51 protein-coding genes and 2 tRNA genes (1 of these 53 cut by a window edge) are annotated in these 57,671 nt (G+C 43.7%); 29 read left to right on the top strand and 24 right to left on the bottom strand.

Annotated elements, in window-relative coordinates; translation table 11 throughout:
• On the top strand, positions 1-428 hold the end of the coding sequence (locus PV783_RS24715) for a PIN domain-containing protein (protein ID WP_420989958.1). The gene continues 442 nt to the left of window position 1, outside the view; only the last 428 of its 870 coding nucleotides appear in the window; the start codon falls outside the window, past its left edge; it ends in the stop codon at positions 426-428.
• A gap of 34 nt (positions 429-462) precedes the next feature.
• Here the strand turns inward: PV783_RS24715 and PV783_RS24710 are convergent, their stop codons facing one another.
• The 3 genes from PV783_RS24710 to PV783_RS24700 form a co-directional block, all read right to left on the bottom strand.
• Positions 463-1,506, bottom strand: coding sequence for a hypothetical protein (locus PV783_RS24710; RefSeq protein ID WP_420989957.1), 1,044 nt, complete (start codon positions 1,504-1,506; stop codon positions 463-465).
• Positions 1,507-1,530: 24 nt separating this feature from the next.
• Complete coding sequence (locus tag PV783_RS24705; protein ID WP_420989956.1) at positions 1,531-2,256, bottom strand: hypothetical protein; 726 nt, start codon at positions 2,254-2,256, stop codon at positions 1,531-1,533.
• Between the two features lie 90 nt (positions 2,257-2,346).
• Positions 2,347-3,024 (bottom strand): hypothetical protein, encoded by a 678-nt coding sequence (locus PV783_RS24700; protein WP_420989955.1) that lies wholly within the window; start codon positions 3,022-3,024, stop codon positions 2,347-2,349.
• Between the two features lie 627 nt (positions 3,025-3,651).
• Between PV783_RS24700 and PV783_RS24695 the strand changes: the two genes are divergently transcribed.
• Entirely contained in the window at positions 3,652-4,404 is a 753-nt protein-coding gene (locus tag PV783_RS24695; RefSeq protein ID WP_420989954.1) for a metallophosphoesterase, read from the top strand.
• 63 nt (positions 4,405-4,467) lie between these two features.
• Here the strand turns inward: PV783_RS24695 and PV783_RS24690 are convergent, their stop codons facing one another.
• From PV783_RS24690 to PV783_RS24665, 6 genes are all read right to left on the bottom strand, one after another.
• The gene (locus PV783_RS24690) at positions 4,468-4,770 is read right to left on the bottom strand and encodes a type II toxin-antitoxin system RelE/ParE family toxin (protein ID WP_420989953.1); all 303 of its coding nucleotides are present in this window, start codon (positions 4,768-4,770) and stop codon (positions 4,468-4,470) included.
• The gene (locus tag PV783_RS24685) at positions 4,767-5,006 is read right to left on the bottom strand and encodes an addiction module protein (RefSeq protein ID WP_420989952.1); all 240 of its coding nucleotides are present in this window, start codon (positions 5,004-5,006) and stop codon (positions 4,767-4,769) included. Before PV783_RS24685 ends, PV783_RS24690 begins: the two co-directional genes overlap by 4 nt.
• Before the next feature lie 159 nt (positions 5,007-5,165).
• Entirely contained in the window at positions 5,166-6,380 is a 1,215-nt protein-coding gene (locus PV783_RS24680) for a hypothetical protein (protein ID WP_420989951.1), read from the bottom strand.
• Positions 6,381-6,607: 227 nt separating this feature from the next.
• Positions 6,608-6,874 (bottom strand): hypothetical protein, encoded by a 267-nt coding sequence (locus PV783_RS24675; protein WP_420989950.1) that lies wholly within the window; start codon positions 6,872-6,874, stop codon positions 6,608-6,610.
• A 205-nt stretch (positions 6,875-7,079) separates the two neighbouring features.
• Complete coding sequence (locus PV783_RS24670) at positions 7,080-7,757, bottom strand: DUF6904 family protein (RefSeq protein WP_420989949.1); 678 nt, start codon at positions 7,755-7,757, stop codon at positions 7,080-7,082.
• Positions 7,758-7,945: 188 nt separating this feature from the next.
• The gene (locus PV783_RS24665) at positions 7,946-9,463 is read right to left on the bottom strand and encodes a hypothetical protein (RefSeq protein WP_420989948.1); all 1,518 of its coding nucleotides are present in this window, start codon (positions 9,461-9,463) and stop codon (positions 7,946-7,948) included.
• Positions 9,464-9,766: 303 nt separating this feature from the next.
• On the opposite strand from PV783_RS24665, the gene PV783_RS24660 reads away from it, so the two are divergent.
• The 7 genes from PV783_RS24660 to PV783_RS24630 all read left to right on the top strand — a co-directional run bounded on the left by PV783_RS24660 (position 9,767) and on the right by PV783_RS24630 (position 19,224).
• On the top strand, positions 9,767-10,705 hold the full coding sequence (locus tag PV783_RS24660) for a toprim domain-containing protein (RefSeq protein WP_420989947.1): 939 nt from the start codon (positions 9,767-9,769) through the stop codon (positions 10,703-10,705).
• A gap of 224 nt (positions 10,706-10,929) precedes the next feature.
• Positions 10,930-11,319: a plasmid mobilization relaxosome protein MobC gene (locus PV783_RS24655; RefSeq protein WP_420989946.1), complete on the top strand. Its 390-nt coding sequence runs from the start codon at positions 10,930-10,932 to the stop codon at positions 11,317-11,319.
• On the top strand, positions 11,304-12,611 hold the full coding sequence (locus PV783_RS24650; protein ID WP_420989945.1) for a relaxase/mobilization nuclease domain-containing protein: 1,308 nt from the start codon (positions 11,304-11,306) through the stop codon (positions 12,609-12,611). Before PV783_RS24655 ends, PV783_RS24650 begins: the two co-directional genes overlap by 16 nt.
• A 22-nt stretch (positions 12,612-12,633) precedes the next feature.
• Positions 12,634-14,619, top strand: a complete 1,986-nt coding sequence (gene mobC, locus PV783_RS24645) for a conjugal transfer protein MobC (protein WP_420989944.1) — start codon at positions 12,634-12,636, stop codon at positions 14,617-14,619.
• 344 nt (positions 14,620-14,963) lie between these two features.
• The gene (locus PV783_RS24640) at positions 14,964-16,865 is read left to right on the top strand and encodes a hypothetical protein (RefSeq protein WP_420989943.1); all 1,902 of its coding nucleotides are present in this window, start codon (positions 14,964-14,966) and stop codon (positions 16,863-16,865) included.
• Positions 16,866-16,869: 4 nt separating this feature from the next.
• Positions 16,870-17,712: a hypothetical protein gene (locus PV783_RS24635; protein WP_420989942.1), complete on the top strand. Its 843-nt coding sequence runs from the start codon at positions 16,870-16,872 to the stop codon at positions 17,710-17,712.
• Between the two features lie 231 nt (positions 17,713-17,943).
• Positions 17,944-19,224: a hypothetical protein gene (locus tag PV783_RS24630; RefSeq protein ID WP_420989941.1), complete on the top strand. Its 1,281-nt coding sequence runs from the start codon at positions 17,944-17,946 to the stop codon at positions 19,222-19,224.
• Positions 19,225-19,536: 312 nt separating this feature from the next.
• Here PV783_RS24630 and PV783_RS24625 read toward each other — a convergent pair whose 3' ends face one another.
• Both PV783_RS24625 and PV783_RS24620 read right to left on the bottom strand, forming a co-directional pair.
• On the bottom strand, positions 19,537-20,451 hold the full coding sequence (locus PV783_RS24625; protein ID WP_420989940.1) for a UbiA family prenyltransferase: 915 nt from the start codon (positions 20,449-20,451) through the stop codon (positions 19,537-19,539).
• 81 nt (positions 20,452-20,532) lie between these two features.
• Complete coding sequence (locus PV783_RS24620; protein WP_420989939.1) at positions 20,533-22,281, bottom strand: hybrid sensor histidine kinase/response regulator; 1,749 nt, start codon at positions 22,279-22,281, stop codon at positions 20,533-20,535.
• Positions 22,282-22,674: 393 nt separating this feature from the next.
• Here PV783_RS24620 and PV783_RS24615 point away from each other — a divergent pair, with 393 nt between their 5' ends.
• Together PV783_RS24615 and PV783_RS24610 are read left to right on the top strand one after the other, a co-directional pair.
• Positions 22,675-23,172, top strand: a complete 498-nt coding sequence (locus PV783_RS24615) for a hypothetical protein (RefSeq protein WP_420989938.1) — start codon at positions 22,675-22,677, stop codon at positions 23,170-23,172.
• 214 nt (positions 23,173-23,386) lie between these two features.
• A complete protein-coding gene (locus PV783_RS24610; protein ID WP_420989937.1) occupies positions 23,387-23,659 on the top strand; it encodes a hypothetical protein in 273 nt (90 codons plus the stop codon).
• Positions 23,660-24,050: 391 nt separating this feature from the next.
• Here PV783_RS24610 and PV783_RS24605 read toward each other — a convergent pair whose 3' ends face one another.
• A complete protein-coding gene (locus PV783_RS24605; protein ID WP_420989936.1) occupies positions 24,051-24,827 on the bottom strand; it encodes a hypothetical protein in 777 nt (258 codons plus the stop codon).
• A 737-nt stretch (positions 24,828-25,564) separates the two neighbouring features.
• On the opposite strand from PV783_RS24605, the gene PV783_RS24600 reads away from it, so the two are divergent.
• The 3 genes from PV783_RS24600 to PV783_RS24590 all read left to right on the top strand — a co-directional run bounded on the left by PV783_RS24600 (position 25,565) and on the right by PV783_RS24590 (position 26,912).
• Positions 25,565-25,837 (top strand): hypothetical protein, encoded by a 273-nt coding sequence (locus PV783_RS24600; protein ID WP_420989935.1) that lies wholly within the window; start codon positions 25,565-25,567, stop codon positions 25,835-25,837.
• A 95-nt stretch (positions 25,838-25,932) separates the two neighbouring features.
• Positions 25,933-26,466 (top strand): RNA polymerase sigma factor, encoded by a 534-nt coding sequence (locus PV783_RS24595; RefSeq protein ID WP_420989934.1) that lies wholly within the window; start codon positions 25,933-25,935, stop codon positions 26,464-26,466.
• Positions 26,463-26,912 (top strand): hypothetical protein, encoded by a 450-nt coding sequence (locus tag PV783_RS24590; RefSeq protein WP_420989933.1) that lies wholly within the window; start codon positions 26,463-26,465, stop codon positions 26,910-26,912. Before PV783_RS24595 ends, PV783_RS24590 begins: the two co-directional genes overlap by 4 nt.
• A gap of 71 nt (positions 26,913-26,983) precedes the next feature.
• Here PV783_RS24590 and PV783_RS24585 read toward each other — a convergent pair whose 3' ends face one another.
• Positions 26,984-27,685 carry a hypothetical protein gene (locus tag PV783_RS24585; RefSeq protein WP_420989932.1) on the bottom strand — a complete coding sequence of 234 codons (702 nt, stop codon included), beginning with the start codon at positions 27,683-27,685 and terminating at the stop codon, positions 26,984-26,986.
• A gap of 226 nt (positions 27,686-27,911) precedes the next feature.
• Between PV783_RS24585 and PV783_RS24580 the strand changes: the two genes are divergently transcribed.
• Together PV783_RS24580 and PV783_RS24575 are read left to right on the top strand one after the other, a co-directional pair.
• The gene (locus tag PV783_RS24580) at positions 27,912-28,088 is read left to right on the top strand and encodes a hypothetical protein (protein ID WP_420989931.1); all 177 of its coding nucleotides are present in this window, start codon (positions 27,912-27,914) and stop codon (positions 28,086-28,088) included.
• On the top strand, positions 28,072-29,613 hold the full coding sequence (locus PV783_RS24575) for a recombinase family protein (protein ID WP_420989930.1): 1,542 nt from the start codon (positions 28,072-28,074) through the stop codon (positions 29,611-29,613). The genes PV783_RS24580 and PV783_RS24575 overlap by 17 nt, the downstream gene beginning before the upstream one ends.
• On the opposite strand, the gene PV783_RS24570 is transcribed toward PV783_RS24575, so the two are convergent.
• The 3 genes from PV783_RS24570 to PV783_RS24560 form a co-directional block, all read right to left on the bottom strand.
• A tRNA-Leu gene (locus PV783_RS24570) sits at positions 29,595-29,680 on the bottom strand. The genes PV783_RS24575 and PV783_RS24570 overlap by 19 nt on opposite strands.
• A 17-nt stretch (positions 29,681-29,697) precedes the next feature.
• Positions 29,698-29,770: transfer RNA gene (locus PV783_RS24565), tRNA-Gly, on the bottom strand.
• Positions 29,771-29,887: 117 nt separating this feature from the next.
• Positions 29,888-30,721, bottom strand: a complete 834-nt coding sequence (locus tag PV783_RS24560) for an RHS repeat domain-containing protein (RefSeq protein ID WP_420989929.1) — start codon at positions 30,719-30,721, stop codon at positions 29,888-29,890.
• A gap of 142 nt (positions 30,722-30,863) precedes the next feature.
• Here PV783_RS24560 and PV783_RS24555 point away from each other — a divergent pair, with 142 nt between their 5' ends.
• The 3 genes from PV783_RS24555 to PV783_RS24545 all read left to right on the top strand — a co-directional run bounded on the left by PV783_RS24555 (position 30,864) and on the right by PV783_RS24545 (position 33,297).
• Positions 30,864-31,835 (top strand): DUF3667 domain-containing protein, encoded by a 972-nt coding sequence (locus tag PV783_RS24555; protein WP_420989928.1) that lies wholly within the window; start codon positions 30,864-30,866, stop codon positions 31,833-31,835.
• A gap of 9 nt (positions 31,836-31,844) precedes the next feature.
• Positions 31,845-32,624, top strand: coding sequence for an enoyl-CoA hydratase-related protein (locus PV783_RS24550; protein WP_079473282.1), 780 nt, complete (start codon positions 31,845-31,847; stop codon positions 32,622-32,624).
• Positions 32,625-32,772: 148 nt separating this feature from the next.
• Entirely contained in the window at positions 32,773-33,297 is a 525-nt protein-coding gene (locus PV783_RS24545) for a hypothetical protein (protein ID WP_111578996.1), read from the top strand.
• Between the two features lie 43 nt (positions 33,298-33,340).
• On the opposite strand, the gene PV783_RS24540 is transcribed toward PV783_RS24545, so the two are convergent.
• Positions 33,341-35,626, bottom strand: a complete 2,286-nt coding sequence (locus PV783_RS24540) for a Tex family protein (protein WP_420989927.1) — start codon at positions 35,624-35,626, stop codon at positions 33,341-33,343.
• A gap of 252 nt (positions 35,627-35,878) precedes the next feature.
• Between PV783_RS24540 and mazG the strand changes: the two genes are divergently transcribed.
• Together mazG and PV783_RS24530 are read left to right on the top strand one after the other, a co-directional pair.
• A complete protein-coding gene (gene mazG / locus PV783_RS24535) occupies positions 35,879-36,649 on the top strand; it encodes a nucleoside triphosphate pyrophosphohydrolase (protein ID WP_079473286.1) in 771 nt (256 codons plus the stop codon).
• Positions 36,650-36,671: 22 nt separating this feature from the next.
• Complete coding sequence (locus PV783_RS24530) at positions 36,672-40,493, top strand: ATP-binding protein (protein WP_420989926.1); 3,822 nt, start codon at positions 36,672-36,674, stop codon at positions 40,491-40,493.
• 68 nt (positions 40,494-40,561) lie between these two features.
• Here the strand turns inward: PV783_RS24530 and plsX are convergent, their stop codons facing one another.
• Genes plsX through PV783_RS24515 form a run of 3 tightly spaced genes read right to left on the bottom strand, consistent with a single transcriptional unit; the run spans position 40,562 to position 42,326 of the window.
• On the bottom strand, positions 40,562-41,524 hold the full coding sequence (gene plsX / locus PV783_RS24525; protein WP_079473288.1) for a phosphate acyltransferase PlsX: 963 nt from the start codon (positions 41,522-41,524) through the stop codon (positions 40,562-40,564).
• A 52-nt stretch (positions 41,525-41,576) separates the two neighbouring features.
• On the bottom strand, positions 41,577-41,771 hold the full coding sequence (gene rpmF / locus PV783_RS24520) for a 50S ribosomal protein L32 (RefSeq protein WP_079473289.1): 195 nt from the start codon (positions 41,769-41,771) through the stop codon (positions 41,577-41,579).
• A 12-nt stretch (positions 41,772-41,783) separates the two neighbouring features.
• Positions 41,784-42,326, bottom strand: a complete 543-nt coding sequence (locus tag PV783_RS24515) for a YceD family protein (RefSeq protein WP_079473290.1) — start codon at positions 42,324-42,326, stop codon at positions 41,784-41,786.
• 245 nt (positions 42,327-42,571) lie between these two features.
• Between PV783_RS24515 and PV783_RS24510 the strand changes: the two genes are divergently transcribed.
• Positions 42,572-44,992: a PAS domain S-box protein gene (locus PV783_RS24510; RefSeq protein WP_420989925.1), complete on the top strand. Its 2,421-nt coding sequence runs from the start codon at positions 42,572-42,574 to the stop codon at positions 44,990-44,992.
• Here PV783_RS24510 and PV783_RS24505 read toward each other — a convergent pair whose 3' ends face one another.
• Positions 44,993-45,871, bottom strand: coding sequence for a fructosamine kinase family protein (locus tag PV783_RS24505; RefSeq protein ID WP_159454486.1), 879 nt, complete (start codon positions 45,869-45,871; stop codon positions 44,993-44,995). It abuts the gene before it with no gap.
• 15 nt (positions 45,872-45,886) lie between these two features.
• On the opposite strand from PV783_RS24505, the gene PV783_RS24500 reads away from it, so the two are divergent.
• Positions 45,887-46,969 carry a DUF3810 domain-containing protein gene (locus PV783_RS24500; protein ID WP_420989924.1) on the top strand — a complete coding sequence of 361 codons (1,083 nt, stop codon included), beginning with the start codon at positions 45,887-45,889 and terminating at the stop codon, positions 46,967-46,969.
• A 6-nt stretch (positions 46,970-46,975) separates the two neighbouring features.
• On the opposite strand, the gene PV783_RS24495 is transcribed toward PV783_RS24500, so the two are convergent.
• Positions 46,976-47,923 carry an arginase gene (locus PV783_RS24495; protein ID WP_079473296.1) on the bottom strand — a complete coding sequence of 316 codons (948 nt, stop codon included), beginning with the start codon at positions 47,921-47,923 and terminating at the stop codon, positions 46,976-46,978.
• A 240-nt stretch (positions 47,924-48,163) separates the two neighbouring features.
• Between PV783_RS24495 and PV783_RS24490 the strand changes: the two genes are divergently transcribed.
• From PV783_RS24490 to PV783_RS24475, 4 genes are all read left to right on the top strand, one after another.
• Positions 48,164-49,303: an acyl-CoA dehydrogenase gene (locus PV783_RS24490; RefSeq protein WP_079473297.1), complete on the top strand. Its 1,140-nt coding sequence runs from the start codon at positions 48,164-48,166 to the stop codon at positions 49,301-49,303.
• Positions 49,304-49,514: 211 nt separating this feature from the next.
• Positions 49,515-50,204 carry a YggS family pyridoxal phosphate-dependent enzyme gene (locus tag PV783_RS24485; RefSeq protein ID WP_079473298.1) on the top strand — a complete coding sequence of 230 codons (690 nt, stop codon included), beginning with the start codon at positions 49,515-49,517 and terminating at the stop codon, positions 50,202-50,204.
• 4 nt (positions 50,205-50,208) lie between these two features.
• On the top strand, positions 50,209-51,462 hold the full coding sequence (locus PV783_RS24480; protein WP_111579004.1) for a TlpA disulfide reductase family protein: 1,254 nt from the start codon (positions 50,209-50,211) through the stop codon (positions 51,460-51,462).
• A 625-nt stretch (positions 51,463-52,087) separates the two neighbouring features.
• Positions 52,088-52,390, top strand: coding sequence for a YtxH domain-containing protein (locus PV783_RS24475; protein WP_111579005.1), 303 nt, complete (start codon positions 52,088-52,090; stop codon positions 52,388-52,390).
• 74 nt (positions 52,391-52,464) lie between these two features.
• On the opposite strand, the gene PV783_RS24470 is transcribed toward PV783_RS24475, so the two are convergent.
• Entirely contained in the window at positions 52,465-53,196 is a 732-nt protein-coding gene (locus tag PV783_RS24470) for an SRPBCC family protein (protein WP_079473301.1), read from the bottom strand.
• 271 nt (positions 53,197-53,467) lie between these two features.
• On the opposite strand from PV783_RS24470, the gene PV783_RS24465 reads away from it, so the two are divergent.
• Complete coding sequence (locus PV783_RS24465) at positions 53,468-54,322, top strand: 3-keto-disaccharide hydrolase (protein ID WP_420989923.1); 855 nt, start codon at positions 53,468-53,470, stop codon at positions 54,320-54,322.
• An 80-nt stretch (positions 54,323-54,402) separates the two neighbouring features.
• Positions 54,403-55,623: a DUF4272 domain-containing protein gene (locus PV783_RS24460; protein WP_420989922.1), complete on the top strand. Its 1,221-nt coding sequence runs from the start codon at positions 54,403-54,405 to the stop codon at positions 55,621-55,623.
• Positions 55,624-55,828: 205 nt separating this feature from the next.
• On the opposite strand, the gene PV783_RS24455 is transcribed toward PV783_RS24460, so the two are convergent.
• Positions 55,829-57,583 carry a DUF885 domain-containing protein gene (locus PV783_RS24455; protein ID WP_420989921.1) on the bottom strand — a complete coding sequence of 585 codons (1,755 nt, stop codon included), beginning with the start codon at positions 57,581-57,583 and terminating at the stop codon, positions 55,829-55,831.
• Positions 57,584-57,671: the final 88 nt, after the last annotated feature.

Here is a 57,671-nt window from a genome sequence, read left to right as displayed (position 1 = left end):
ATGCGCATACCTCTATCGAGCAATGGGATTTTTCTGATTTTACAAAGTTTAAAATCATCATTACGCCCAGCGTTCTTAAAGATCTTGATCGTCATAAGATAGAACATCGAAATGAGGAGGTGAGAAAGAAAGCGGTAAAACTGATTAATCAAATTAAAGAGTTTAGACGTAGGGGGTCTTTAATTGATGGAGTACAAGTTAAAAAGGATAAGATTGAGTTGGCCACAATTGCTAAGGAGCCTGATTTTACAAAATCATTTTCCTGGTTGGATAGTTCAAATGAGGATGATCGCTTAATCGCAGAAACCGTTGAGATCATAAGGGACAACGCCGGCAGTGTGATTGCACTCATCACAGCAGATATAAACTTACAGAACAAATGTGAAATGGCTGATCTGCACTTCATTGAGCCACCTATTCCATCATAGACTACAGGTAAATACATTCATCAGGAAGCCACACTTACTGTTTTGCCTCCTCAGCTTTTTCAGCAGCGATCAAGGGCCCATGCCAAGCCCATAGTTCTTCAAGTGTTGTGAAATTTTGAGGAACAGGATTGTTGTTCCTGAAAGCCTCATCGATGGTCATGGGCAGGTTGTGGCTATGGTAACTTTCACAGCTACGGCGTGGATTCTTTGCCAAAGAAGAATTGAAATAGTTGTTTGTAGTATCATAGTGGTGGCTGTGTATAAAACCATTCCATCGCTCCCTCAGCGTATCTTCAGGAGAAACATCTATGATCTCGAATTGTTCCATGTTTCTGCGGTCGGGTGTTCCCCAGGCATCGTTGAGCAGTTTTACTGCTTCCACATCAGAAACCGGCGCACCATAGCCAAAGACAGAAACCCTCACTGTCCGGTCGTGGTTTAGCCAGTATTTTAGGCGTTCCCATTCCTGGTTGATGAATACATCATCCGTATAATTTTTCTGCTCTACTGGGTACAAAAGCTTTGTTGGAATAAATTCACCTCCCTCCTCCCGGGCCCGATAGCCAACAGGACCTGCTCTCTGATCCTCCTCACTATAACCGATGGCTACATTTCCATGCAAAAAAGATAGGTGTGGCAAATCTTTAGTAAATTTTCCTATTCGTACAAAGGCTTGGTACAAAAAAGGATCCCAATTGAAAGTTGCGATCAGGTCTTTACCCCTTAGAGACAAAACTAAGTAGTCATAGATTGTGGGCTCCGGAGGCAATTGCATGTTCCTGAAATAATGTTGTATCCGGGCTTCAATTTCCTTAATCAAATCAGAATTGGGGTCAGTTTTATACAAATTTCCATAGAGCTTTTCGAAATTATCTGCCTGTAGGTCTTCCGGGGCTTGTTGAATGAGATCCTGCAAGCCGACAATAGCGGCAAAATTACCCATATGTGGCAGAGGCTTACCGTTAAGTTCAGGATTTCTAATTGTAGAGGCAATACTTGCCCCTGCGCCCAAGATAACTACATGCCGCAGACCATTAAAAACCTGGTTGATACCTTCTTCAATTGATAACCCATTCATAAGATTAAATATACTACAAATTATCTATTGGATCAGATGTGCCCCTTTCATCCAGTAATCAGATCCAAAATATCTATCTCCCCTTGTCACTTCGTAACCTGTCAGTAAATAATTAAAAAGGGCGTGATAGATCAATCCTTTTTTCCCTGTCGGATAGGAATGGTTTCTACACTCCAATCCAGGAAGGGTCATGTTATAAAGACTGTGCCGGACAAATCTATAGCCAGGAAACCTAGCCTTTATTTCCTGATATGCTTCTTTAAAAATCTGCTCGTACTCTTCAAACGGCGAAATTGTAATGACATTAATTGCCTGGTAGAATTTCCGGTTGAGCTGCAACATGGAACCGTCCCCTCCCCAGATTGTAAAAAATGGCCCTAGCAGACTGATGGCCACATGTAATCGTTTAAAGACCGTATGATTGCCTGCTTCAATGTTGGAAAGTTCCAGGTAGAAGCTGTAGGAGGGAACCTCACCATAGGTGGTGCCTTCCGCTCTTAGATTCAATTTTTTGCCTAAATCGGCTCCTATGGATGCCCATTTCTCCTGGAATACATTTTGATCGATAAAGTTCTCGCTAATCAGTTCTCCGAAGGCCCTTTGTCCTTTATACTGATGGTAGATTTGCCACGCAGGATCCGCTGTTTCCGGAGAGTCAGGCAATATACCGATAGGGTAATAGTGATTTATTGTTTCATAAATCGGCCAGTAATCATATTTTTCTGAATTGAAGCTAAAGTTCTGTTCCATAGTTTTTCATTTAAATGCAATATGCTGTCTCCTGCTGACGGGCTTTGCATGGAGGTTTCCTTGATCAAAAGCTTTTAGAAAAACATTTCCTCAAATGGATTTCCTCCCCAGAGCAGGTGTTTTTCCTTTTCTTTTCCATTTTCTGATGAGCAGGATTACAACCGCAACTATGCCGATCAGCATGGCCCAGATCAGGATTTTTCCTATTATAACTCCTATCAGATAGCCAGGTGGGTTGTTTCCTTGTGTGATCGTTGTTTGATCAGCAGTTATAGTAAGTGAATTAAAAAATCGTTTTCTGGCTGTTTCAGTAGCCTGTTTCTTTTCTGATAAGGTCCAGAAATTAATAGTGATCAGGGTATTGTTGAGCAATATCATCCTCGCATATCTTAAATCGGGTAGATTTGGATTTGGGCTTGCTACTGTTTCAATTTCTATTCCCTTGAATCCCTGGACTTCAAATGTTTTTTTTTCGACCAGTTTGCCTTTAGTACCCTTTACATAACCTTTGATGATGGGATCATAGAATTCAGCTAATTTGTCCGGCTTGAATAAAAGCTGTTCAGGATCAATTTCCCTGTTAATAACCGTGTACATACCTGTAGAATCTATAAACTTGGTAACCCTATTCCCCAAGGTATCCGATATGGAAGGTTTTTCAGGGAAGGTAACAGAAACCAGGCTCGCTATATTTTGCTTGTATGGGGTTTGCCCAAACAAATAGTATCCGTTAAATAAAAATAGAAATACAAAGAGGTATTGTTTCATCAGAGCGACTTTAAGGGATGAGTACCTAATATAATCTTTTTTTGCATACGGTGATTCTACTTACTTCCTTGGCTAGATAATTACATCTTTGCACACCCGTCGTCCGGGGCAAAAAGGGATTGGCGACTGGCGTAAAAAAACTGATTTTAGAAAGTCCATTTGCAGCTCTCTTATATACAAATTAAAGCACAATTACTGGAAAGTCATCTCGATTTGATGGATCAGTAGTAGGTCATTTGTAAGTATATCTCGCGATTATTCTCAGTTTTTATCGGGAATTGTAGGTCAATAAGTACAGGGCATTCCCCCGCGGAAGCCAGGGCGCCGCGCTTTCCGCTGCAATTTTTTCCTGGAAAAGGATTTCCACTCCAATCCCTGATGCTAAATGTAATTGTAACCTTTTTTACTTGTGGATACCAGTCACAATGCATAAATTTATTCCGAGAGCGTTAATCTGGGGCAAAGCCGAAAGGCGGAGCCCCTTCTTTTTTGCATTCACCCTGTCGGTTGTTTCCCTAGTTCTATCCCGGAAATGGTCATGCATTTTCCTCTTTTTTCCCTTGATATTCTGCCTTCATTTTCGTATCTTATAAGAAGAACAATAACTGTTAAAAGAACGAAAAATAAATGATGCGAACATTTGTAATGGGTGATATACATGGTGGTTATAAGGCGCTGTTGCAGTGCCTTGACCGTTCAGGTTTTAATGAGCAATGCGACCGCCTGATTCAGCTCGGGGACGTTCCCGACGGTTATCCCCAGGTCTATGAGTGCGTAGAAGAATTACTGAAGATCAGATACCTGGTTCCACTGAAAGGCAATCATGATGACTGGTTCAATGAATTTGCCCACACCGACTTTCATCCATACTACTGGAACCACGGCGGCAAGGGAACGCTCATTTCCTACCTGGAACATGCCGGCAAGAAGGGCCGGTATTTTACTTCCGGCAGTGGTTATAAAAGTGCCCTGGAGTCGACGGATATCCCCGAAACACACAAAGCCTTCTTCAGTAATCAAAAGCCCTGGTACATCGATGAGCACCAGAGATGCTTCGTGCATGCCGGTTTTGACCGGCGACAGCCTTTTCTTGATCAACGAGTGGAAAACTATTACTGGGACAGGAGTCTATGGGAAGAGGCCTGCCAGCAGCGCGATCGAATGGCTTCCGCTTTCATCCCCTCAACATTCAGCGAGATCTACATCGGCCATACCCCGACCACCAGATCGGGTACCGACCAGCCATTACAGGCATTCCATATCCGCAACATAGATACCGGCGCTGGACATGCAGGCCGCCTGACCATTATGGACATTGACAGTAAAGCATTCTGGCAATCCGATCCCTTACCAACCTTATACCCCGAAAATTTCGGGTAACTTTCATCTACATAGTTGCATGATGGTTTCGCCGATGTTTCCACATAGATCAGGGCTGAAACATTATGTTTTACTGATCTTTCTTGTAGGTTTCCTGCTGGTATGAAAGATTGAGGATACAATAATTTCTTTTTGTGATTTGTAAAGTTTAAATACGATCACATAAGGAAAACTGTCTAACTTACTTTTTCTGTAGTTCTGGTGATGAGTTTGATAATGTTCTGGATAATCAGCAAGATGGGTAATATGCCTGCGAAGCGTCTTTATAAAACGGTCGCCCAATCCTTCTTTCTGCTCTTCATACCAACTAAAGGCTTCGGCTATTTCCTTTTCAGCAGAAAGTAAAATAACAACAGTATAACTCATCTTTTCTTTGACGCAAGGATTCTAGTTTCAACCTCATTCCAGGATGATCCTTTCACTTTGCCGCTTTCATATTCCTCGATGCGTCTGTCCAGCATATCAAGATATTGGGGATCTTCCAAAGGGTCATAAACATGATTGATCTCATCTTCGACCATAGTATAGATCGCTTTTACTTTCTTATCATCGGCAAAGCGAATATAGTCATGTAGTTTTTCTCTGATTGCTGTAGCTCCCATAGCATTAAATTATATTACAAATATAATAAATATAAAAAGTAATAAAAAGAAAGATGCTTTAGAATAGACCAGCTGCAATGCTATATGTTTTTTTAAAAAAAGTTAGAAAGCTACCAACTAACGGTTTCTCAGATGATGGGAGTGCAAATCCTAAAGATATTAATCTGCAACAGGCATGGGATAGTAATAGTCCCAATCATCGAAATTATTAACGTTAACTTTCAAATACGATGGTTTAAATCCGTCTTCGTGAGAGCTGCTATATATGAATTTTGTAAAGGCCGGGTAGTTCTTTATTTTATCCAGGTCAATCACTTGAATTCCCCATTTGGTTGTGGAGGCAATAAATGGTAAAACAGCATTTAGGGAATCTAACTTTTCATAATCAAGGGGTCCAGGCTCAACATTTCGAAGATTATAAAATCCCGTTTGGCCATCAATTTCAAACTCATAAGAGGTTAGACCTTCAGCCGGCAAAAGCGCCATTCGAAAATTGATTTTATTATAGGCTGGATCTTCCCGAAACTGTTCAAAGACTTGCCAGAATTTCTCATTGTTATTCTGAAGCATTTTAATCAGGCGGGTGCAATTTCCCAAAAAAATAACCTCGCCCGATATTATTGAAAATCCAGGGCCGGAAGTCCCATCCCCAAATTGCGTGAAAGAGTGGCTAAAGTTAAGCAGGCATGTGAACTTTTTGTATTTGATATCTGCGAAAGCTTGATAAGCTGCGGTTTTTAGAATAAATACCATGAGCAGTTTTTGTGCTTCAAGATCAACTGGAGGAAGCAGTATTTCGCAGTATGGTATATTACGGTACTCCGTCTTTGTGTTTGGTGCAGTTGCGCTTTGAGCTAACAGTAATTTCTCCAGGCGTGCTAATCTATCTTTAATTTCACTGCTGAGGCTATTATCACTTAGGATGTTCTCTTTTAAGGAAGGAAAATATTTATTTCGTACAGATGGAAATTTTGCTATTTCTGTCTGAATGTCTGGCCAACTGAAGAATTTTAATGGGCGCCCCTTAGAAAGACTGTATGAAATGCAAGCGTCCTGGATTTCAATGAACTTACTTGTTGTAGTGGCAAAGTACACGCAGTTGATATCGTGAGGGAATTTTTCAATCAATTCGGTGGTTGAGGTCAGGTCGGATGTCAATTCTCTAAGCAATGTCTTTTTGGCACGGTTAATATCTTTCTTTTTTGCCTGTACTGCGATTTTAAGTTCCGGACTATAAATATCGACCCCAAATTGAGTGTGACCGCTAGAGCCGTACTCCTCAAAGGAGTTGGTTTTGTATATCGAATTAAAGAGATCTTTCAGAAAGGTTTGAAATTGATATTCATCCCCCAATGGTTCATATTGATACTTCATAAAGACATATTTACACAAGCAATTTATACAATTTGATGATTAGCCCAGTATATATTGCTATAATATGCACCCGATTGGAAAACGCGAAAGGATTTCTGCTGTATTCTGTAACCCAATATAGCCTCTATCTAGCAAATAAGTTCTCCGACATCATCGAAGTCGGCTTTTTTTGCCAAATATTTGGAAATAGACGGTACAACTAACGGTGACTTTCTAATTTTGAAGCTTTACTTTAGCGCCTTCAGCTTTTCATAGAAAACCTGTAACCCTGCCTTTTCCAGACATTCCTTGATGAATGCCGCCAGCTGCTCAGATAGCCCTTTGGGGAACAGGGTAAACAAGTCAGATCCTTCTTTCAGCTCCTTCTCTACCACCAAGGCAAACAACAAAACAATTTTACGGTTTGCCGTTGCCGGAAGCTTTACATTTCCCTCCCATTCTGTTGTACTCAACAGTGCATCGAACATCTGGATTTTTTCATTTGTAGTCATCATTGCTCACATTTAATTGTTCATTATCACAGCTGTAAAATTAAGCACTGGGAAGGAATTCAACCCATAGCAAAATTCGCATAGGTTAAAATTCCCGCGCCGGACTACATGAAGGCATTAGCTTACCATTTCTTTTTTTATTGCCTTGCCAGGTTAACAAGTCAGCTATAGTGGGCGGTAAGATTGGCTATTATTTTGCTTTTTATCACTACCACTTGATGCGCTCATAATCAATATCATCATCGCTAAGTTCCAGGTCTTTGATTTCACAATTCAGCCTTTGCGCTTCCAAGGACAAAAAGGTACTGTAATTCTTATATTCATCACTACCATAAACCGCCCTTCTCATCAGCTGAGGTAATTTTCTGAAAGCAGCCTTGCCGCCGCCAAGCGCAAAATATGTGGCATTAATACTTCTCATGAACAAATAAGTATGATCGTTTCCCTGATAGATGCCATTGGACACGTAAGGCAGTAACGGTATGGCGCCGACCTCATCAAAATTACGGAGCGAACTTTCAACCCAATATTCCAATTGCAGCATGATTGCAAGGTCTAATTTATCACTTTCAAAAAAGCGCATGTTGTGCCGGATTGCGCTTAGGGAAAACAATAGGTGAACCCAGGAGACTTCACAGCCAAAATATTTAACTTCTTCAAAGGAAAAATGGCTATTCTGCCTGGTTAATCTGCTGCCTTCATAAGCCTTTCTGATCTCATGAACAAACCCACTGATTATCTGATCGCGGCTGTTGAATCCTTTCTTTTCGGAAAAGCCTTCCTGGCTCCAGAATTTGCCAATGACAGCGTAAAGACTATCCAGGTCATCATAAGACCCCCACAATTCTACACCAAGACCTCTTTTCGTTGGTATTAAATAGAACATATCATTTAAACTTAGTTGTTTTAAGCCTGTAGATCAAAATGGGGCTATACCAGGATTGTCAAATCATAGGTTTAGTGGTCGTCATAAATCTACTAATTACAAAACTACTAATATACCATTACTTCGGCATTAATCCAGATATGTGGGCACGATGCTTTTCCGTTAATTTTAGTTCAACCATGAAATTGTCATTTACCCTGATTGACTACCTTTTCGTAGAAGAAAGCTTCCCCGTTAATACCTGTTCCAATCACAATGATTTTAAAGCTTTGCTCTCTCAGCCTAAATTGATACTCCTTTCCGGTTAGGTATGGTTCCCACAACAAAGTAATGTGGTCGGGAGTTGTCCAGCTTAAGGGCCTGTTATAGCCTTCAATTTTTAAGCTTTTCAATTCAGCCGGTAGTACTGCAAGGTCATCTCCCTTTCTGGTGTACAGGCAGATGGCAGGGCAGGGGGGATGCAGATCCTGGAACACCTTAACATACGCAAAATCACTTAATGGCCTTTGCGCTACAATTTGACCACTTACGGGTTGTTCGTCGATATAATATACTATCCCGCTGGAGCATGACTGGAGGCTGCTGGTCATCCAGCCCTTCGGCAGTTCACTGTTTAGATAATCCAGCACATAATAAATCCTGCCGGGATTTAACGGTGAACGAAGGTCCAGACTATAATGTTCCATCGGTGCAAATTCTGGCTTCATCACATATCGTTTGTTCAGGGCCCGGTTTCGATCCTGCCACCGCGCTTTGATTTCAACCATCTTGAGCTGTTTCTCCTTGCCGGTCATATTGTCAACGGCACCCTGGGGATGCTGTAGTGGTTTAGGTGGAAACGTCAGTGTATCATTCCGGTAAAGCGATGGCGGTGGTGGGTGGAAAGGCGGATGGGGGGTAGGGAAGATGGATAGCAGCGGAGCTTTTGCCGCTGGCCTATTTTTTTGTTGAATGGTGTAGAATAGCTCTCCCGGCCCATAAAAATACATGGCAGGCAAGACCACGTTTTGATCGCCATCTATTGGCAATACCATCGGCGAGGTGCTGAAGGAATCCTGCTTAAAATAAACCATCATCTGGCCATCAACCCTTGAAGCCTTTTTGGACTGCTGAACAATTTGGCATTTGTAAGTTAGCCAACCGGTATCCCATTGTGGATGGAAGGATGGCCCCGGAGGGAAAGAAAGTAAGGTGGCATTGCCAGGGTCAGTATTACTGGTCACCGCAACCGAGAAATTTTTTATCCGCTGGTCAACGCAAAGGAAGTATTGCCCCTCGACTTTTTTAAAGGAAAGCCAGTCCGCATCTGAGCTGTCGACCGGCCCTTTGGAAAATGACCTGACTACATTTTTTCCTTCTTCGTTTAGCACCGTTAAGGGAACAATAGTTTCGGAGTTACCATGAAGCGTATAAGCCCTGAACCAATATACCCCCGGCTGCTGTTGGAGCTGCATTTGACCAAAACCAGTTCCATCGGAAAGGGGATAAACCTGGCGGCTGATCAGCAGGTTGTCTTGTCCGTACAGCTCGACATAAAAACTGGTGCTGGACCGGGTGAGGGAATCGTTGAGCACATAAGCCCTGAACCAAATCGTATCCGAGGGGTAACAGATTTTTTTGTCTGTTTGAAGAAAAAAGTGTTCAACCTGCCCCTCGCAGATTTGAGCGGTCAGCAACGCCACCATAAAAGTTATCATCCTTACCATCTGCAATAGTTTAACAGGCCTTTATCCTAAAGCCAGTCATCTATTAATTACACATTTGCGGCGAGAGGGTACTATTTTTCCAATTAATCGCTAATGACTTTATCCCCGCTATTTTGACCGCTGTTCCTGGCTGATCAGTGGTTGTCTGAGTGTAGCTTTGATTGTCGCATTTTTTTTATTCCAGTGGGATTAGGACTGCCACTGTTTACCTATATCGAAATTTGTATGGGTTGAGGTTTTGCAATCTGGAGCCACTATGTTTGTGTCACAGAAACTGAATTGTGAACCCGAAAATAGTGTCGTATGGAAAACAGTAATGAAAGGCTAACCTGTGAGCAGGCCCGAAATTTTGACTTAGTAGATTACCTGGCCAGCTTAGGCCATCACCCCAAAAAAGTACAGGCAAATAACCATTGGTATCTCTCACCCTTCCGTGAAGAGAGAACCCCCTCTTTTAGAGTCAACCGGAAGTTAAATGTATGGGCAGATTTTGGGGATGCTGTGCCACCGGGGAAAAAGGTTTCCGGAGGTAACCTTATTGATTTTGCTGTCAGGTATCACCGGTGTACCGTGAGTGAGTTTTTAATCAGTATGCAAAGCCAACAAGGATTGCCCATGTTCGCTAAAGCTGAGCGGAAAACATTGACCAAAGAGGAACTGGAAAAAGACAAGATCACTATTCTAAAAGACATCCAGTTATCCCATCCAGCGTTGCTAACTTATCTGCAAAGCAGAAGAATCTCCTATCAACTCGCCACCGAACACTGTAGAGAGGTTCATTTTCGACTCCATGACCGGCCTTATTTCGCTATTGGCTTTAAAAATGATGCCGGTGGTTATGAACTTCGCAATGCACATTTCAAAGGCAGCTCTTCACCTAAAGGCTTTACCCATATCCATGCCGAACAGCAGGCGCCGGGAGTCGCCGTCTTTGAGGGCTTCTTCAGCTACCTTTCTTACCTCAGTCTGGTGCCCCAATGTGAGCGTGAAGATCGTGATAGCGTGGTTCTTAACAGTCTTGTTTTTTTTGAATCCGCCCGCCCAGTTCTGGAAAGCTATAAAACTGTTGACCTGTTCCTGGATAATAACGCCCCTGGGAAACGGATCACTGACTATGCCCGTTCATTAGACAGGCGCCTGTATAAAGACAAAAGTCACACCTATAAAAATTATGATGACTTCAACCATCTGCATTGTCATTTTGGTGAATCCAAGAAGAAAGGGAAAAAACTACTCCCCTGATCTATAGCAATACAAAAAACATCATTCAGGTTCCCTGATTCCCAAATCCAAAGCCTAACCAAGTTTAGCCATCCCCCAACCTGGTTACGGGATGGCGTCCCACGCTTCGCTGGAACCCGCAAGATGTTCGGTTGTATCACAACCGGGAAGTTTTTTGCCTCCCCCTCCTAAGTCGGGGGAGGTTTTGAATGAACAAATTTGATAAGTGAGAAAGATAAGTGCGCATGAAAAAATCAGAAACCAAATCCAAATGGCTGCATTTGCGGCTTTCAGAAGCAGATTATAAACAGCTTCATACAGAGTTTTCCAAGACCACCGAACGGAAAATATCGACTTATTCCCGCAAGATCCTTTTAAGTAAACCGATGATCGCAGGCTATAGAAATCATACTGCTGATGTATTGATGATCGAGTTTTCAAAGCTCATTAAAGACCTCAACGGCGTTGCCAATAACTTCAACCAGGCAGTGCATGTCCTCCACACTTTGAAGCACCACTCGCAGTTTGCCAAATGGTTAGCAGCCTACCAATCAGCGCAAAACCTGCTGCTTACCGACATCCGATCCATTCGTGAATTTATCCATAAAACCGCATCGGTATGGTCGCAATCATAAACTCCGGGAAGCACATCCGCAAGAGTTTTTTTTACAATGACAACAAACTCGAAAGCGGCGCGGCGGACCTACTGATGGCTGAAAATTATCCTATGGAATTACAGTGGATGAACCGTGATCAGCGTCTGAATGTGCTGTTGAAAACGGCGAGCAAGAAACAAATAAGCCGCCCAAGCCTCCACATTTCACTAAATTTTGCGCCTGGAGAAAAGCTATCCGATGAACTGTTAAAACAGATCACTACCGAGTATATGCAGGCCATTGGCCTGGGTGATCAGCCATATTTAATGTATCGGCATCACGATAGTTCCCACCCACATGTGCATATAGTAACGCACCGTATTGACCCTAATGGCGATCTGGTAGATACCTATATGATTGGAAGAAGAAAGTCTGATCCGGCCCGCAAGGAGCTGGAAAAAAAGTATTGCCTGGTCCCGGCAGCCAAACACGAATCCGGGTTATATGATCTGTCGCCTGTCAACGTGTTCAAGGTAATTTACAGTAAATCGCAGACCAAAAAATCTATTGAGGACCGGTTGAATTATGTCCTGAAAAACTATAAGTTCAGCTCACTTTCAGCCTTGAATGCGGTACTTAAAGGCTATAATATCGGGGCCAGCCGGGGCACAAAAGAGTCCAGGATGTATCGGAAAAATGGGCTGATCTATCACTTGATTGGTCCAGCCGGTACACCAGCCGGCAAGCCCATAAGGTCTAGCCTTCTGACCGTTGAGGCCACCTTGAAAGACCTGCAAAAATACTTTACAGCCAAGGCCGATTTCTCTCCCCAGCAACTTAGCAGAATTAAAAATGCGGTTGATCTCGCCCTGAAAACCAAGCCACCACCCTCCCTTACTGAATTATCTACCCAGCTAAATAAGCAAAATATAAAGATCGTCGTGCTTAAAAATAAAGCTCGACAGATCTACGGAATCAGCTATGTCGACAATAAATCTAGGTGCGCTTTGAACGGTGGTGACCTGGGACCAGCCTACAGCGCCAATGCGGTCCAGCAGCGGTGTAAAGCAGAGATTATCCCGCAGGATCTGGTTAATGAAGCCCTAAAACCATCGCTTTCCCAGCTCACAGCCCAAGCCCCAGGACGTAGAGACGGCCTTAAAAACGATGCACCTGCAGCCAACGAGCAATTCCAGTTTTCGTCTCCCTCCGGGACTGAAGATCATGATGAAAAAGGACTGTTTGAGATTCTGGTGGCACCAGAGGATGTCTATGAGCCGCTTCCCTATGAACTCCGAAGAAGAAAGAAAAAGAAGAAAAAGAAAAATTAATAACCCCTAAAAGCAGCGTGTGATGGCAAGTACAGGTGAAAATGAACAAGCGCTTAGGAAGATTCTCGACATGACCCGGTTCATCAGTATCGTCCTGCTTATACTCCATATCTACTATTATTTTTACGCCGCCTTCCTTCATTGGGAGTTGGTCACCCCGTTTACAGACCGGCTAATGGGCAATATTTCCCGTACCGGCCTGTTTAATTATTTTCATAAATCCAAACTCCTGGCCCTGTGTTTTCTGGCCATTTCCCTGGTCGGAGCAAAGGGCAGAAAGAGCGAGACGCTGACAACAAAAAAAGCACTGACCTATATTGCATGGGGCCTTGCGGTTTATTTTGCAGCTTACTTTCTGCTGTATTGCCCCTGGGAAAACACCATCATAACCGCGTGTTATATCCTGATGATCTTTATAGGATTCATGCTCATCCTAACAGGGGGCACCTGGCTTTCGAGGATCATTAAAGCGAAACTTGCTGATGATATTTTTAATGATGAGAATGAGACTTTTCCGCAGGAAACACGATTGATTGAGAATGAATTTTCTGTCAACCTGCCCACCAAATTCCGCTATAAGGGCAAAATCCACAACGGTTATCTTAACATAATTTCCCCCCAAAGGGCCGTGATTTGCCAGGGATCCGCGGGAAGTGGAAAAACGGCATACTTTCTTAGGCACGTAATTTCGCAAAGCCTGGGTAAGAAGGAACCCTTCAGCGCACTAATCTATGACTTCAAGTTCCCGGACCTTTCTATCGTCGCTTATAACCATTGGCTAAAAAACAAACATAAATACGGCGTAAAAAGCAGTTGCTACTTTATCAACTTCGATGACCTCAGCCGTACCCACAGAGGCAATGTGTTTGACCCCAAAGGAATGACTGACATCACCGATGCCAGTGAATCTGCACGTACCATATTGCTCGGTCTTAATAAGTCGTGGCAAAAAAAAGAGGGGGATTTTTTTACGGAAAGTGCCATCAATTTTGTAACAGCAATCATCTGGTTCCTTCGCAAATACCATAATGGAAAGTATTGTACACTGCCGCATGTGCTGGAATTTATTCAATTGGGCTACGATGATATGTTCTCCATTATGCGGCTGGAGCCGACCATTTCCGCATTGATTTCACCGTTCCTGAAAGCCTATGAAGCCGACGTGATGGAACAGCTGGAAGGGCAGATTGCAAGTGCCAAAATAGCCCTCGCCCGTTTAACTTCTCCACAGCTATACTATGTTTTAAGTGGAGATGATTTCAGTCTGGATATCAATAATCCTGAGCACCCTGTGGTGTTGTGTATGGGCAATAACCCTCAAAAGATCATGATCTATGGTGCGGTGTTATCCCTGTATGGCAACCGTATTTTAAAGATCATCAACCAGAAGAACAAGGTGAAATGCGCCCTGGTTTTGGACGAGTGGCCCACTTTAAATCTGGAGCTAAATATGGTCGTCAGTACCGGAAGGCAGAATAAAATTTGTACCTACATCGGTTTGCAGGAGTCGGCGCAGGTCCGGAAGGAGTATGGTAAGGAAAGCGCGGATGTGATCACCAATATGGTTGGAAATATCGTTTCCGGGCAGGTTTCAGGGGACAGTGCAAAGCAATTGAGTGAGCGCATTGGCAAAATCAATCAGGACAAAACCAGCCTCTCAATCAACAGTGCGGATACCTCAGTTAGCAAAAGCAAACAGCTCGATTATGCTGTCCCCGCGTCGAAAATTTCTGCGCTAAGTAGCGGCGAATTTGTTGGAATGGTTGCCGATACCCCACAACAAAGGATACAGTTAAAGGCCTTTCACTGTCAGATTGTGAACGACTTTGATGCCATTAATGCGGAGGAAAAAGCCTATCGACCTATTCCCGTAATCCGTAATGTAGATCAGGCGACAGTAGATGAAAATTATAACCGCATCAGGCAGGAAGTACTGGATCTGAAAGACTCGGAGATTGAAAGAATGTTGAACGATCCTGAATTGGAGGATTTGGTAATTAGGAAATAGTTTATCTCTAAGTCGTCGATTTCATTTGCGTTGTTTTAAAACCGGATCTTATTGCTGTACGCTCTAATATTTTATCCTGTTCAGAGTGAGGTCTGACACCGTGTATGGAAATAAGCTAAGCTAAAGTTTAAAAGGTGGACGTCTAGCAGAAGGTTATCCAGGACTCTACAGATAGTTTTATATTAATATTATAATAATGGATAATATTATTGTGTCAATAAAAAAATAAACACATTTATAAATTCTCCCTAAGCATTTGAAATATTTGAAATTTGGTGTAAATTCATAACGCAGTTTGATTTGAGAAATGATATCCCACTACCTCTCAACCCCACCTATTCTGTATGAAATTATTTTGTTTGGTTATTGGAATTGTCTTCAACTTACTTATTTTTCTGTTGCCAATTGATTCACGCGGACAGGTAGACGGTCAGAAGACTCTGCAAGCTAACGTTGGAGTTAATGATACTTCCTTGATAATTGATATGAATGTCCTAAATGCAGAACAGAAAAACCGATTGCTTGTCTTTCAGGCAAAGAAATCAATGGCTGAAGGTACGGTTGATACTATTATCAATACGGAAAAGACGCTAAGGAAGGCCATTTCTGATTATACTAAGCTACATAGTAAGCTTAAAGCATTTGCGGTTTACCAAACTATCGTGGAAAAATTGAATGAAATAGCTCCGACGGATAAAGTAAAAATTGGAGAGGAGTTGTATATGCCGATAATCTTTGCGCTGCCAGGTAAAAAAAGTAATCCCAATTACATACAGTCCATAGACTATTCAAATGCTAAGATTAAGGTATCTTCTTTAGATAATGATATGCTAGACAGTAGTATTCAGCATACGCCTGATGTTGCGGGGTTTGTCAAATTGATGCTTACAAACGAGCAATTTTTAGAAGTGAAAAATAATGTGATAGGCTCCAAAGAGTTTGACAGATTAAATAATAATGGCATTAAAGTCTTAGATCATAAGCTGAGTCAGATCTATTTTCCGGTAAATGAGACACAAGTTGAAACCACAAACATAAAGCCTTCCCAAGTATCTGATAGTCTACTTATTAAACTAAAAAAACTTACCGCCAATGATTTTGGTGTTTACTATGTTTTGGATTTTTTTACGGAGGGGGAATGTTCACATGGAAACAAAGTGGTATCTGTAATAAAACAAAAATTTCGTGAATTGGGAATAGATTCGAGTTTTCTGAAGCTCAAGACGATTTCAGTTGACTACAAGAATGATCCACAAGGTGCTTTGAACTTTTTAAGAGCTTTTTATTCAACCTACTCGAGTGGTTATGATCAGACATTTGGACTCGCCCTTGTTAAAGAATTGGAAGAAAGACAGTTGACGATAGATAGTACGTGTGGAAAATGTATTCCAAGTGAAGTGCTGCTTGCATATCTAAGCGACTGCTATTTTCAGGAGCCGGATGTTATTTCGACGTCATTTTATATTTCGACTCAAAAGACAGTTACGCCCAATTTTCGTCAGAATGGAACCACCTTCGTTACGGCCTGTCTCAATGAACCCAATAAAAGAATTGAATCATTGGATGAATTGGATGCCGATACAGAAACCTCTCAACCATTAGCTGCATTATATCATCAACCTCAGCTAGGAGGTATAACAGTAAGTTCACAAATACGCGCGGATACTTTTGATGGGATGTATTCTAAAGAAGGTAACGGGGTTTCAACGATCGGGCAAGGAGGTGGTTGGGACTTTGAGAAGTACTGTAATAAGCCCTATACAGGAGCAAGTTTTGCAGTTCCTGATATAGGGGCAACAATGTTAATTGCGAAGGCCTTTTGGAAATCAAATGGTTTCAAACCTCCTGCGCAGGAGGCAAAAATAAGACTCTTGCTAAGTGCCGACATAAGTTCAAGTTTAGTGGGGAAATTTGGTTCAGGCGGCCGCCCAAACCTGGAGAAATTAATTGTTATAGGAAATGGATACTTTCAAGATATCAATAACAATATTGACTCCTGCACAATTAAGCCGGGATCAAAAATATTCTTTAATAATTTTAAAAGGGGAACAGGTATCAATGATGTTTCGGGATTAGCAATTTCAGGTGGCAATTTATATTACTTTTCTGAGTTAAAGATGTCTTGGTGTAAGAGTGAATTTGAAAGTATTGATGTTACGGTAGTAAGAAACGGAAATGAAGAACATTTCACTTCAATCGATGCTCTTAAATTAAAGTACAAATATTTAATCAACCTCAAAAATTAACGTTATGCAAACAAGAAAACTTCTATTTATTTTGTCCCTATTTTTCCTGCCCTCCTTAGTACATTCCCAGAACTATAGTAAGATTTTTCAGGATGCAGTGAAGAAAACAATTGGTGATGACATAAAGAAATTTAAAACATTCAGCTATCCTACAGACAACTATGGCTTACTCACTACCTACGAAAGGAAAGTGAACCTTGGCAATATGTTATGTGATATGATGTATTGCATTGATACCAGCTCGGGGAAAAATAAGGATTGGCTGAATCTAAATGGGTATGCTGCAGTCGGAAAAGGTGGACCGGTTGAAATGGAACAAGAATTGAAGAACAGTTGGGGTGCAGAGGTAGTACTTCCTAAGATATATAAGATCTTAGGAATATCAACTGACGTTTCCGTGGATAAGAAAATCGATGTTAACGTTTCTATTGATGGCGCCTATATAAGAACTATGCGGAAACAGCTGATGTCTTCCCACATTAATAGTCTAAGTAAAGATGATCCCATCTTTAAAGCCTACAATAACGGGCGATTAGTATTAATTGTCGCTGATTGTATAATTGAGGGCGTAACTGTTAAAGTCGCAAAAACATCCGCACTCAATGCCAAGTTAAATGCGAAGGTTGGTGCTGGTGATACTGAAGTGGTTTCTAAGGTTTTTAGTGATGCCAAAGTTTCTGTCAGAGTTGACCGTTCCGTAGAAGGGGATTACACAATTAAATTTGATCAGCCTTTGATTTTTGCAACATTATCGAAGAAGCAACCGCGCGCTGGTGAACTAGGAAGTGAGGATAATTATGATGACTGGCTTGATGTTAACAATGAAGATATGTCAGTCAGCAACTAGAAGTTGAATGCCACATTTTGAATGTCGCGTTTTTTTCCTAGATTTCTGTAGCCCCGAGATCACAAAAACATTTTAAACCTGCGTTGTTCGCAGGTTTTTTATTTTAAAAAAGATTACTAAAAATTAGTTATGGCTATAGATAAAAATGACGATAATGCACGTTCGTTTCTAGGAAATACACATAAATTTGAGAACAGTTGTATTCCGTTTACCTTTTTATAATATTTCAATATGATTGATGACATCTACCTAAGTACCCACGATGCCGTAATCTATTTGCTCACCCGTGAAGGCCGTGGAATGACAGCGGGGGAACTTGCTGAAATGATAGAGAAAGAAGACTTGTCCATAGATGTCCGGAGAAACTACCCAACCGCCACCGATATCAACAGAAGGATTTCAGGGAGCACTTATAGAGATGCTTTTCAAAAGGAAGGTGATTTAATTTATCATATTCCGGTAGCTGAAAAGCGCCTTTTGCGGCTCACATACAACAACAAAATGTGGCAAAGCCCAATTCGCCACAAGTGGTCGGAAAAAAACAGAGATAAAAATGTAGCCTTTGAAAATCAGTGGGGGTTTGGCTTTGAGGAATGGCTGACTCATCCCTCTTTTTCTCAAGATGGGTATCAGTATGGTGCTATTCGCGGCGCAGACGACATCAAAAACCTTTTTCAGTCCATTCGGGAGGTATATTTGTTTACCCTAAATCAGGAAACTGGCGAACGTTTCCTAGTAGGGATGATCCGTAATCTGGAGCTTATTGCAACTTTCTCTCCTCTCAGGTCAATATCTCGGGCTATACTCGTCCGCAACCTACCAGTGATGAAGGAACATTTGGGTACAACTGGTGCTGATTCTAAAGGGTTGGAAAGACTACAATACCCTTCGGTGAGGTTTCGCTTGGAGGATTTGGTGTTGTATGAGGATATGATCCCCGCGGATGAGCTTCATACTAATCAATTCAAGCGTTTCATACCTTATAAAATAGATGGCCCGCTGAATGACTTTCTGAAGAAGCACCGACCTTTGGATAAGTTCGAATTTAAGGAAGGCCGGGGAAAAAGGGGAGGGGCATCAAAGCGTACCAGTAGTGAAAAGGAAACGACCGTGAATGATTTACACGTCAGAATTGTTGATGCCCTCGAGTGTTTGTTAAGTAAAGCTGACTCACCGTTAAAGGGGAAGATAGGGGTTGAGAAATGCGGGTTCGGCCCACATATTGCCGATATCGTGGTGCAACATGATGGCGACAGTTATTCAATCATCGAAGTGAAGACCTCGCGTAACATTCGTTGGAACATCCGTGATGCCCTGGGGCAACTGATCGACTATGCTTTTTGGTATCCCGGCTTAAACGTACAAAAACTTGTCATCGTTTCACCCGAACGCATAGGGCGCCGGGAACACCAGTATTTTTCTCGCGTAAAAGCGGTGCTTACTTTTGAACTGGAATACTGGTGGTACAACGAGGTGGAAAATAGGATAAACTTCGTGGAGAAAAAATTATAACTATGAGGATGTATGTCACCGCTTCCAATTCACGAAGGCTTGAAAAATTCGGCTTCGTAGATATTATGAAGAATGACGAATTTATGCGGTACACAACAGAATAAATACGGATTTAGCGGCCACATTTACCTAATATAATCTGTAACTTGTTTGGTTGCAGATTACACAGCATATTTAAAGCAATAAAACAGTCTGACAATTATTAAATGGGAAGCTTTTAGAGGGAAAATGAACGGCGATTTTGTTAAAACTTAAATTTATAATTCATCTACAAAGCTGCTATCATTCGGACAGATAGATTAATGTTGTTGGTTACTTTATAACACAAAGAACCGGAACGCCCGCACAGAATAGATACACAAATACATGGTAAGTAAGATCATCCGCTTTGGGATTTCTGAAAAACCAGATCCGGTAAGCAATGAGCCAATGAATACCGAATTGAAGCAGAAGAATGAATACGACAATGGGCGAATGTTTCGCTTCTGCCACCGACGTTTGTGTCAGAATCGCTGCCATAAAAATGAGTGGCGAAAAGATCAGGTATTGGAATACCATGAGCAACCGTCCTCTTTTTTCTCCCATTGCAATGGTTAAGGTCTTTCTTCCCATCTGACGATCACCTTTTTCATCGCGAAAATCTTGAATGGCCAGAGAAAAACCAGCCCAAAGACTAAGCAGGCCAAAATACAGGTAACTGCTCATGGTCATTTCCACCTGTGGAGAGGCAATCGTCCACTGCCCGGTAAAAAGTAGAAACGTGCCCACGCTCATGCAAACATGATTTTTAGAGATCCAATGGTTCGACCAGCCCCAGGAGTTTAGTGCAGCAGTCACCAGCTGCCAACCCACGCTGATCCAAAATACATGTAGCATATAGGCTACCAGTAGAAACAATATGTTGTAAACTATGATCCGGTCCTTGGTTTCTTTTGGGGTAACAAGGCCACTGGGAAGGGGCCTGTCTGGTTTGTTGATGGCATCTTCAGCAATGGAATTTACCTGATTGGACATGCAGAAAGTATAGATGTATAGTACTGCATAGGTCAGGGAAAATAACAGGCGCACGGGAAAAGATTTCCAGGTGTGGTCGTAAAGAAACCATGCCGTTAAAAACGAGATCAAAGAGGGTACTATGGTATCCTTAATGTCGTTCCTGATAAATCTCCATAGAACAACAGCCTCACGAAAAGCGAGGTATTCAAACAATCGGCATAACACAATCATATAGGTGGCCAGCTTGTACACCTAAGATAAATCATCCAGCCGCATTCCCATAACAGTATACTTATCTAGTTTGTCGCCATTTTAAAGTAGCCTGTTCATCACTGATTTAAGTTCTCTAAATTCCAGAGGCTTACGTAAGAAATCCGAGGCACCAGCCGCAATGTATTGCTCATTGGTTTCTTTGTAGGCATCTGCGGATACTAAAACAACTGGAATATCCCGCAGACTATCGTCCAGCATAATTTGCTGTAAAGTTTGCAACCCATTCATTTTAGGCATATAGGAATCCAAGAAAATAATATCCGGTCTTACCAATTTGGCCTCTTCTAATCCGGCTAATCCATCCTGGGCGTTATACAATTCACTCTCCCTGAATAATGCCCGGATTGCGGTAATCGTGTTTTCCTGGTCATCAATGACCAGGATCTTTTTACCGGCAAAGGTTTTTTCCTGCGTTTTATTCCCCGGTCTGACAGGACTGATGTTGCGATGGTCACTGGCAATGTCCTTTAATTTTACAGTAAACTCAGTTCCCTGAATCTCGTTGCTGAAAAAGCTAATACTGCCACCCAGTCGTTTGACCAGCGAATCGACAATGTGCAGACCTAGGCCATTGCCACCCAGACTTCCGTTTTCTCCCGATACAAAGGGGTCAAATAGCCTGGACTGGAGTACCAGAGGGATCGCTCCATCATTATAAACCGAAATTACCAGTGTGTTTTTATTATCTTCTACCCGGATGACTACTTCTGTATTCTGCGGAGCATATTTTATCGCATTAATGGCAAGGTTGACTACAATCTTTGTTAGCTTGAGTTTGTCGGTATAAATAATAGCTGGAATGGAACTCCGATCAATTTTTACTGTTAGCTTTTTGTTTTTTTCTGCTGCAAGTGGTGTCAATATTTCCATAAAGTTGTGGACCCAGGAGATCGTATGGAAGTCGATCTTTTTAATTTCTGCCGGTAATCCGGCTTCTATTTTAGACAGATCCATGATATCGTTGATGATCTCTGTACTATAAATGCTCGCAGGTAGAATTGTTTTTAGTGCCCTTTCAATAGCCTTCATATCGGGGACGCGGTTACTGCCTTTCAAAATTAACTTCAGTTCCTGGGCCGCGATATGTATAGCGTCCAGTGGCGTTCGTAAATCATGACTTGTTGAGCTAAGGAAATTTCTTCTTGATATATCCGCATTTTTCAATGATTCCATAAGCGCTATATTGCTTCGTACAGTAAGCCATAATCCTATTGAAATCAACGCTAACATGCCCCCAATACTAAACCATCTAAAGAAATAGAAGTTAACATGATCCAATTGAAGTGGCCTGATAACCTGGTAATAGTTATTCGCCTCAATTATGACCATCAGGCACGCAACCACTGCAATAGATAGTGCCCTTTCTTTCTTTTTGCGGAAAATCAAACAGGCGCCACCCACCAAAAAAGTAATTAAAAAAGCAGCAATTAGCTCTGTAGAGAGCACCATTCCCAGTAACGCCCCAAAATACACAGCAGAAAAACTATGGATGGCGATCATTCCGAATTTCGCAGCATCAAGTTTCCCGTAGTGATTCAGAAATAATAGGCCATAAAATGCCGCTGATTCTATCAAAACGCCATAAAGCAGCATTTTTGAATGGATCAAGCTATAAAAAAATAATCCGATACTCAGCACCATTGATCCGGTAATAAAAGCTAGTGTGTTCACGATGATAACAGAGGGCTTGTCGATTTCCGAGGCCTGATCAATCCCTAATGTCGCCATTTTATTGTAAAAGGGTGGAATCATTTGTAGCTTTTGTTGTAATTGCTTAATGACCTTCATTCGTAGTTTAATTTTGAGGGTTGGGGTAGGGGAAATCACAAGCTAACATCCGAGGCGTCTTATACAACTCCTCAAATTATTTTTAGTTTACAGAGTTAGTTTAGCCTGTTCCGTGCTCTGTGTCTTTAGGATATCAATTTACTTAAGTACTTCCTTTAAAGTGTTAATCCAATGTTAAACTGAAATTTAATTATTAATCCCAACCTGGGTAATAGTAACGTTTTGAAAGTTAGATAGATAAAAAACGTATGTGTAATTATTCAGTATTATAATTACTTGTAAAATTTAGCTTATCTAGTATTGGTTTTGTTAAAATTTCTTGGTGATTTCTTGATATTCTTAACGATTGTTAACGAAAAATAAAAATTCAAGAACAGTTGATTATTTTTAATTATGAACCTCAGAATCCCAATACAAAAACATCAGGCATTTTGGTATGCAGCCATTGTGTTTTTTTCAGCGTCTTGTTGGCTGGTTACAGCCTATATAAATGAAAGAAATGAGTTTGTCTTCAACACGTCCCAGTATCTCCGTGAAGCTTACCACAACGTTTCAGTTCAGAAGCCCTCTATGGAAACAGGCTCGCGCTACATGAACGCCCTCAGTCGTGAATATCGTATCATTCTTCAACGTAAAGAAATAAACTTAGACTTCAGGCTTGACAAAGTTGGTTTACTTTCTCCTTATGACAATTCTGTTTTTATAAGTGTGCCGTTAGTTGACAATGAACTTGTCACTATCCAGGCGAAGTTCACTGGATTAAGAGAGTATTTGTTTAAAAAAATATTACCGATACTAGCAGTATGTTTTGCCATTTTGGTTTTAACGATTGGAGGGTTGGTAAAGATTTATCGCATGCACTCGAGTAAACAACAGGTAAATGTTAATTAGCACTACGGCTGCTAACTGCGAACAGCAACAAGCGCAGGTAATAAGAATAGGTAAGTACAACCAATATATACGCGACTCGTTGAATCGGGTGCCTGCCGGGGAAGTTATCACTATTTGAACTGGACAAAATCTGTTTATTACTGATATTAACCGCATTTCAAAACCCCTTAGTATGCTTAGACCGTACGCCTATTTTTATCAATAAATATGACTTATGATTACATTCATCATTGCGAACATTGCATTTATAATTTTATCCTTAATTGGGATCATTATTTCAGCCTTTATTTTTAAGTGGATATTATCAGTCGATAAAATTTTGAAGTATCAGCATCTTCAAACTAAACTGTTGATCATTAATGCGCGGTCTTCCGGTGTGGAAAGTGAATTAATTAAGTTACAAATCGAAGATGCGGTAAAAGAATCTAAACTGGATGGCAATTTTCTCATCAAAAGCACTCTTCCTCCAAAAAGCGCGTGGGAATAGGGCTCATTTTAAAATCTCGAAAAACGGTGGCTTTTTGAAACGAATTTCATCCCACGGGAGCTAGATCAGGTTTCTTCACTCAGTGTGTAGTCATTGTACTTGCATTTGCCGGACGATAAAATCGCAGTATTTATCTGGCAATTCAATTAAAGCCCTTGTCCTTGATCAGTCGGGGCAATTTGTGTACAGCGATAACAGGGAGCTTCTTGAAAAATAAATTCATTATAGGAAAAGGCTTGAAGTTCCTGGCATTCTTCAGCCCTTGAAACGGTGGTAATTTGTTCTGCAAAAGTGAAATAGCCCCATTCTACTAGCGATCCTTACCGATGGGGGGGATCCCTTTTTGAATTTGCCAGCAGCATCTTTTTTTACTAAATGCAGCCCAAATAGATTATTGGTTAACTATTTTGGCTCGACGTGTATATCCCTGTTTTTCAAATGGAGGGATCCATTGAAGCCTTCTTTGCGAAAACCCAGGGCCGTATGCCTGCATTCTAAAAAAGCCTTCAACACTAAATCCTTCGCTGCGGACTATTGTGGTGAACCAGGTACTATCTAAAATTTCTATTGGCACTTTTGTTTCATTCACATATTTCTCTTTCACATGAAAATCTTTTTTGCCGGCTCCAATGATCTTCGTTTCCATTTTGCAATACTTTGTGAAAAGAATTAGGTATAATATATCAGAGACGAAATTCATAACATCTACTCCTTCTTCCTCCATACTATCAGGAGCATATGATACAATGCCATCGTCCTTCATGTTAATAAAGCCAAACAAAAATGGTTCGGGCATTTCCTTACTTTTATTTAAAAAAATCATGGTTCCGCTTAGTTCTCGATCTTTTTTTCCGCCATCTGCATAAATATTATAAAAAATAGTATTAGTTGCCCCAGGTTCTGTTGGGATGATCAATGTACCGCTTTGAATGATCGGCTCCTTAGTTATAACCTCTTTAAGGGATTCACGTCCCTTAAGGTATGCGGTGTAAAATGGACGGCTAATGTACTGAATTTTGTTGCTGAATAAGGGGCGTTGTGAATCGAATTCATTTCTAATAAATTCCCAGGCATATGATGCCAATTCGCCATTATCTGCGGTCGAAAATATGCGACCATCACCATTCTCCAAAAAATTTAACGCATTTGTTTTGTTGCTTAACTTCATCAGCAAGTGAAATTTTATCAAAAGGTATAAATATTCGTCACTTGAAGTGTGAATCAAATGTTAATATAAATATTTTAAGTTACCAACGCGGTTGACTCATTAGAATGGGGGGACGCCAAAATTGGGGGAAGAACCGCTATTACTGAAATACGCAGATTAATCGTACCACCCCGTTACGACCTGGCTGGTACGATTGACAGTTTCCTATTTGCTAAATAACTCTGGATTAGCAGTTAATTGGATCGGGCAGGTACCAGTGGGGAATTACTGAAGAAATAAAAAAAATGCGTGAACCTCACAGTTTTTTGTTTTTGGGTAATCGCTCTGGTTACCCGGTTTAATTTGACGAACTAATTTACCGAAATTTAAATTCATCCCTTCTGCATAGTTAACCTCTCATTGGACATGTAATGATCGTATATAATAACGGAATAGTCATTCACCTCGAATTGCTAACTAATGTCAATGCGAACCAATTGTTTGTTATTCCATATTAACAAACAATTGGTTCGCATTGACGTTAGCAAAAATGATTCACCATCTGTCTGTCTATCGATTCTGTGCCATTCCACCCCTAAGTTGCTATAAAATACACTTCGAAATAAATGTACGCCCATAAAGGGTTTTGTTAGTTTCTTAAAAAAAAACAACTTAATCCAAACTTTCTACATTATCTGTGGCGTATCTAATTAAACGACATTACAAAACTAACTGAAGCAACCAAAACATGAACTGTCATGAAGAAATCAATTATAGTAATTGTCAGGTGGGGCCTGATAATAAGTATAGTAGCTGGAATGAAGGGAACAACCAGTTCCCCGCAGGAATCGATGTTTTTTAAAAGACAAGGTTACCTGATCAATACTGAAAGTGTGGTCTCGACAAAATATCAACAGGATAACAGCTTAATCATACTGAGTAGACACCCGGTATTCCCAGTATCTCCTGAATTGAAAAAGAAAATTTTAGAATGTATCCCCAACAGAAAGCTGGTAAGTACTGCCAGTTAGAAGAAAGTAAACTGATGTTCATAACGGAAACATGCACTGAACATTCATAGTGGCTACCAGTATTGCGAAATTATGGTTCTTACTAATTCATCTATTTGAAACAAGAGCATACACATAAAGAGAGGACTTTGTCACCGCAAGAGAAGATGAGTGAATTCAGTCGTCTTTACGACGATTATCACAGTCGTATCTATAGCGTTATTCTGGGTATGCTTGGAGATAAGGAACTTGCAAAGGATATTTTGCAGGAGACATTTATCAAAATATGGAACAATATGGACAAGTATGATGCTGACAAAGGATCAGCATTTACCTGGATGTACAAGATTGCACGCAATGCAGCATTGGATCAGCTCAAAAGCAGGGCTTATCGAAGATATCTTACAAGTAGTTCCCTGGAGGATAAGCATAATAACCTTATTCCGACGTTTGATCGGGAGTACACAGGAATCGGAAAACTGACAAACTTTTTAAAACCCGAACATCGTATATTAATAGAGATGACCTACTTTCGAGATTGGACACAGGAAGAAATAGCCCGCAAGCTGGGGTTACCGTTGGGTACTATTAAGACTAGATTTACCAACGCGAGAAAAGCATTAAGAGATATTTTGAACAAAGAACATTGAATATTCAGCAATACATATCATCCGGTATTATCGAAGGTTATTTACTGGGGCTCGTTTCAGAAGAGGAATCGGCTGAACTCGAAAGTATGCGCCGTCTATATCCACAAGTTGACATTGAAATACAGGATTGTCTGCAGCGTATGGAGAAACTGATGTTTGATGAGCCAGTTCTTCCTCCAATAGAGTTAAAAAGTAAGATACTCCAACGGGTAGAAATAGCGCCGGAGACTAAACCTCCTGCAAGTTATACGGTCATCAATATTCTGCCTAAAGATGAAAATTTGGTTACTGTACACAAAGTATGGGTTCGTATATTTATTGCAGCAGCCGTGATTTTAATAATAGCTCTGTTTTGGTCTGTATTCTACTATTATAAGTATAGGAAATTACAACAGCAATTTCAACAGTTTCCTCAGACAATACAGACAGCATATGCAAAAAATTAATAAAGCCTTCTGCCCCTTTTTCCGGCAGGTATTTTAAATAGGAAAAGATAAGCACGTGCCTGCAAACAGAATTAGGTCTTCCTGTAAACGCCTTCCACATAACTATTAACCTGTTCTAAAACACGGACAGGTTCTAATTTTAGGAAATTTTTTTTCAGATGCTCCATGAACAGTTGTTGAATTGGCTTGTTTTCCCATTCCGCAATAGATAAGGTCACCGGCCATTTTTTCAGGCTTCGTGTAAAACTATACAACACAAGGTAAGGTGGTGCCATACTATATGAGGCGTCCAGTAACTTTTCATAACTTGCTGACGTCACGCAAATTTTTAGGTCATCTATGACCTGAAAAATGGCCTCTGACTTGTTTCCTTCATATAAACTCCTGGCAAATGCCGGCATTCCCTCATCGCTAAAATAGATCATTAGGAATTCATTGTATTCTTTTTCTGTAAGGTCACAAAGATCAGTGGTATAATAGTCGTACTGTTTTTTAAATAATTCATAATTAAAGGTGCTCCCAAGTTTTTCAATAATGAAATCAATGGTCTGTTTTTCTTTTGCCAGGATTTGTTGTTGCGTCGGAATCTTACTGATTGCACCAATATGTAATTTGTGCTTTGGCTTAATCAGCTGATCAAAATAAGCGCTTTTAAATGTCGTGGAATGTCTTGCGTGCGTCAGCTTAATATATAACGGTCTCACGGTGCGACCGTGAAAATCCACATTCTTCAACCTCGGATCATCACTTACTTTATAGCTGACTTTGGACATTTTAGGGTTTTGTTTTCTTTTTACCTGATCAAACGTTTACTAGTCCTTAAGGAACAGTGACCAAAAATAGATAATTCAAAACGGTCTTAATTAAGTTATGGAAAAAAATGTGTGATACAACTGACTAAATGTTGGTGTAAATTATATAAATACAGCAACAAATAACTAAATTTGACATATAACCTTCAATCACGAAGGATTTGTGGAACTGATAATGTGAGAGTGTATGAAGAAAAAGATTTTAATCCAGCGGAGAACTTTTGCTGAGGATGAAGAAATTGAAGTCACCGAACTGGATGCGGCGGCAAAAGGGTTTGATAGAGAAGAACTCATTTTTTTGAATTTTATAGCGGAACTGATTTTAGAAATTATTTTAACGGAACATAATGAACTTGACGATTGAAAACGCATTTGGCTATCGCCGGTTGAGCGATAAGGACCAATCAAAGTACTCACTCGAGTATCAGGAAAGGGCTATTAATGATTATTGCCGTAGGTATAATCTTAATCTGATTGGAATGTACACTGATAATGGGGAATGTAGTGATACTTTTGACCGACCCGATTATAGAGCACTTGAAAAGTATATTCGGCAGAACAAAGGAAAGGCCCGGTACTTACTTATTATGGATCTGGATCGATTCAGCAGAAATCTGACAGAAGCCCTGGAGAAAATTAAAGAATTGGAGAATAAGTATAGGATAAAGGTTTTGGCCTGCAATGAAGATATTGATATTGATGTAAATGACCCCAACGTATTTCTTCAAAGGGCAATTATGTTTGCTATGGCTAATCAGGAATTGTTGCGCATTCGCCAACGCACACGTAATGGAATGCGCCAGGCAGCGCTAAATGGCAGATTTATTCATTTGGCGCCATTTGGTTATTTGAATGCAAAGGATGCAAGTGGTAGATCGATTATAACTATTGATTATAGTAAAGCACATATTGTACGGACAATTTTCGCGGAATTTCTATTGGGCACCCCTATATATGAAGTTTGGAGGATGGTCCAAAGGATTGGATTCCCTTTAAAAGGGAATAGTGCCGTAAAGTCCATCCTTACAACTTGCACCTATGCAGGTCTGATCAAGATAAAGAAGGATAATAAAAATCCGGAAAGATTTATAAAAGGATTACATGCTCCAATTATAACTGAACATGATTTTTGGCTCGTACAGGAAAGGCTGGGAACTAAAAAGCCGCCTCGTTCGCAACCTGCAGAGAACTTCCCTTTGAGGGGAATTGTGAGATGCTGGTGCGGTACTCCTATGACTGCAGCCTACTCAAAAGGTAGAAGAAAATATTATCTGTATTACAGATGCCAATATCACAAGAGAGATAATTTTCCAGGTGAGAAATTGCACACTATGATGGAGGATATTATGGAGCTTTTAAGCTTTTCTGAAAAACAGGTGGACCATATAGTTACCGAATGCAAGGATGGGCTAAAGGACCATTTCAAGGAAAGTTTAAAAATATTACCGGAAAGAGAAAGACAACTAGAGAGAGTCGAACAGAAAATTCACAACCTGGAAGCGAAATGGATGAATGATGAAGTGGATTCTGATTTTTATTCCAAATGGCAGAAAATTCTTGCGGCTGAAATGGCAGTTACCAAAGCAAATATCGAAGAGTTGAAAAGCAAAGATAGGGTAGGTAAATTTCAGTCGTTGGTAAAAGATTTGCACCACCTAACAAACTTGAAAATGATCTATCAGAAAAGTAACGTAACAAGAAAGCAATCTTTAATTAAGAGGGTGTTCAAACATAATCTGGTGTTTAAAGAGGGGCTATATCGAACCGCTTCTATCGAAAAAGTCTTCATGCATAACTCATTGATTTTAAAAGAAAAAGGTCTCATCGAAATCGATGAGACCTGCCTTTCCGGAGCGTCACTCCGGAGTTGTACCCCAGATGGGAGTTGAACCCACACTCGCATTGCTGCGAACGGGATTTTAAGTCCCGCGTGTCTACCAATTCCACCACCAGGGTTTGTAGGGAATAATCAGAGCGAAAGACCGGGCTCGAACCGGCCACCCCGACCTTGGCAAGGTCGTGCTCTACCAAATGAGCTACTTTCGCATTTATTATAAGAACTTTTTTTGTTGGGATTGCAAAGATAGGAATCTTTTTGAAGCTGCAAAATTTTTTTAACGCTGAACTCAAATATTTTACGAATTCCTTTTTTTTTAACTGCATCTAAGGATTCAGCTCATAGCCGTATTTCACCATCCCTAACAACTCCTTTCCTTTACCATAGCACGTTTCACTCAAAGGTAATCCATTCGGCTGATATTCGTATTGCCAGATCGTATACGACGACGTTTGTGCGTTAACGGTAGTCATCTTCACCAGCTTTCCCTGTGCATTATACTCAAAGATATAGTCCGGCAACATACGCTTCTTCGCAGGCTGATAACGGTATACATCCGTTAGCCTGCCCGCCTTGTCGTAGTTATAATAAATCCGTGTGCCACGACGCGTATCCTGCTCCTCAATCACATTCCCCGCACTGTCGGTTTTAAAAGCTACCACGGTGGAATCACTGCCCTTACGCTGTATCAGCTGCTGCAACCGTCCCGCCGTATCATAACGGTACGTCCGGCTTTCATCAAAACGAAGCTTGCTGTCGCGCGCAATGGAGGTGCTGCTGATATATTGCAACCGCCCGCCTTCGTCGTAGCGGTATTGCGTGGTAGTTATACTCGCGCCGGAACTGTCTACCGTTCTGATCAGCTGCCCCTTGGCGGAAAAAGTGGAGGTCATGGCAGAATAACCGGTGGAGCTGGACTGTGTTTGCGCCTTCATTTGCCGGTAGGTGGGATTCAGGTTGCGCTCACAACGAAAGTCCCGGTCCGGTTGCATGTCGGCATCCAGCGTCAGCACCTGCTGCGTTTTTACCTTGTTTTCCTTTAGCAGCGCCATTGTCGCCACCGTTTGCTGGGTATTGTAAATGTCCTGGAAGTAATATTGACTAAAACCCCTGGCTGCAAATGCCAGTATACTCAGTGCCAGTAGGATCGTTTTCTTCATGCCCGTAAAATCGCTGATTTTGAATGTTCAAAGGTAAAACGCAAAAATCATATTAAAATTTTTTAACCGGACTTTATCCGGGTATAATTCGTCATTTCTTTTTTATCTTGCCGGCTGTTACAACCAAAAATATCTAAATCTCTTGAAATCACAACCCTTACGTAAGGAGAAAAACTGTCTTAACTGTGGTACAGAAGTGCCTGAAAGGTACTGTACACACTGCGGACAGGAAAATACCGTACCACATGAAACATTCACCCACCTGGTTAAACACTTCGTGGCAGATATCTTTCACTACGATTCCCAGTTCCTGACCACCCTGAAATACCTCCTTTTCAGACCAGGATTCCTTTCCCGGGAGTATATGGCCGGCAAAAGAGTACGTTACGTTAATCCAATAAAATTATACGTCTTTATATCCTTCGTCTTCTTTTTCGGCCTGTTTACCCTGCAACACGGCAGCGAAGATGACTCCGGTGAATTCGTGACGGAAAGGTCCCGGATCAGCGATTCCGTGAAAACAGGCGTTGAAGCGCTGGACCTGGCCCTTTCTCAGGATAGCTCTTCCACCGGCAAAAAGAGGAGTATTAACCACTATCAGACAGTAGAAGAATTTGATGCGATACAGCGGCAATTGCCAGACTCAGCACGCCTTCATGGCGCAGAGAAGATGGTGTACCGGCGGATCATCGGTGTCCGGCAGAAATACGGAGAAGACTCAAAAAAGGCCATTATAGAAATGTTCAATCATAATGTGCCCAAACTGATGTTTATCCTGCTGCCGCTTTTTGCCCTGTTCATGAAATGGATGTACCGCAAAAAGAAAAAGTGGCTGTATGCCGATCACGCCATCTTTGCCATCCACCTGCATTCTTTTGCCTTTATTACCGGGCTGGCCGGTCTTCTCCTGGAATTTATTTTCCATAACGATATCTTTATGACCATAGGCTGGTGGATCATCTTCATTTACCTGGTGCTGGCGCTCTGGAATAACTACCAGCAAAGCTTTCGGAAATCCCTGTTAAAAGGCATTGTGCTGAGCGTGGCTTATATCATGTCAACTGCTATTGTATTCCTGGTCTACATTTTACTGATGTTTATGATATTTCTTTAACTTTAAAAGATGCAACCGGAATTTATTATCATACACCAGCAAGTGGCGCCCTATGTTGCCCACATTCAATTGAACCGCCCAAAAGAACTGAACGCATTAAACCTGCAACTCATGGGCGAACTGAGAGACGCCCTGAAAATCCTCGATGCGGACGACGAGGTGCGGGTAATTGTCCTCAGCGGCAACGAAAAAGCTTTCGCCGCCGGCGCCGATATAAAACAAATGGCAGGGAAATCTGCCATAGATATGTATAATATCGATCAGTTCAGCACCTGGGACACCATCAAAAAAATAAAGAAACCTATTATAGCGGCGGTTAGCGGCTTCGCCCTCGGCGGTGGCTGCGAACTGATGATGCTCTGCGATATGATCGTGGCCAGCGAAACAGCCCGTTTCGGCCAGCCGGAAATAAAACTGGGCGTAATGCCAGGAGCCGGTGGTACCCAGCGACTTACCCGCGCAGTGGGGAAAGCCCTCGCTATGGAAATGGTGCTTACCGGCCGCTTTATCACCGCAGAAGAAGCACTCCGGGCCGGATTAATTAACCGTATCGTGCCCGTGGAACTCTTCCTGCAGGAAGCCATAAAACTGGCCGCAGCAACGGCTGCCATGAGCCCTGTAGCGCTTAAAATGGCTAAAGAAGCCGTTTTGAAAGCTTTTGATACCAGCCTGGAAGAAGGATTACATTTTGAACGTAAAAATTTTTATCTTCTCTTTGCATCTGAAGATCAGAAGGAAGGCATGCAGGCGTTTATTGAAAAAAGACCTCCTGTATTCAAAGGAAAATAGCCCGGAACTTTATTGAAAACCATTAAACTATTTTATTATTTGACTTGTTAACCTTCCACTGATAAAAAAATTATGTTGTTAACTGCCGGGAAAGTGGTGCCCGATAGTTGTTGTAGCCCCCTTAGTATCAAATAAAAAAAATTTAACCATGAGTGCGAGAAGGATTCCTGTTGCATCACTTTTGTCGCTCACTATCTGCGCGTTTGCATGTAATAGCCCCGCCCAGAAAGTAAGGGCGGTTGTACTGGCCGACCAGACTAACCTGCCACCTACCGATACCATGATCGCTGGTGGCGATACTATTCAAACAGACATGGTAGCTTCCTGGAACAGTTTCCTGCAATTCAACGGTAAATACGCCGCGGAAAGCAGTCTTTTTGAAACCGAACCGCTGAAAAGCAGACTTAACGTACTGATAGGTAAAGCCCGTAAATCTTTTTTTGAAAGATTAAAAGTGACACCACCCATAGAAGTGGAAAACAAAATACTTTTTAATGAAGGATACATGCCCGGAAAATCAGGCTACGATGAAGCCGTTATTGCCATAGATATGGACCGGGATATCATTTACATCGGCTTCACAGTGAACAGAAGTCTCATGCTCTTCAGCGAAAAAGGAGATACCGACTACCCGGAAAAATTCCTGCAGTGGATGCAGAAATTTGAACGCTGAAAAAAAAGGAAGACCGGTGTGGCCTTCCTTTTTCCTATTTCTTTTAATTATCAAACTTATTCTTCAACGCGGCCAGCTTCGCCTGGAAGTCGTTCAGCGGCGCCTCTTTAGCCGCCGGTTTATTCACCTTCTTCTGCTGATGCTGCTGATCGCCACGAGGCTCCCTTCTGGCACCCTGTTGCTGGGAACCGCTGCCACCGCCTTTCTCATTGTCTTTCATCGATAATGAAATACGCTTACGCGCCACATCAATTTCCAACACAGTTACCTGCACCTTCTGATTCAGCTTTACGGCTTCATTAGGATTGCTGATAAATTTATTGGAGAGATGGGAAATGTGCACCAGTCCATCCTGCTTTACACCAATATCCACAAATGCACCAAATGCAGTGATGTTGGTTACCACGCCCGGCAATATCATCCCCGGCTTTACATCCTCCATTTTATGAATGCCTTCTGCATATTCAAAAATAGAGATCTCGTCGCGCGGATCACGGCTAGGCTTGGCCAGCTCCTTCAATATATCTTCCAAAGTAAGCAAACCTACTTCGGCACTCACATAATCCTTCGGATTAATTTGCTTACGCAGTTCTTCCTTGCCCATCAGATCCTGTACAGTGCTGTGCTGTTTGGCGGCCATTTCTTTGATCAGGTCATAACGCTCCGGATGCACCGCGGAATTATCCAGTGGATTATCCCCGTTTTCAATACGCAAAAAGCCCGCGCACTGCTCAAATGCTTTATCGCCCAAACGATGCACTTTCTTCAGCTGCATACGGTTGCTGAATGCGCCGTTTTCTTTACGGTACTTTACGATGTTCTCCGCAAGGGAAGGGCCCAAACCGGAAATGTACGCCAGCAGGTGCTTGGAAGCAGTGTTCAGGTTCACGCCCACATTGTTCACACAGCTTACCACCACGCGATCCAGGCTCTGTTTCAACGACGACTGGCTCACATCATGCTGGTACTGTCCTACACCAATAGCTTTCGGATCTATCTTCACCAGCTCAGCCAGCGGATCTATCAGCCTGCGGCCAATAGAAATAGCGCCACGCACCGTTACATCATGATCCGGAAACTCCTCACGGGCCACTTCTGAAGCAGAATATACAGACGCGCCGCTTTCGTTCACCATAAACACATTGATCTTTTTGCCAAAATCAATCTTCTTTACAAACTCCTCTGTTTCCCGACCCGCGGTACCATTACCCACGGCAATGGCTTCGGTATCATATTTTGCCGCCCACTTCTTCAGCAGGGCTTCTGCATCATCTCTCTTGTAATTTTTTTCCAGTGGGAAAATAACATCGTTGTCCAGCATATTGCCCTGGTTATCCAGCGCTACCACTTTACAACCTGTTCTGTAACCCGGGTCAATGGCAATAACGCCCTTAGGCCCCAGCGGCGCTGCCAGCAGCAGCTGACGCAGGTTTTCCGCAAATACTTCGATCGCTTCCTGGTCCGCTTTTTCTTTTGCCGATGCCCGGAATTCATTCTCCAGGGAAGGACGCAGCAAACGCTTGTATGCATCTGCGGCAGCTTTGGTTACCTGTTCTGCCGCCTTGCCTTTACCGGTCACAAATTGTTTGTTGATCAGCGCATTGGCATCTTCCTCTACCGGCGCAATAGAGCTGAACAGGATACCCTCGTGCTCTGCCCGTAATATCGCCAGCACCCGGTGGGATGGCATCTCCCGCAGATCCTCTGAAAACTCGAAATAGTCTTTATATTTATCGCCTTCGGCTTCTTTTCCTTCTACCACTTTAGACGTGAGCTTGCCGGTATTGGCAAATAATTTACGCAGCTTATCACGGCACTCCGCATTTTCATTGATCCACTCCGCAATAATATCACGCGCACCTTTCAACGCCTCTTCAGACGTTGCCACCTGCTCATTGATAAATGTTTCCGCTGCTGAAATATCACCGTCCTGCTGCTCAAACAACAGGGTAGCCAATGGTTCCAGCCCTTTCTCAATGGCCACGGTAGCACGGGTTTTACGCTTAGGCTTATAAGGAAGGTAAATATCTTCCAGCTCCGCCAGTACCCAGGTGTTCTCTATTTTGGATAATAACTCAGGCGTCATTTTTTCCTGCTCAGTGATCGTTTTGATAATAAAATCACGACGGTCATCCACCTCCTTGTAACGCTTCTGCAGGTCTTCAATACGGCCTATCTGCACCTCATCCAGACTTCCCGTTACCTCTTTACGGTAACGACTGATGAATGGAACCGTAGAACCTTCAGATAACAGGGTCATGGTGTTTTCTGCCTGTTTACCGGAAATACCCAACTCCGATGAAATAAGCGCAATGTGTTTCGGATTCATAAATCAATACATTTTGGGATTTTTTGATTGCCAGATGCCAGGTTTTGTAACCACAATAATTACAAAAATTACCATCTCCAAACCATGAAATCGCTACCATTTAATAGCTCGCAAATGTAACTAAAATGGCCTTTTTACCAAGAAAAAGTATTCCCCATTTTTACACGTCCGCATTTGGTTCTCCGGACCCGTTCTTACCCGGAATCATCTATGAATATCAAAATCCCCAAATGATCCCTATTTTTACAAAATATGGAAAAGACAGCTACATTTGATCGCCTCCTGCAGATCATGGACGATTTAAGGGAAAAGTGCCCCTGGGACCGCAAGCAAACCATTCAAACGCTTCGTCAGCTCACCATCGAGGAAACCTATGAGCTGGCGGATGCCATCACCGATGAAGACTGGAAGTCCATCAAAGAAGAACTGGGGGACATCCTCCTGCACATCGTGTTCTACGCCAAAATAGGCTCGGAACAGCAGAAATTTGATATAAACGACGTTATAAACGGCGTATGCGATAAACTCATCCACCGCCACCCGCATATTTACGGCGATGTAAAAGCCGATACAGAAGAGGAGGTAAAACAAAACTGGGAGAAACTTAAACTGAAAGAAGGAAAGAAATCCGTACTCAGTGGTGTGCCCCTGTCGCTGCCCGCCCTTGTAAAAGCGATGCGCCTCCAGGAAAAAGCCAAACAAACCGGCTTCGAATGGGATAACACAGAACAGGTATGGGAGAAAGTAAAGGAAGAAGTGAATGAACTGGAAGAAGCGGTGAACAGCGGGAATATAAATGATATGGAAGATGAATTCGGCGACGTGATGTTCTCTTTGGTAAACTATTCCAGGTTCCTCAACATCGATGCGGAAAACGCCCTCGAACGTACCAATAAAAAATTCCAGCGCCGGTTCCAGGCAATGGAAGTACTGGCACTGGAACAGGGCCGCACCCTCAACGATATGAGCTTAACGGAAATGGATACACTCTGGAATAAGGTGAAAGCCACAGAGCAATTGTAAATCGTTCTTTAATACACCCGCATTGATCGATTCTAAAGAAATACGGCTTTTTTTCCTGCGACATGGCTATCTCCTGATCATTGCAGCCTGGTTGTTTACCTTCGCTTTCCTGTTCAGTAACTACTGGTCGTACTACTCGTCCCCGCAGGGCGTGAAACGCAGCATGGAAAAGAGTATCCATCAACGGGAAAAAACATTCGAAAAACTCGCTAAAGATACGGCCCTTACCGTCTCCCTCTTCCAGCGCAACTACGACCAGCAAACACTGGACAAACTCACCGGCATGGAGTACTACCTCTTTGCCTACGATTCCAATAACACCGGCATCTGGCTCACCTTCTGGAATACCAGCCAGGTACAGCCGGATGAACTGCAAACCACACTGGAAAATGGCCAGCGGTTCATGAAGCTGAAAAATGGCTATTATGAAGTCATTACCCGGAAAGTAAAATCAATCCGGGGGCACGCACAATACCTGGTGGCGGCTATCCCCATCCGCATGGAATATGCCATCAAAAACAACTACCTGGTCAATCACTTTTACGATAAGGAAGAACTGGGAGAGGAGTACAGCATCCTCCGGGAACAACCCGCCCTGGTAGTACCGGAACATACCATCCTGCCGGTAAATAACGGGCAGGGACAAACGCTGTTCTTCCTCGATTACAACACCGGCATGCACGTACATCCTTCCAATAATCTTAGCATACTGCTGCGGGTGCTGGGTTGTATCTGCGTGCTTATATTCCTCAACCTCTTTGCCACCCTGTTGGCCAAAACCACCAACCCGCTGTATGGCTTCCTGTTCCTGTTCCTCATCGTATTCGGTATGCGGGTACTCAGTTACGTATACCCGTTCCCGTTTAACCTGAAGGAACTCAATATCTTCGATCCCAGGATCTATGCAAAGGATGAAATCTTCTACTCGCTCGGCGATCTGCTGATCAACGTATTACTCACCTTCTGGATGATCCTCTTCTTCCGGGAACACGTAAAAACCATCAACCCGCCGGTACTCAAAAAAAGATGGGCGCAGAGCGTAGTGATCATCATCGCCAGCCTGATCCTCTATATCGTGGAACAGTTCCTGGCAGACCTCATCCAGAGCCTGGTAATAGATTCCAAGATCTCTTTTGATGTAACCAACCCCTTCAGTCTTACGGAATACAGTATCATCTACAGCATCATCGGCTTTATGGTACTGGGCTTTATATCTTTCAGCTTTTTGTTCTTCTCCCAGATCATCAACTACCTGCTGAATGAACTCACTAATTTTCAATACCGTACCAAATATATCTGGCTGGCAGCAGTAGGCATCATCTGGCTGCTGTTCCGTATCCACAACCCGGAACTGCCATTCTCCGTTACAATGGTGATCTGGCTGCTGATCTACATCGTGCTGCTCGACTTCCTCGCCGACCGCTTTGAAAGCAGTATGGCCACCGTACCGTTTCTGTTCTGGCTCTTCCTGCTCACCATCACCACCTCGGGCGCACTGGTACATTATAACAACCATAAGGAGCTGTATGCCCGTCAGAAACTCGCGGAAGACCTGTCCAAACAAAAGGATCCTTACCTGGAGATGCTGTTGAATGATATCGGTAAAAAGATAGAACATGATGAAGCCCTCCAGTTTTTTTTCCAGGACCATAACGGCAGAACCCACCGTAAATCGGCGTTCGACAGCCTGCTCCTGCCAAAATATTTCCAGGGCTACCTGAGCAGGTTCCGGGTAAACCTGTATGCCTATGATGAAAACGGCGCTTCCCTGTTTGCCGCAGATACCGCCAGCTTATTAACTTTTAACCGGCAGATATTTACCGAGTCGGAAGCCTCTCCATCACTGGTGCCGGGCAACGACCTGTATTATTATGAGCGCAGCTTCAACGACTACAGCTATATCGCTAAAAAAGAATTTCACAACGCCGGCGGGGAAGTAACCGGCTGGCTGGTATACACCCTGGCGCCAAAACCCGTAAGCAGCGAACGGCTTTATCCCGAGCTGCTGGTGGAAGGCGATATGAGTGATCCGGGCCGCGAATACGCCGGCGCCTATTCCTTTGCGGTATACGATAAAGGCATTCTCGTTAGCAACAACAACGATTTTCCTTTCCCCATCCGGTTATATGCACATGAACTGCCTGCGGCAGATGTGACCGTAAAATCCATCAAAGGTTATTCAGAACTGATCTACCGCGCTACCCCTGAAAAAGTAGTGATAGTGGTAAAGGAAAACAGGATGTTCGTGGAATTCATCACCCTGTTTGCTTACATGTTCTGTTTGTTCCTGCTCATCATTGCTGTATACAAAGCATTCGACCTGCTCATCAAAGCAAGGATGCGGATCAGCAACCTGCGCGCACTGATCAATATCAGCATCCGCAAAAAAGTACATGGTACCATCATCTTTGTTGTTATTTTCTCTTTCCTGATATTGGGTATCACCACTATTAAATTCTTTATCTACCGCTCTGAAATGCAGAACCGCGAACGGCTCAGCAAAACCATGAGAGAGGTAGCCAAAGACGTGGAAAAGGTATTGGAAAATCAGCGTGACCTGGACCAGGTAGGCGATATGTACGATTCAGAACTGATGAAAAAGCTGGCCAACTCCCTGTCGGATATCGCTAATGAACGGGCCCTGGATATCAATATCTACGACCGCGATGGCAACCTGCAGCAAACCACCCAGCCGATGATGACGGACAAAGGGCTGATCTCCGCAAAAATAGACCCGCAGGCATTCTACAGTTTATACCGGCTGGAACAGATCCAGTTTATCCATACGGAATATATCGGGGTAATGCCGTTCCTGTCGGGTTACATGCCGTTGCGTAATCATGATACACATGAAGTGATTGCATACCTGAACGTTCCTTATTTCGCCACGCAAACAGAACTGAACCAGCAGATCTCCAACTTCCTCGTGGCCCTCATCAATTTCAACGCCTTCATTTTCCTCATCGCGGGAATGGTAGCGTTGCTGATCACCAATTCCATCACCCGCTCGTTCTCGCTGGTAACGGAAAAGCTCCGGCACGTAAACCTGGGTCAGCGCAACGATGAAATAGAATGGGATAAAGATGATGAGATCGGCGCACTGGTAAAGGAATACAATAAAATGGTACGCAAGCTGGAAGTGAGTGCGGTGCGACTGGCTAAAAGTGAAAGGGAAGGAGCATGGCGTGAAATGGCGCGGCAGGTGGCCCATGAGATCAAGAACCCGCTCACGCCCATGAAGCTGAGCATCCAATACCTGCAACGCGCTATCGCCGGCGATTCACCCAATGTGAAGGAGCTGTCGCGCAAAGTGGCCGGCACCCTCGTGGAGCAGATCGAACACCTCTCCAATATTGCGTCCGACTTCTCCGCCTTTGCCCGCATTGGCGAACCAAACAACGAAGAATTCCTGCTCAATGAAGTGTTGTATTCCCTTACCTCATTGTACCAGGGGCATGAAGATTGTGAAGTTACCTATGTGCAGCCCACACACGATTTTTATGTATTTGCAGATAAAACCCAGATGAACAGGCTGTTCACCAACCTGTTGCTGAACGCTATACAGGCCATCCCCGACGACCGTAAAGGACAGATCGTGGTACGGTTGCAAATGACTTCTGATAGTCACGTGATTGTGAGTGTATCCGATAACGGCGAAGGCATTTCCACGGAAATACAATCCCGCATTTTCGTTCCCAACTTCACTACCAAGTCTTCCGGTACCGGCCTCGGACTGGCCATGTGTAAAAACATTGCCGAGCAGGCGAGAGGGGAGATCTGGTTTGAAACGAAGCTGAATGAAGGCACTACGTTCTATGTGAAGTTGCCGCTGCAGGGACATTAATACGGCAATCCTCCACAAAAAAAAGACGCTCTGGATTCCAGAGCGTCTTTTAAGTAATTTTTTTGCGTTTACTGCTGTTGTGTATCGTCTTTAGCTACAAAGCTTTCTTTAATTTTTTCCAGCAGTTTGCTTTCGATCATTTGCTGCGACAGCTGTATCATGTTTTTAAATGCAGTTTCCTGGGAAATACCGTGACCAATAATTACTGGTTTGGAAACGCCTAAAACAGGAGTACCGCCATATGATTCAGAATCAAATTTTTTCATGTAGTCATCCTGGATATTACGTCTTAACGCAATTTCATGGAATGATTCGGCCATCTTAAGTACGATGTTTCCGGTAAAGCCTTCGCATACAATTACATCTGCTTTTTCGGAGAGGATATCTCTTCCTTCAATGTTGCCGACGAAATTAATTTGTTTGCTTTCTTTTAACAGCGGGTAAGTTGCCTGCGCAAGCAGGTTGCCTTTGCCTTCTTCTTCGCCGATATTCAGTAAACCAACTTTAGGATTGGGTACCTGAAGAATATGTTTGGAATATAGGGATCCGAGAAGGGCAAATTGTGCCAGGTTTTCAGGTTTGCAGTCGGCGTTGATACCTACGTCGAGCAAGAGGCCGTACGTGCCGTTTTCACGGGGTACCAGAGTAGATATAGTAGGACGTTGCACTCCCTCTATGGCTTTAATGGAATAATAGGTGCCCACCATCATGGCGCCGGTATTACCTGCGCTGATGAAAGCATCTATTTTTTCATTTTTCAGTAAATGAAAACCGATAGAGATGGAGGATTGTGGCTTCTCTTTCAGCGCCTTGGTAGGGTGTTCATCCATCCCGATTACCTGGGATGAATGAACAACTGAATATTTTGATTGGTCCAGCTGTGCTGCTGCAATTAAAGGAGCTAACTGTTGTTCGTCTCCAATTAAAACCAGATGCACCTCAGATGCAACAGTGTCTAAATATAATTTTACTCCTTTTACTGCTTCGGTGGGCGCGAAATCGCCACCCATCATATCAAGCCCGATTCTCATGTAACTCAAGGTTTGTTCTTGTTAGCTCGGGTAAAAATAGTAAAATAATTTATTATTTAGCTGCGCTCTGTTTTTCCAACACTACTTTTCCTCTGTAGTACAGTTTGTTTTCCACCCAATGAGCACGGTGTCTCAGGTGCACTTCACCGGTTGCGCTGTCTGTGCTTAATGTATCCGCTACCGCCTTATAATGCGTTCTTCTCTTTGCTGATCTTTGCTGAGAATGTCTGCGTTTAGGATTTGGCATTTTATTTAATTTTTAATTGTCCTTAAATTTATCCAATCCTTTCCAGATTGGGTTATCGTTTTCTTTTGCCTGCTGGTTCATTTGCTCCAGCATTTCAATCACTTTCGGATTACACCCGCTTTTGCCGTCGGCATTGTCAGGATGTATACGTTGCATTGGAATGCTCAGATGGATGAACTCGTATATAAATTCTGCCACGTTCAAATGGCTCTCTGTCTTCAGTATATACGATACATCCGGATCTTCTTCTCCACTTGCCAGCTCTTCCGGATTCTCTACCAGCTTTACTATCTGGTTAAAATCATCCCATAGCTGCATTTCGAAGGGCTCTCCGCACCGGTCGCAGGTAACTGTTACCTTACCACCTATCGCAAATTTCAGTAAGAAGAAGTTACTCTTCTTGTCCAAAGTGAGATTTACACTCACCTCGCAATTACTGAAATCCCTCGGCTCCTCGAAATTATCAAAGAAACGCTCCCCGATAGCATAATGAAATGAATGTTCCCCTGGGTTTAATCCAACAAAGGCTATATCAAATTCGCGGAGTGGTTTCATATCAATATCCTCACTTTTAGAGGGATGCAAAGGTAATTAAATATTTGCAATTGCAAAAATTTCATAAATTTGTTCACCAACGATATCTTATTTATATATATATTTATATCATAAAATATCAGCCATATTGATGTTGTGGCATCCAGGCGTGAGGCGCAAAGGTACGTAATTAGCTTTTATCTTATACCTGATTTTCACAATTCAACGATTTTATTGAAAACCCGTATCCCCATTCCATCAAAACGATGAAGGCCACAGGAAAATACAGTAAGAAAATAAACACTACTGGTAGTGCCGGCATGCCTTTAAACGGTGCTCCGGACCTCTTTTCCCTGCCCATAACGGCCTGGCTCAACAGTACCAGCGCCGGCCTGCTGGTGACCAATGAAAAACACCGCTGCATATGGGTAAATGACATTTTCAGCCGGTATATGAATGGGAATACCCCCCTGAACTGCTCGTATCCGGAACTGATCCGCTATCTGAAACCAATGGTAGCCGATTATGTACCGCTGGAAGCCAAAATGAAATCCCTCCGCAAGGAAAAAAAGCCCTGGTTCGGTTGGGAAGTGCCCTTCCGCAACGGTCATATCTGGGAAATTAATTACCTCCCCGTATTCAACGGCGAAATATTCAGCGGCAGTATCTGGCAGGCCGTCGATATCACCCGCAGGCACAACGTACAGGAGGAAATAAAACGCAATGAGGAAAAATTCAGGGTTATCCTCAATAACCTCAACGCTGCCATGTGCGAAACAGACGTAAAAGGCAATATCACCCGCGTATACGAAAGCTTCTGCCGCCTCTCCGGCTATAACGAACAGGAACTCATCGGCCGGAACATCACGGACGTTTTTGTACCGGAAGATAACCGGGCCTACGCCCGCGCCCTCCGCAAAAAACGCCTCGATGAAAACGTGCCCCTCGTATACGACATGGAAATAAAGCTGAAAGACGGCTCCAACCGGTGGATCCTCGCCAGCTCCGCCAATACATACGACCGCCACGGTAACATTACCGGCGGGGCAGGGATCCACATAGATATTACAGATCAGAAAAAACTGCAACAGGAACTGGAAACAGCCCGCCGCCAGGCAGAAGAAGCCCAGCGCGCCCAGAAAGATTTCCTCGCCAGCATGAGCCACGAAATCCGTACGCCGCTCAATGCCATCATCGGCATGGCCCACCTGCTCGAAGAAACCCACCTGGACCCGCAACAGCAGGAATATGTCAACATCCTGAAAAACTCGTCCGGCATACTGCTGGGCATAGTCAGTGATATTCTCGATATTTCACGCATTGAAGCCCGGGAGATACAGGTTAACCAACGCGAATTCAACCTCCGCGAACTGATCCAGTCGCTACGCAATACCTTTGAACTCAAACTGGGCCGCCGCCCCGTAAAAATAACCGCAGAACTGGATGCCGCCCTCGACACTTGGCTGATTGGCGACGATGTACTACTGAACCAAATACTAATCAATTTGTTAGGTAATGCAGAGAAGTTCACCAACGAAGGCGAAATTGCCATCACTGCCACCCAGGAAAGCTGGCAGGAAAATAAGCTCTGGATACGCTTCCGGGTAAGCGATACAGGCATCGGCATCAAAAAGGATAAACTGGAACTCATTTTCCGGAACTACAAACAGGCAGAAGACGATATCCGTGAAAAATATGGTGGCACAGGCCTGGGACTCGCCATCGTTAAACAACTCGTGGAAATCCAGGGTGGCAACATCACCGTGGAAGAACTCTCCGGCTTTAATACCTGCTTTAGCTTTAATATCCCCTTCCTGGATAGCCGCCGGCCACTCACGGTCAATACGGGTAAACTGAGCAGGAAATTACTGCAACGGTCATTTGAAGACGCCAGGGTCCTCGTGGTGGAAGATAACCAGATGAACCTGCGCTATATCATGAGCCTGCTGGAAAAATACAAAATCAACTATCAGCTGGCTACCAATGGCCCGGATGCTACCTGGTTCCTCGAATCCCGGCAATACGACCTTATCCTCATGGATATCCGTATCCCTGGCATGAATGGCATGGAACTGGCTCAAAAAATAAGGGCAGATGAAGAACAGCCGAATGTAGCCACGCCGGTAATCGCCACCACCGCCGTAGCAATGGAAAGCACCGCCACCATGGCAAGAGCCGCCGGAATAACAGACATACTCACTAAACCCTATACACCAGACCAGCTATTACAGATTTTTAATAAATATCTCAACGAAGACGAAACAGAATTAATAATGGAAGAAGTGCAGAACTTAAGCGGATTTGAGTTTAATAACGATTTGGATGTCAAATATCTCACAGATCTCTATGAGAGCAATATTTCCTATGCCGCTGACCTCTTTGAAATTTTTATCAGAACTATCCGGGATGAAATCGCCAAACTGCAAACAATGGTAGATAACCACGAATGGGAAGCCATGAAATTCCAGGTACATAAACTGAAACCGAATTTCGCCATGGTGGGCCTCACCTGGATCAGCGCTAAAATGCAGGAACTGGAAAATTATCTCCGTATCAACCAGGAACTGCATAGTACAGAAATCTGCCGGCTTTTCGATGAAATTACGCAGGATGTAAACCGCTACTATCCACTCGTGGAAGAAGAATATGGCAAGATGCGCGATTTTATCGACTCCCCCGGCGAATAATCAGTAAGATTGCAGCACCTCTTTCATGCTGTTGTAATAATTACCGCCAAATAAAATGAAATGTACCATCAACGGGTATAACTGGCAGATGCCTATCCGCTGCTGCCACCCCGGCTGTAATGGATAGGCGGCCTGGTACGCATAATAAAACCGCGTGTCAAAACCACCGAAAAGCCGCGCCATCGCCAGGTCTATTTCCCGGTGGCCATAATACACCGCCGGATCAAAAACACAGGCCCGCCCGTTACTTCCCACCATAAAATTACCGGACCACAAATCACCATGCAGCAATGCCGGCGCTTCCACCGGGAAAATCTGCGGCAACTGCCGGCACAACCGCTCTACCTGCTGCACCAGCTGCCTGTCTACCAGCTGCTGGTCATAAGCCATCCTGATCAGCGGCAATAAGCGGTTAAACGCATAAAACACCGGCCAGCTGCTGTAAGGCGTATTATACTGCTTCAAACTTCCCACATAATTGGTTCCCGCATACCCATAATGGGGCTGCGTTACACGATGCTGCTTCGCCAGCGAAACAGCAAAGTCATCCCAGAAATCAGCCACCGCCTGCCCCTTCGTCAGGAATTCCTGCAACAGGTAAGCCCGTCCGTTCACACTCCCGTATGCCAATGGTTTGGGCGTCTGCAATGCTTTGGCAGCCTGTAACTCCAGCAATCCCGCATACTCCTGCTTAAACATATCAGGGTATTTCCCGGCATCATTCATCTTAATAAAAAAATATCCTTCGTTGGTGCCTATACGAAAAGATTCGTTAATATCACCACCATGCACGCTTTTTGCATCATTAATATGTATTTTTACTTTCAAATGTTCGGAAAGTGCTGTGCTTAACTGTTTTTGTAGAATTTCATCTATCATGTTCCGCCACATTATATGGAGACAAAAGTCCGGATTAAAAAGAAAATCGTCCGTATTGTACTAACACTTACGGCTATACTGTTGTTAAAAGGATTATTCGCCTGGAGTAACCGCTTCGGCGATTTCTACTTCCATAGGTGGTACGATTGGAGTAGTTTGGCGTTCAGACAAGTAACAGGTATAGTTCCATTCAGTATTGGCGATGTAATATATACTGCCTGGATTATCGGAGGAATACTCTATTTGTTAAAACTATGTTATAAACTCATCCGCGCACGCTGGGAAGCCCTGGGTTTTCAACTGCTTCGCGGTGTTCAATTCCTGCTGGGGGTATATCTTGCCTTCCTCGTATTATGGGGCTTTAACTACGAACGCAACTCCCTCACCCGCGATACCCGTATCGTTACGGGCACTTATAACACGCAGCAACTTTACCATTTATCGGATACATTACTGCAGTTAGTCAACCTGGAAAAGGCCAACACGGGCGATACCACCGGCGTCATGAAAACGGATACCACCGGCAAACCCGTTTTTGAAAGGGCCATCGCTGCTTACGATGCTGCTGCCAAAACCTGGCCGGCCCTGCGTTATAAAGCGCCCAGTATAAAATCGGCTATGTTCGGCCACTGGCTTAACTACCCCGGTGTTACCGGCTACCTCAACCCGTTTACCAACGAAGCACAGGTAAATACCACCGTTCCCGATGTATTGCTGCCATTTGTTTCCTGTCATGAAATTGCGCACCAGATAGGTTATGCGCCGGAAGAAGAAGCCAACTTTGTAGGTTACCTGGCGGCTACCAGTATTCCGGATAGCCATTTCCGTTATGCCGCCAATTTTGATATGTTCCTTTACAGCGTTCGCCAGCTTGCCCGCCGCGATACCACCCTCGCCCGCAACATCTGGAAAAGGGCGCTCCCCGGTGTAAAAGCCGACTATAAAGCCATCATGGATTTTTATGAACCTTATACGGGAAAAGTAGATGCCTATTCCTCCCTGCTGTACGACCGCTACCTCAAAGCCAATAAACAGGATAAAGGTATCCGCAGCTACAGCGAAGTAACCGGCTGGCTCATCGCCTATTTCAAACTATAACAGGCATCAGTTCATCATCAGCACATTCACGCTGCGCTGCAAAATATTAAAGGCAATTTCTGCCATCAGGTTTTCACGGTCAAGCGTAGGGTTTACTTCGGTGATCTCAAAACAACAAATCTTACGGTGTTGCATGAACTTGGCAATCAGGTCCTCAGCTTCCCGCTCTCTCAATCCATTACTTACCGGTGTGCCGGTACCTTTGGAAATAGAAGCGTCCAGGCTGTCCACATCAAAAGAAACATAGATGTACTCACAATCACTCAGGTAACGGAACACAGAACGGGAAATGTTCTCCGGCCCTTTCCTGCGTACTTCACTGGTGGTGATCACCTTCATACCATATTGCTTGATCAGGTAATCTTCTTCCTTCTCATAATCCCGCAGGGAAATAAACACAATATCTTCCGGAAGCACCTTCGGCGCTATTTTACCGATGTTTTTCAGGGCATTCCACATTTTAGCGGTATTCTCATCCAGGTCGTGCACCTTGCAGTCCATATTGTCTTCCGCAATGGCGGTAGCCAGCGGCATACCATGCATATTACCGGAAGGGGTGGTATAAGGCGTATGCAGATCAGCATGTGCATCTATCCAGATCACGCCCAGCTTGGCTTTGGGATGGGCCATCTTTAAACCTGCAATCGTTGCGCCGGCAGTACTGTGGTCACCGGAAAGCAACACCGGGAACCAGTTGGCCTTCACTGTTTCGCACACACTTTTGCTGATACGCTCGTACATATTAAAAGTACCTTTGATCCTTTTGGCATAGGGCGATTCGATAGGTTCAAACAACAGCTTATTTTCCGTTTCAATTGCTTCGGTGGGGAAGTGTACAAAAAAGTTGCTCATAAAGTCCAGCGCGGCAATCTTAATAGCATCTACACCCAAACTGGCGCCACGCGTACCTGCTCCTATTTCTGATTTTACTTCTATTATTTTAATATTCTTCATAAAAATAGCATTAAAGGCAAGCTACAGGATTTTATGTGAACGCCCAAAGCAACGGAACGTGTGATGGTGAAAAACTTGTATATAATACATGAATCAAATCCAATACAGTAGCGTTATTGTAGCGATTTGTTCAATATTTCCCCGGTTCTGGTTGACAACGTTGAATTTTAACCGGGCTATTTTTTTAGCTGCTGATTTATAAATAATTTGAGTCTATTACCATATTATAAAATTAAAATCATGGACTTTCAATTGACGGAAGAGCATCTGATGATACAAAAGGCAGCACGCGATTTTGCTGTTACTGAATTACTGCCAGGTGTAATAGAAAGGGATGAACACCAGAAGTTCCCCACAGAACAGATCAAAAAACTGGGAGAACTCGGCTTCCTGGGTATGATGGTGAGCCCGAAGTATGGGGGAGCAGGACTGGACGCGATCTCTTATGTGCTGGCAATGGAAGAAATCTCAAAAATTGATGCCTCCGCCTCTGTGGTCATGAGTGTTAATAACTCCCTCGTTTGCTGGGGGCTCGAAACATTTGGTACAGAAGAACAAAAACAGAAATACCTGGTACCCCTGGCTTCCGGGCAGATAATTGGCGCATTTATGTTAAGTGAGCCTGAAGCCGGTTCTGATGCTACTTCCCAGCGTACGATCGCAGAAGATAAAGGAGATCATTACCTGCTCAATGGTACCAAAAACTGGATCACCAACGGTAACTCCGCCAGCGTATACCTGGTAATGGCGCAAACCCACCCTGAAAAAGGAAGTAAAGGCATCAACGCCCTCATCGTGGAAAAAGAAATGCCCGGTATCACCATCGGCGCCAAAGAAAACAAACTCGGCATCCGCGGCAGCGATACCCACAGCGTGATGTTCCAGGATGTAAAAGTGCCAAAGGAAAACAGGATAGGAGAGGACGGCTTCGGGTTTAAATTTGCCATGAAAACCCTCGCCGGCGGCCGTATCGGCATCGCCTCCCAGGCACTCGGCATCGCCAGTGGCGCGTATGAACTGGCCCTGAAGTATTCTAAAGAAAGAAAAGCATTCGGTAAAGAAATAGCCCAGCACCAGGCCATCCAGTTTAAACTGGCAGATATGGCCACCCGCATAGAAGGAGCCCGCCTGTTATGCCTCAAAGCCGCATGGGATAAAGATCAGCACCAGGACTATACCCTCAGCAGCTCTATGGCCAAAGTATTTGCCTCCGAAACCGCTATGTGGGTAACCACCGAGGCAGTGCAGGTACACGGCGGCTACGGCTATGTAAAAGAATACCACGTAGAACGCCTCATGCGCGATGCCAAGATCACCCAGATCTATGAAGGTACCTCAGAGGTACAACGCATCGTTATCAGCAGGAGCATCCTCTCGTAACGCGGATTTTGTCTTTTTCAGGATTAGGCTGATTATGCTGATTCAGGGATTTGATCACTTTTGATTTTAAATGATTAAGGGAGATATAAGCGATTTTCGCTTATATCTCCCTTAATCATTTAAAATCCTTATAAAATCAAAAAGTAAAATCAATGAAATCAGTATAATCAGCCTAATCCTGAAAAAGACAAAATCCGCTTATCTTTGCCCGATGGCAATTAATTTAGAAGCATACCACGAAGTGCTCGACCGGCTCCATCCATATCACGCCCGGCTGGTAGCCGTTTCCAAAACGAAACCAGTGGAAGATATCGCTGCGTTCTATGCAGCAGGGCAAAGGATCTTCGGCGAAAACTACGTACAGGAACTAACAGAGAAACAGGCACTTTTACCGGCAGACATAGAATGGCATTTTATTGGGCACCTGCAATCCAATAAGGTAAAATTCATTGCGCCATTTGTTCATACTATTCATGCAGTGGATAGTCTTAAATTGCTGCAGGAAATCAATAAACAGGCCGCTAAACACCAGCGTGTTATTCATTGCCTGTTACAGGTACACATTGCAGCAGAAGAAACAAAGTTTGGTATGGATGCGCAGGAGTTACAGCAACTGCTGCAAACATACCACGCCGGTCCATCCGCTTTTTCACAGGTACGCATTGCCGGCATGATGGGCATGGCTACCAACACTTCCAACGAAACACAGATCCGTGAAGAGTTCCACCAGCTCCACAAATTGTTTGGATCCGTTAAAACAACTTACTTTAACAACGAAGCGTACTTTAAAGAACTGTCCATTGGCATGAGCGCCGACTATCACCTCGCCCTGCAGGAAGGGAGTACCCTGGTGCGTATAGGTAGCCTGCTCTTTGGCGAAAGGAACTATTCACAAATGTAGTCTTATGAAAAAACTAAGCATCCTCCTGGCAGGTATCGGCCTGGCTTTTACCGCCTGCAATACCGGTCAATCCGCTAAAACCCCTGCCAATGGTGTGTGGCAGGCAAAACTGCACCGTACCGATGGGGCAGATATCGTTTTCAACTTTGAAGTAAAAGATACCGCCGGTAAAAAAGTACTGTATGTACTGAACGCAGCAGATAAATTACTGGTAGATGAAGTCACCGTAACCGGTGATTCCCTGCTGATTAAAATGCCCTTCTTCGACTCGGAATTCAAAGCGAAGCTTACCTCCGACAGCGCCGCAGAGGGCCTCTGGATCAGGCACCTGGCGGATAAAGACGTAAGTATTCCTTTCTCTGCTGTAGCAGGCAAGGCAGAACGCTTCGCCGTAAACACACCCGCTGCCGCCAACGTGTCCGGCCGTTGGGTAACACAGTTCGTATCTTCAAAAGATAAGGACAAAGCCCCTTCTACCGCCATCGGGGAGTTTAAACAATCCGGTAACATTGTACACGGCACCTTCCTCACCACCACCGGCGATTATCGCTTCCTGGATGGCGTGGTTGATGGCGATACCCTGCGCCTCTCCACCTTTGATGGCTCCCACGCGTACCTGTTTACGGCCCGTGTTGGGAAAGACAGCATCACAGACGGCCGCTTCTTTGCCGGCATCGGCGACGGGCTCGAATACTGGTCGGCCGTGAAAAATGATACCGCCAAACTCGCCGACGAAAGAACCATCGTCACCATGAAACCCGGTCAGCAACAACTTGATTTCACCTTCCCTGATCTCAACGGCAACAAGGTGAACATCAAAGACGACCGCTTCAAAAACAAAGTGACAATCATTACCCTCATGGGCTCCTGGTGCCCTAACTGTATGGACGAAACCGGCTTCCTCAGCAAATGGTATGAGAAGAATAAAGACCGTGGCGTGGAAGTAATCGGGCTGGCTTATGAACGCACCACCGACTTCGAAAAATCGAAACATGCCCTCGAAGGCTTCCTGAAACGCTTTAATGTAAGCTACCCGGTACTGATTACCGGCGTAACGCCCGCCGATCCTGCAAAAGGAGAGAAGACCCTCCCGCAGCTCACCGGCATCAAAGGTTTCCCCACCACTATCTTTATCGATAAAAAAGGGAACGTACAGGAAGTGCATACCGGCTTTTCCGGCCCCGGTACAGGAGAACACTACGAACAGTTCCAGGCTGACTTTAACCGACTGGTTTCCAGTATGTTGGAAGCTGAGTAGATACAGATCAAGTCCACCTCAGGTCCACATCAAGTCCACGTCAAAGGCATGGATGAAGCATGGATGAAGCGTAGTTAAAGCATGCATGAGGCATCGGATCGGTTATCTTCCTGTTAACAATCCGTTTTCATAACTGGTGCTTTTCAGATATTCGGGCTAAAAAGGTATTATAACCAATATATAAGACTATTGTATAATATTGTGCCGAAACACATAAATCCTCTCTGGTATTTGCTTTCCGGGGAGGATTTACTTTTTAATAAAATTTATTATTTCATTTCTTTCAAAAAGGTTTGAAAAATACCAGAATCTGATTATTTTACTGCTCCGTTTGACTTTTATAAATTCCATTATCTAATACGCTTATCTTATCCACCTGCCGGGACAATGTCAATTCTGATGTTGTCCTGGATAGCGTTCCCTTCGAATTTTCACGATATTGATACTGGTACATTTACTCTCTCTTAGCAGGTGGTTTTTCTTCCCTTTTCCTATACAATAACATTTCTTTAAGATCGGATCTTCTCCACACACTTTTACTGGCCTGATATTTGAAAATTTCTGGTTACAGTGTGAATGAACCATGCACACAAATCATTTGTTAAACCATAAAAATCCAGAAATTATGTCTACAACGAAATTTCTCGCAGGTGCTATAGCCGGCCTTACTACCGGTTTAGTAATTGGATTATTAACAGCCCCTGATAGCGGTGATAAAACCCGCAAAAAAATTAAAACAACAGCAGATGATTGGCGTCATAAAATCAATGGCCTGGTAGGAAAAGGAGGAGAAGACCTGTCTGATCTGAAAGAAGTATTCGAACATGAAATAACCGGCCTGCAGGATGATGTTCGCCAAAGAGTGCTGAAGCTGATTAATAAAAGTCAGGGCGTTTACAACAGGTTCAGAAGAGAAGCATTGTCATAATGATAGTTTACATAAAAAAAAGCGGAGATAACAAACAGATGGTTCATTATCTCCGCTTTTTTATTGTGTAAATCTTACTTCAGGATTTCGCCGGTTTCCATATAATTTTTGAAACGTTTGATATCTTTTACCAGCATATTTTCAAATGCTGGATTTAACAGCCAGGCCAGCCCTGAGCCTACATATCCGGCCGGTGGCCGGTAAGTGATCATCACATCAATTTCTGTTCCGCCGTTAAAGGTTTCCCGGAAAGTAACCCTGCCCGCGGTAGCAATAGAGGACCCCGGTAATGATCTCCAGCCAATCAATTCTCCCGGAACCTCCTTTACAATTTCAGCATCCCATTCCAATGTACCAATGCCGCCAGGCCCCTTTACCACCCAATGCGAATGGAAAGGATCCGTTTCTTCCACCGACTGCAAATGCTTCATAAACACCGGCAGGTTATTCAACTGACGCCAGAAATAATATACCTCCTCTTTCGGATTGTCAATAGAGATAGTAGTCCTGATATTTACAGACGCAGTATGTTTGTCCGGTTTCCGCCTGCCCAAAAATCCATTCACCAGGTCGTTGCCACTGATACCTCTGTATAACAGGTAACCAGCTCCCAGGAGTTTAAAAAGGCTTGATACAGGCGATTTATCTACTTTGCTGATGGCACTGCCGAGCAGCCAGGCACCGGTAAAAATGGAAACAATTCTGCCTTCGGGTGTAACATTGATGATATTAGAGCTATCATATAAGGACCCTGCTTTTGGTTGTTGTGGATCTTGAAGATTAAGTTGTTGTGTTAAGGAACTCATATATACAGTTTGGGGAACCTACAGCTAAAACCCTGCACTTTTGTTGGGAATGAGTTAAGTTGTTGATATTTAATAAGATAGATATGATGACGCCCACCATGTTCCTGTGGCACATCAGATACGGTGCGTAATTTCTTACACACTACCGCTCACAAGGGGAAACATATATACTTTACCGGTAGGAAGCTATAGTATTCACCAATTATATGCCAACCATATCTTGCATTTCTCTCCGCGATGGGTTATCTTAACCCGGTAAATAAAAGACTACATGAAAAAAGTACTGACCGCGTTATTACTGCTGGCCGGCCTCCAAAGCTCGGCACAGAAGGAAATAGCCCCCAACAAATGGCTGAAACTCTTTAATGGCAAGGATCTGAAAGACTGGGACATTAAAATAACCGGGCATGACCTGAATGATAATTTTGGAAATACCTTCCGGGTAGACAGCGGCATGCTGAAAGTGAGCTACGAAAACTATGATGAATTCAGGGAACAATATGGACACATCTTCTATAAAAAGAATTTTTCCGCTTACCTGGTGGTAGTGGAATATAAATTTACCGGCGACCAGGTGAAAGGCGGCCCGGGTTGGGCCTTCCGTAACAGCGGTATCATGCTGCACGGACAAACCGCTGCCAGTATGACCAAAGACCAGGACTTCCCCATTTCGCTGGAAGAACAGCTGCTGGGCGGCAATGGTAAAGATCCCCGCTCTACGGCGAACCTCTGTACACCCGGCACCAACGTGGTGATGAATGGAAAACTCATTAAAGACCATTGCATCAGTTCCACCTCCAAAACCTATCATGGTGACGTATGGGTACGTGCGGAAGCCCTCGTACTGCGTGACTCCGTAATCAAACACATTGTAGAAGGAGATACCGTTATTGTATACAATAAGCCGCAGATGGGCGGAGGCAGCGTGTCGCACCCTAAACCCGGACTGCTGCAGGAAGGTAAACTGTTATCTGAAGGTTCCATTTCCCTGCAAAGCGAAAGCCACCCGGTGGCCTTCCGGAAAGTAGAACTGTTCGACCTGTCTCCCTACATCAACGACCCGGTTAAGCTGAATAAAATCCTCCACCTGCTGCAGAACCGGCCGGGAGCGAAAAAAGCAAAATAGCATGATGACGGGGCGGGGTGGAAAATCCGGTACCATCTTTAACCGCTTTAGGCTACCTTTGCCCCCTCGAAAGAAATAGCATGGAAAATTGTACGCTCTATACGCACGAAGTGGAAATGGAGAAAGTGCTGACCCGTATGAGGGCGCATTTTGGAGAACAGGCAGTAAAAGTAAACGGACCGGCAAACCGTTGGGAACAACTGACCATCACATCAGGAAAAAAACTGCTGCGAAAAGGCCATACCCTCACCATCAACTACCGCCAGCGCGCCACACCCGGCTACCAGCTGGTACGCAGCGATGACCCGGTAACCACCAACCTGCTCGGCATGTACGGCTTTGTACAACAACTGCCGGCAGACAATCCCGCCCTGAAGGAACTATTACTCGCAAAAGTGGCCACACTCAATACCGAAATCGTTATCCTCGCCAACCCTTCATTCAACGGCGACCTTCGTGCCGCCATCATGGACCTGGCCGACGAACTGGATGGTATCTTCTTCTGCGAAAATAACTTCATCTTCAACACCGAAGTACAAGGCTTCTGGGATAAAACCGGTGCGCTGCTACTCGATGTAAACGGCCATTCTACCGCTACCAATCTCACAGTAAATATCAACGCACGGTATTTCGATAGCCAGGACGCGCCTTCCTCCGCAGCAACAGAAAGAAAACAACGGAACATACAGCTCCTGCAGGAAATGCAGGTGAAAACAACCGCCAACCTTCCTGTTATCAGGGATGAAAACGAAGTAGTGCTGCGCACTGCAGCAGAAACGGCCGAAAGGGTAGCCGTACTCGCCGCTGTAAACACCGTGGCCTTCGGATACCTCGAAAGCCCCGCAGTAATCAGCTACCTGCAACAACATCAGCTCTGGGATAAAACCACACCCGCCGAAAGAGCTTTCCTGGAAGATCCGCAGGAAGACGCAAAAACACGGGAAACCTGGAAGTGTGAAGACATATGGGTATTGCTGTGGGCATTAAAAAAAGTACCCTCCCTCGGGGAAATGGACGCCCTCTGTAACCTCGACATGGTGCCGGAAGAAGCTTTCCCCTTCCGGGGCCCCGCTTCTGATCCCGCCGCATTCCTCGCCGGCGCCACCGAATTGCGCAGCGCTACAGAAATACTCGATGCCAACGACCTCTACTACCGCGCCAACTGGGCCTGTGTAGACGCACGCATAAAAGGAGAAAAGGAACCGCTGCATCCCGGAATTGTATATGAAAGACATTATGCCCTCAACTGGCTCACCAACTACAGGAACCAATACTGGGATGATGTTACCTGCGATACCTAAACGCGAATTTTGTCTTTCTCAGGATTAAACTGATTATACTGATTTGCTTGATTTTACTTTTTTGATTTTATAATGATTTTAAATGATTTTGGGAGATATCAGCGAAAATATTTTCGCTGATATCTCCCAAAATCATTTAAAATCCAAAGTGATCAAATCCCTAAATCAGTATAATCAGTTTAATCCTGAGAAAGACAAAATTCGCTTAATGAGCCAGCATCAGCTGGCGAATATATTTCACCGGCGCACTGCCGTAACTCAGGAACTTTTCATTAAATACTTTCAGGCTGTAATCCTTGCCCTGCTGCTGTTTGTAAGCCTCCCTCAGATCAATGATCTCTTTGTAACCAGTGAAATAGCTGGTCAGCTGCACGCTGGATACGCTCACCCGCTTCCATTTTCCTTCCGCTTCCGCCGCTTGCTGGAACGCTTCTTTGGTCAGCAAATGAATGGCATCTTCCTTACTCATATCTTTCACATGTACACTGTAATCCAGGATGGTATTACATACTGTACGCAGGTTCCACTTGTACCACATCAGCCACATTTCCGGCTCGTTGTTGCCATAACCGTTTTCCAGCATCATCTGCTCCGTATATACGGCCCATCCTTCAATCATAGCGCCATTACTCATGAGCGATTTAATCAGGCTGGGTGATTGATTGGCATATACCAGCTGGGTGTAGTGGCCCGGAATAGCTTCGTGAATATCCAGGATCTGGAGGATATACTGATTGTATTCACGCAAATAACTTTCTGCTTTATCCTTTGGCCATCCTTCCAGGCTGCCCACGTTGTAATAGGTGTTGCCGCCTTTATCATAGGGACCGGGCGCACTGATGGAAGCACCTGCCACACCTGCCATATAAGCCGGTTCTTTACGCACCACCAACGGTTTGGACGGATCAATATACAACAGGTCCTTTTCCTTGATAAACGAAATCAGTGAAGGCAGCTGCTTTTCTATGGCCGACTGGAACTCCTCCGGCTTCACATGCTTCACGGAAAGCGTATCGATCATGCGACCTATCAGCTCCAGCGAATCAGATGGCATGGGTGTATTGCCAAAATATTTCGGCCACAATTGGCGGCTGATCTTTGTCATTTCACCATGTACAAATGCTTTACGCGCTATCGCGGAATCATAGATCTGTGCAGCGGTAAAAGATGACTGGATATCAAATTTAAACTTCTGATCGTACAACGCTTTGCCTAAACGGAAACTGCGTGGATGCTCGGGCTTCAATGCCTTCAGCCATGCGGCGTAATCGCGGATCGCTTTGGCGGCGGTGTTGGCGCTGGCCAGCATGGTGGCCTGTTCTGCTGCAGGGATACCGGTTTTCTTCAGGGAATCTGCAAAGTCTTTTTCAAATACCGATAAGCCGCCGTTGTTCTGATCTATGGCCAGCGAAGTAAGTTCCGGCACAGGATCTTTGATCTGCTTTTTTGCGGCTTCGTAATAAGCCGGGATATTCTGCAACCTGCTGCCAAAGCTGCGCAGCCTGGTTTCCAGCGGTGCGTAGTTTTCATTTAAGATAAAGGCAAACGTGTTACTAACGTTATAGGAAGATGGATCCCATTCGTTGCTCTTCTGCTCCTTAATACCCCATTGCACTGATTCCAGGTAGTTCTGTATCAGCTGGTAATCAATTTTATTGGCGTCATTCAACGCAGTAAGATCATAGGATTTGAGTGAATCCAGTTGTTGCTGCGCAAATGCGAGTCGCGCTGCGGCTGCGGTGCTATCCGGTACTACCAGCACCGAGTCATATTTATGATAGCCTACACCGGTGGCCCAGTCAGGGTTTTCTTTCCAGAGGGCGTCAATAAAACGTGCCTGGTATGCGCTGAAAGCATGATTCAGCGTACTATCGGTACCGTTAGTTTGGTTGCTGCTGTTGCCGTTGTTACAGGCTGCCAGGGCAGCTACGGCGGTTGCGCAAAGAAGGAGTTTTTTCATTGCAGAAGATGATTGTTGTTGTTTTCAAAAGCCTGTGTAATATACTATTTAATTATTTTCTTTACTTTTGCGGCGTACTTAATTAAAA

Origin of the sequence: Chitinophaga sp. CC14 (genome assembly GCF_048957795.1) — a bacterium.
In the GTDB taxonomy this organism is placed as follows: domain Bacteria; phylum Bacteroidota; class Bacteroidia; order Chitinophagales; family Chitinophagaceae; genus Chitinophaga; species Chitinophaga ginsengisegetis.
The sequence above is the reverse complement of the archived record's forward strand: the minus strand, read 5'-3'. Positions and strand labels throughout refer to the sequence as shown.

What these genes read in the sequence shown, in the direction of transcription:
- PV783_RS24690 (WP_420989953.1), bottom strand. Translation starts at nt 4,770, where the DNA reads ATGAGTTATACTGTTGTTATTTTACTTTCTGCTGAAAAGGAAATAGCC.
- PV783_RS24545 (WP_111578996.1), top strand. Translation starts at nt 32,773, where the DNA reads ATGAGTGCGAGAAGGATTCCTGTTGCATCACTTTTGTCGCTCACTATC.
- PV783_RS24475 (WP_111579005.1), top strand. Translation starts at nt 52,088, where the DNA reads ATGTCTACAACGAAATTTCTCGCAGGTGCTATAGCCGGCCTTACTACC.
- PV783_RS24580 (WP_420989931.1), top strand. Translation starts at nt 27,912, where the DNA reads ATGAAGAAAAAGATTTTAATCCAGCGGAGAACTTTTGCTGAGGATGAA.
- PV783_RS24485 (WP_079473298.1), top strand. Translation starts at nt 49,515, where the DNA reads ATGGCAATTAATTTAGAAGCATACCACGAAGTGCTCGACCGGCTCCAT.
- PV783_RS24560 (WP_420989929.1), bottom strand. Translation starts at nt 30,721, where the DNA reads ATGAAGAAAACGATCCTACTGGCACTGAGTATACTGGCATTTGCAGCC.
- PV783_RS24510 (WP_420989925.1), top strand. Translation starts at nt 42,572, where the DNA reads ATGAAGGCCACAGGAAAATACAGTAAGAAAATAAACACTACTGGTAGT.
- PV783_RS24505 (WP_159454486.1), bottom strand. Translation starts at nt 45,871, where the DNA reads ATGATAGATGAAATTCTACAAAAACAGTTAAGCACAGCACTTTCCGAA.
- PV783_RS24495 (WP_079473296.1), bottom strand. Translation starts at nt 47,923, where the DNA reads ATGAAGAATATTAAAATAATAGAAGTAAAATCAGAAATAGGAGCAGGT.
- PV783_RS24655 (WP_420989946.1), top strand. Translation starts at nt 10,930, where the DNA reads ATGAAAAAATCAGAAACCAAATCCAAATGGCTGCATTTGCGGCTTTCA.
- PV783_RS24635 (WP_420989942.1), top strand. Translation starts at nt 16,870, where the DNA reads ATGCAAACAAGAAAACTTCTATTTATTTTGTCCCTATTTTTCCTGCCC.
- PV783_RS24575 (WP_420989930.1), top strand. Translation starts at nt 28,072, where the DNA reads ATGAACTTGACGATTGAAAACGCATTTGGCTATCGCCGGTTGAGCGAT.
- PV783_RS24600 (WP_420989935.1), top strand. Translation starts at nt 25,565, where the DNA reads ATGAAGAAATCAATTATAGTAATTGTCAGGTGGGGCCTGATAATAAGT.
- PV783_RS24470 (WP_079473301.1), bottom strand. Translation starts at nt 53,196, where the DNA reads ATGAGTTCCTTAACACAACAACTTAATCTTCAAGATCCACAACAACCA.
- PV783_RS24625 (WP_420989940.1), bottom strand. Translation starts at nt 20,451, where the DNA reads ATGATTGTGTTATGCCGATTGTTTGAATACCTCGCTTTTCGTGAGGCT.
- PV783_RS24680 (WP_420989951.1), bottom strand. Translation starts at nt 6,380, where the DNA reads ATGAAGTATCAATATGAACCATTGGGGGATGAATATCAATTTCAAACC.
- PV783_RS24480 (WP_111579004.1), top strand. Translation starts at nt 50,209, where the DNA reads ATGAAAAAACTAAGCATCCTCCTGGCAGGTATCGGCCTGGCTTTTACC.
- PV783_RS24685 (WP_420989952.1), bottom strand. Translation starts at nt 5,006, where the DNA reads ATGGGAGCTACAGCAATCAGAGAAAAACTACATGACTATATTCGCTTT.
- rpmF (WP_079473289.1), bottom strand. Translation starts at nt 41,771, where the DNA reads ATGCCAAATCCTAAACGCAGACATTCTCAGCAAAGATCAGCAAAGAGA.
- PV783_RS24700 (WP_420989955.1), bottom strand. Translation starts at nt 3,024, where the DNA reads ATGAAACAATACCTCTTTGTATTTCTATTTTTATTTAACGGATACTAT.
- PV783_RS24665 (WP_420989948.1), bottom strand. Translation starts at nt 9,463, where the DNA reads ATGGTAAGGATGATAACTTTTATGGTGGCGTTGCTGACCGCTCAAATC.
- PV783_RS24640 (WP_420989943.1), top strand. Translation starts at nt 14,964, where the DNA reads ATGAAATTATTTTGTTTGGTTATTGGAATTGTCTTCAACTTACTTATT.
- PV783_RS24540 (WP_420989927.1), bottom strand. Translation starts at nt 35,626, where the DNA reads ATGAATCCGAAACACATTGCGCTTATTTCATCGGAGTTGGGTATTTCC.
- PV783_RS24615 (WP_420989938.1), top strand. Translation starts at nt 22,675, where the DNA reads ATGAACCTCAGAATCCCAATACAAAAACATCAGGCATTTTGGTATGCA.
- PV783_RS24610 (WP_420989937.1), top strand. Translation starts at nt 23,387, where the DNA reads ATGATTACATTCATCATTGCGAACATTGCATTTATAATTTTATCCTTA.
- PV783_RS24465 (WP_420989923.1), top strand. Translation starts at nt 53,468, where the DNA reads ATGAAAAAAGTACTGACCGCGTTATTACTGCTGGCCGGCCTCCAAAGC.
- PV783_RS24650 (WP_420989945.1), top strand. Translation starts at nt 11,304, where the DNA reads ATGGTCGCAATCATAAACTCCGGGAAGCACATCCGCAAGAGTTTTTTT.
- PV783_RS24490 (WP_079473297.1), top strand. Translation starts at nt 48,164, where the DNA reads ATGGACTTTCAATTGACGGAAGAGCATCTGATGATACAAAAGGCAGCA.
- PV783_RS24670 (WP_420989949.1), bottom strand. Translation starts at nt 7,757, where the DNA reads ATGTTCTATTTAATACCAACGAAAAGAGGTCTTGGTGTAGAATTGTGG.
- PV783_RS24550 (WP_079473282.1), top strand. Translation starts at nt 31,845, where the DNA reads ATGCAACCGGAATTTATTATCATACACCAGCAAGTGGCGCCCTATGTT.
- mobC (WP_420989944.1), top strand. Translation starts at nt 12,634, where the DNA reads ATGGCAAGTACAGGTGAAAATGAACAAGCGCTTAGGAAGATTCTCGAC.
- PV783_RS24710 (WP_420989957.1), bottom strand. Translation starts at nt 1,506, where the DNA reads ATGAATGGGTTATCAATTGAAGAAGGTATCAACCAGGTTTTTAATGGT.
- plsX (WP_079473288.1), bottom strand. Translation starts at nt 41,524, where the DNA reads ATGAGAATCGGGCTTGATATGATGGGTGGCGATTTCGCGCCCACCGAA.
- PV783_RS24460 (WP_420989922.1), top strand. Translation starts at nt 54,403, where the DNA reads ATGGAAAATTGTACGCTCTATACGCACGAAGTGGAAATGGAGAAAGTG.
- PV783_RS24705 (WP_420989956.1), bottom strand. Translation starts at nt 2,256, where the DNA reads ATGGAACAGAACTTTAGCTTCAATTCAGAAAAATATGATTACTGGCCG.
- PV783_RS24605 (WP_420989936.1), bottom strand. Translation starts at nt 24,827, where the DNA reads ATGAAGTTAAGCAACAAAACAAATGCGTTAAATTTTTTGGAGAATGGT.
- PV783_RS24455 (WP_420989921.1), bottom strand. Translation starts at nt 57,583, where the DNA reads ATGAAAAAACTCCTTCTTTGCGCAACCGCCGTAGCTGCCCTGGCAGCC.
- PV783_RS24660 (WP_420989947.1), top strand. Translation starts at nt 9,767, where the DNA reads ATGGAAAACAGTAATGAAAGGCTAACCTGTGAGCAGGCCCGAAATTTT.
- PV783_RS24620 (WP_420989939.1), bottom strand. Translation starts at nt 22,281, where the DNA reads ATGAAGGTCATTAAGCAATTACAACAAAAGCTACAAATGATTCCACCC.
- PV783_RS24585 (WP_420989932.1), bottom strand. Translation starts at nt 27,685, where the DNA reads ATGTCCAAAGTCAGCTATAAAGTAAGTGATGATCCGAGGTTGAAGAAT.
- PV783_RS24630 (WP_420989941.1), top strand. Translation starts at nt 17,944, where the DNA reads ATGATTGATGACATCTACCTAAGTACCCACGATGCCGTAATCTATTTG.
- mazG (WP_079473286.1), top strand. Translation starts at nt 35,879, where the DNA reads ATGGAAAAGACAGCTACATTTGATCGCCTCCTGCAGATCATGGACGAT.
- PV783_RS24515 (WP_079473290.1), bottom strand. Translation starts at nt 42,326, where the DNA reads ATGAAACCACTCCGCGAATTTGATATAGCCTTTGTTGGATTAAACCCA.
- PV783_RS24675 (WP_420989950.1), bottom strand. Translation starts at nt 6,874, where the DNA reads ATGATGACTACAAATGAAAAAATCCAGATGTTCGATGCACTGTTGAGT.
- PV783_RS24695 (WP_420989954.1), top strand. Translation starts at nt 3,652, where the DNA reads ATGATGCGAACATTTGTAATGGGTGATATACATGGTGGTTATAAGGCG.
- PV783_RS24500 (WP_420989924.1), top strand. Translation starts at nt 45,887, where the DNA reads ATGGAGACAAAAGTCCGGATTAAAAAGAAAATCGTCCGTATTGTACTA.